Genomic DNA, 45,133 nt, shown 5'->3' on the forward strand with positions numbered 1-45,133 from the left:
CGGTGGGGGGGGGGGGGGGGGGGGTGGGGGGGGGGGGGGGCGGGGGGGGGGGGGGGGGGGGGGGCGGCGGGGGCCGCGCGGGGGGGGGGGGGGGGGGGGGGGGGGGGGGGGGGGGGGGGGGCCCCGGGGGGGGGGGGGCCCCGCCCCCCCCCGCCCCCCCCACTCCGGCAGTCGGCCGCGGAGCCGTCGGCCGCGGAGCCGTCAGCCGCGCAGCTCGGCCAGCCAGGCCTCGACCTCGGCGGAGCCGCGGGGGAGGTCGGCGGAGAGGTTCTCGTTGCCGTCCTCGGTGACCAGGATGTCGTCCTCGATCCGGACCCCGATGCCCCGGAACTCCTCCGGCACGGTCAGGTCGTTCTGCTGGAAGTACAGGCCCGGTTCGACGGTGAGCACCATGCCCGGCAGCAGCGTGCCGTCGACGTGCTCCTCGGTGCGGGAGTGGGCGCAGTCGTGGACGTCGAGGCCGAGCATGTGGCCCGTCCCGGCCAGGGTGAAGCGGCGGTGCAGGCCCAGCTCGTACACCTTGTCGGCGGTGAGGTCGCCGAACAGGCCCCAGGCGGTGAGGTGTTCGGCCAGTTCGCGCTGGGCGGCGTGGTGGAAGTCGCGGAAGTCCGCGCCCGGCCGTACGGCGGCGATGCCGGCCTCCTGGGCGGCGTGCACCGCGTCGTAGACCTTGCGCTGGACGTCGGTGAAGCGGCCGGAGACCGGCAGGGTGCGGGTCACGTCGGCGGTGTAGAGCTCGTTGGTCTCCACGCCCGCGTCGAGCAGCAGCAGGTCGCCGGGGCGGGCCTGGCCGTTGTTGCGCACCCAGTGCAGGGTGGTGGCGTGCGGCCCGGCGGCGGCGATGGTGCTGTAGCCGACGTCGTTGCCCTCCAGCCGGGCGCGGACGAAGAAGGTGCCCTCGATCAGGCGCTCCGGCGTCGCGGCGTCCGTGCCCAGGACGCGCACCACGTCCTCGAAGCCGCGGGCGGTGGCCCGGCAGGCGTGGCGCAGCTGGGCGATCTCGAACTCGTCCTTCACCAGCCGCAGGCCGGAGAGGAAGACCTCGAACTCGGCGTCCCGCTCGGGGTCCGTGCGCCCGCCGACGGCGGCCTCCACCCCGGCGTCGTGCCGGCGCAGCACCCGGACCGGGGCGGTGGCCGCGGCCAGGTCGGCGTGCGCGGTGCGGACGTCCCGGCAGGGCAGGCCGAAGAGCTTCTCGCTCTCGGTGAGGCTGTTGCGGCGGCCGTCCCACAGTTCGCCGTGGTTGTCGAGCCAGAACTCGCCGCTCTCGATGTCGGAGCGGTTGCGCAGGTAGAGCACCGCGCGGTGGCCGCTGGCGCCGGTGGGCTCCAGGACCAGTACGGCGTCCTGGGACTGGTCCCCGGTCAGGTACACGTAGTCGGAGGAGGGGCGGAACGGGTAGTCGGTGTCGTTGGCCCGCACCTTGGGGTTGCCGGACGGGACCACCAGCAGCTCGCCGGGGAAGGCGGCGGACAGCGCGGCCCGGCGGCGCTCGGTGTGGGCGGCCTGCGGGATCGGCTCCAGGGCGTGGCGCTCGGTGTCGGCCCAGCCGCGCTTCATGCTCTCGGCGAGTTCCTCGGTGACCCCGCGGGTGAGGCCGTTCTTGCGGTACTTGATGGTCTCGGTGGCTTCGGTGGGCTCGGTCACAGCGAACTCTCCTGAGGGGGCGGGGAGATGCGGCGCCTCGTCGCGCCGACCTGCCTGGTACGCGGGTACGTAACAAGCGTTGTGTACCGTATATCGAACGGCGTCCGAAGAGAAGGGGCCGGTGCCGGATCCGGGAACCGGCCACGGCTGTTCGCACACATCGCCTACCATCCCGGCGGGGGGAGGACCGGTGCGCGCGCGCACGACCGGGCCGCTCGCCCCTGCGGCGGCCCGGACCCGGTGCCGACCGTTCCGACGACCGGGAGTTGACTCGGTGACACTGATACCACGCACCGGCCGGGGCCTGACGGCCGCGGCGGTGCTGCTCGGACTGGCCGTGGCGCCGGCGGGCTTGGCCGCCGCGCCCGCCGCCGCCCTCGGCTCCGCACCCGCCGCCGCCCTCGGCTCCGCACCTGCCTCCGCATCTCCGGTGCCGGTGAACCTCGCGGCCGCGGGCCCGTTCGCCGACTCCTTCCGGCAGAGTCCGGCGCTCAACACCGCGCCGCTGCGCGGGTTGAACGTCGGCCTGGACCAGCGCCAGCAGGGCAGCGCCCGGACTGTCTCCTGGACGAGGACCTCCGGCCGCTGGGACACCTCGGTGGCGCCGGACTCCTCGTACGTCCAGGTCAGCACCTCGGACCAGCCGAACCGGCTGGTGTTCACCACCGGGATCTCGGCGGTCATGCTGGGAGCGCCGGTGATCGCGGACGCCGACGGCTCGTACACCGTCTCCACGGTGGTGGATCCGGCGGTGGGGGACACGACCAGCGGCGACTGGGCCTCGCTGGTGCTCAGCCGCAGCCACCGCGCCAACGGGTACGTCACCAACGCGGACGTGGACCTGGGGCTGACCGTCACCTCGGCCGGGAAGCTGGCGCTGTTCCACGGCGGGGGCGGTGAAACCCCGTTCTGGCAGGGCTCGGTGGCGCCGGCCGACCGGTACGCGGTCGCGGTGAAGGTGTCGACCGGCGCGGACCGGGCCGTGACCCTGACGGTCAACGGCACCGCGTTCACCGTCACCGGCCCCGGGTCGGTCAACCGCTGGCCGAGCAGCGCGTTCCTCTACCTGGGGGCGTACCTGTCCAACCCCGGCGAGCTGACGACCTTCGGGGACGGCAGCGGCACCGGTGTGAACGTCAGCCGGATCGACGCCGCCGCGACAGCCGGGGCGAAGCCCTTCGTGGACACCTTCGACGGTGCTCCGGCGGGCGGCGACGACGGCCTGAACGACGACCTGAGCGCCCGCCAGCCGACCCTGGTCTCGGCCAACTACACGGCGGTGTCCGGCACCAAGGGCCTGGCCGCGACACCCCCGGCGGGTTCGGTGCGGGTCAACAGCCCCGCCGCGCCCAACGTGCTGTCCTTCCCGCAGGGCACCGCCGCCGTCCGGCTGGGCAAGCCCGTCACCGCGGACCTGTCCGGCTCCTACACGGTGCAGGCCCGGCTGACCCCGGCCGTCGGCCGCACCAGCGGCACGGACGCCGCGACCCTGCTGGTCAGCAACGCCTCCGGCGCCACCGGCGCGGTGGACACCGACGACGTCGCCCTCGGGCTCAGGCTCCAGGCCGACGGCACGCTCAAGCTCTACCAGGGCGGTACGCCGCTGCCGTTGCTGAGCGGCGCCGTCCCGGCCGGCTCCGGCACCCACGACGTCGCACTCACCCTCGCGGGCGGTGCCGCCCGGCAGGCCGTCGTCACCGTGGACGGCACCACGGTCTTCGCCGGCCAGACCCCGGCCGGCCTGCCCCGGGACGGCTACCTGCACCTCGGCGCGCAGCACAGCACCCCCGGCACCGTCACCACCGCCGACGACCTGCGGGTCAGCATGCTCGGCGGGCTGGACTACTACGGCTACTTCGACGTCATGGACCCGGACCAGTTCAACAACAACGTCGACCACAGCGCCGAGCTGTTCCCCTGGACGAACATGAACAGCTTCGTCGGCCAGGACCTCACCGATCCGCGCTACGCCGGCTTCCTGGACTACTGCCGCCCCGCCTCCTGCGTCATCGACGTCAGCAAGCAGGTCGCGGTGCCCACGCCGACCTGGCCGGTGAGCACGCCCAACCCGGACGCCCCGGCGGCGCTGGCCGGGCTGGCCGCCCGGATCGGCGCCAACCTGGACAAGCTCTCCGCGATCTACACCCTGGACGAGCCCTACTACCACGGCTTCGACGCCGGCCAGGTGCAGACCCAGGTCAACCAGGTCCGGGACGCCTTCCCCGGCAAGATGCTGGCCTACACCACGGACACGGCGCACCTGACCTCGCCGGTGCCGAGCGGCGTCGACCTGGTCGGCTTCGACGACTACTGCCCCGGCCGCGGCACCCTGGAACAGGAACTGGCCGCGTTGCAGGGCGCCCTGGCCTCGCCCGACCAGCACCTGGTGATGTTCCCGGAGTCGTTCAGCAAGAACATGGGGGCCTGCGGGACGGCCCCGGACGCGCAGATCGCCGCCAACAACGCCGACTACCGCGCCATCGCGGCCCAGCACCCCCGGGTCGTCTACCTCCAGAACTTCCGCTGGCTCAACTCCCAGCAGGGCGCCGACTGGCCGCTCACCACCCAGCGCCAGCGCGCCATCGGCACGGCGGTCATCAACGCCACGCCGACCCCGGCGGCCTCCGGCGTCGGCATCTACCGGCCCGGTGACCGCAGCGTCAGCGAGAACAGCCACAACGACGTCTTCCTCGGCGGCTCCGGCACCTCCCCGCTGTTCACCGACCCGGACGACGTCCCGCTGACCGGCCACTGGAACGGCCCCGGCACCGACACCATCGGCGTCTACCACCGGGCGACGTCCACCTTCGTGCTGTCCAAGGCCGACGGCACCACCAGCACGTACCGCTACGGCAACACCGGCGACCTCCCGGTGGTCGGCGACTGGAGCGGCACCGGCCGCACCACCATCGGCGTCTACCGGCCCGGCGACCAGACCTTCTACCTCAGCGACGACAACGCGAACCCCACCTACTCGCTCAAGTTCGGCAACCCCGGGTGGACCCCGCTGGTCGGCAACTGGAGCGGCAGCGGCCGCACCACCATCGGTGCCTACGACCCCGGCACCCGGACGTTCTACCTGCGTGACACCAACACGCCGGGCGGGCAGGCGGACCACACCTTCCAGTACGGCAACACCGGCGACATCCCGATCAAGGGCGACTGGGACGGAACCGGGACCGACACCGTCGGCGTCTACCGGCCCAGCGACCGGAGCTTCTACGGATCGGCCAAGGAGGGCACCCTGACCGTCTACGGCACCCGCTTCGGCAACTGGGGCGACCAGCCGCTGGTCGGCAACTGGGGCTGAGCGTTCGTAGGCTGAACGGCGGGCCCGGCCGGCCGGCACCGGTCGGCACCGGTCGGGCCCGTACGGAGCAGCGCGACGGGACAAGGGCGCCGGGGTGCGCGGAAGGGGGCGGGGTGAGCGGAAGGTTCGGCTGCGCGGAGTGCTACGGCGAGGACCCGGAGGCGGTGTGGGCGCGCCAGCGGGAGGGCTTCGCGTACGAGGCGGCGGTGGTGGCCGACCCGCACTTCTCGGTGTCCATCCGCCGCTGCCTGGCCTGCGCGCAGCGGTTCGGCTGGATCCGCACCGAGTTCACGAACTGGTCGGGCGGTGACGACGCCTCCTACCTGACGGTCGTGCCGCTCACCGGCCAGGAGTCCACCGCCCTGGCCGTCGGCACGCTGGCCCCGCTCGACCTCGGCACCCTCGGCGAGGGCCGCCGCCACCTGCACCACGACCGGCCGAGCAGCGGCCCGGCGCGGCTGCACTGGGCCACCGGGCCGTTCCCGGTGGAGGAAGGCCACTGATCCTGACCGACCCTGCCGCGGGGAGCGGTGCGGGCGCGGTGAACGCGCGGTCCGGCACGGTGAGGCGCGGGCTTCGAGACTCCTCGAAGCCCGCGCCGACGTGTTGATCGGCTGTCTACCGGCTGCTGCGAAGGTGCGGGCGCTGGAGTCCCACGTGAGCAAGGAGCAGGGAAGTGTTGCGAACCATGGTGGCCCGTACCGCGGTTGTCGGTGCGGTGGTGTTGGCGGGGGTGTCCGGGCTGTTCGCCGTGGCGGCGGGGGATCCCGCACGGCACGGCTCGCCGGCCGCACCGCCGTCGGCCTGCGGGGGGTCGGCGGACGTGCAGTGCCTGGCGAGCAAGATCGCCTGGAACGGAACGGGGCTGGTCATCCGGCTGAGGTGACGGACCCGTCGGCGGTGGCGAGGGCCGTGAGCAGCGACCGGGCGTCGGCGGACTCCGGGGCACCCAGGCCGCTGAGCAGTCGGTGCGCCTGCGCCGCGTGAGTGCGGGCGGCGGGGTGGTCGCCGCGGGCGGTCACCGCATGGGCCAACACCAGGTGGGCGAGGGCGCGTTCGCGCTGTCGCCCACCTCGCGTGGCGAGCCGGAGGGCCTCGGTCGCCTCCTCGACGGCCTCCTCGACCCGCCCGAGCAGGCGCAGCACCTCGGCCAGGCGGCTGCGGGCCGCCGACTCTCGGTCCAGGTCCCCGGCGGGGCCCGCGCGGTCGACGCAGGCGCGCAACTGGGCGGCGGCGTCGTCGAGTCGGCCCAGCTCCCGGTGGGCCAGGCCGAGGACGTAGTGCACGTAGGCGGTCATCGCGGCGTCGGCGGTGCCGTCGGGTTCGGCGAGGAGCCGCCCGCAGGTCGCCGCGGCCTCCTCGGCGTGACCCGTGCGGATCCGGGACAGCGCCGCGTTCGCGGTGCTCGCCACCTCGCCCGAACGGTGGCCGAGGTGGCGGGCGAGGGCCGCCGCCTGGTCGAAGGCGGCGATCGCCTCCTCGTGCCGGGCCTGGGCCTGGGCGATCAGGCCCAGGTCGTTGAGGGCCTGCCGCAGCACGGCCGGGTCGCCCGCGTCCTGGCAGGCCCCAGCCGCCCGGCGGGCCTGCTCGGCGGCCTCGGCCAGCCGGGCCCGGCCCAGCAGGACGGTGCCGAGGAGGAACCGGGCACGGCCCTCGGCGGCGCGGTCGCCGGTGTGGAGCGCGGTGGCGACGAGGAGGCGGGCCGCCTCCTCCGCCCGCCCGGCGACGGCACCCAGGCCGAGGGGGCTCAGGGCGATCAGCAGGTCGACGGCCGAGCGCAGGGTGGCGGAGTCCGGGTCGAGGGTGGCGAGGGCTGCGGCGAGCGCGACGGCGGCGGGCGTCTCGGACCGGGCCCAGCGGCGGGCCTCCGGCAGGTCCGCGAAGACCGGGTGGGGCGCCGGTGCACCGAACACGTCGGCGACCGGGTCCCCGGGGACGGCGAGGGCGAAGGCCGTACGGGCGTGAGCGAGGAGCAGGGCCAGCAGGCGGTGGTGGGCGGTGCTGCGTTCGGTCGGGTCGAAGTGCAGGGACGTCCGGCGGGCGAAGGCCCGTACCAGGTCGTGGAAGCGGTAGCGGCCGGGGCCCGTCGACTCCAGCAGGGCCTGGTCCACCAGCGCCTCGGCGAGGTGCTCCGTTTCGTGCTCCGGCAGGTCGAGCACGGCGGCCGCCGAAGCCAGGCCGATGTCCGGTTCCACCCAGGCGAGTCGGCGGAAGGCTGTCGCCAGGGGCGGGGGGAGGAGACGGTAGCTGAGCTCGAAGACCTGCTCGGCGAGCCCCTCCCGGTCCTCGGCCAGGCTGCGGAGGAGGTCGGCGATCGGCTGGTCCGGGGTGGCGGCGAGCCGGGCGGCGGCGATTCGCAGGGCCAGCGGGAGGCGGCCGCAGGCCTCGACCAGGTGCTCGGCGTCGGAGTGCTGGGCGGATCGCCGGGCGAGGCCGATGACCGAGTCCAGGAGGCCGATCGCCTCCTGGCGGCTGAACACGTCCAGGGCGATGCGCAGGACGGACGGGACGCCGGGCAGCGCGGTGCGGCTGGTGACGAGGACGGCGCAGTCGGAGGAGCCGGGGAGGAGAGGCTGGAGCTGGGCGTCGTCACGGGCGTTGTCGAGCAGGATGAGCAGTTGCTTGCCGGTGGTGACGGTACGGAAGAGCGCGGACCGGCCCGCGAGGTCCTGGGGCACGGCGGACGGGCGGATGCCGAGGGTGGTCAGGAAGTCGGCGAGGACGTCGGAGGCGCTCGCGGGGACGAGGTCGGCACCCCGGAGGTCGGCGTAGAGGCGGCCGTCCGGGAAGTCCGGGCGCAGGGCGTGGGCGGCGCGCACGGCGAGGGCGGTCTTGCCGACGCCGGCCATGCCGGTGACGGTGACCAGGCGCAGGCCGGTGCTGGTGCGGTCGGTGAGGGCGCGGGCGATGTCGGCGACGTGGGCCTGGCGGCCGGTGAAGTGGGGAGGGGAGGAGGGGAGTTGGTCCGGGTCCAGCTCGTGGCGGAGGGCGGTGATCTCGGGCCCTGGCTCGATCCCGAGGTGCTCGACCAGGCGGGCGTGGAGGGCGTCGTGGACGGCGCGGGCCTCTGCGGTGCGGCCGCTGCGGTGCAGGGTGCGGATGAGGAGGGCCTGGAGGCGTTCGCGGAACGGGTGTTCGGCGGCGAGTGCTGCCAACTCCGGTAGCTGGTCGGCGGAGTGGTCGAGGGCAAAACGCTCCTCCTGGAGGGTGAGGCGGAGCTCGGAGAGGCGCTGGCGTTCGCGCTCCATGAGGGGGCCGGGCAGGTCGGCGAGCGGCTCGCCGCGCCAGAGGGCGAGGGCGTTCGAGAGGTGGGCCTGGGCCTGCTGCGGGTGCTTCCCGGCGAGTTCGTGGAGCTGCCTGACCCGCCAGAGATCGACGTGGTGGGGATCGATCGCCAGCCGGTAGCCACCGGATTGGGAGAGCAGGAGCGAAGGCTTCTCGCGTACGGGCTCAAGGAGCTTGCGTAGCTGGGAGATGTACGAGCGGAGGGCGACGACGGGAGATCCGGGCGGTTCGTCGCCCCATAAGTCGTCGGTCAGTTGGTCGATCGCCACGACGGAGTTCGGCCGCAGGAGGAGCGCGACCAGCACCGCCCGCTGCCGAGGCGCCCCCAGCTCGACGGTCGTATCGGCGCGCTGCACCCGCAGCGCGCCGAGTAAGGCGAACTCCAGCGGAGCTGGATCGGCGCCCGGCCGCATGGCGTTCCCCCTGTGGGCCGACGGAATCAGACGGAGCCGAACTCGCCGGACTTGATGCCGGTGATGAAGGACTCCCAGGCGTCCGTCCCGAAGGCGAGCTGCGGGCCGTCGGGGTCCTTGCTGTCGCGGACGGGGAGGACCCCGGGGAGACCGGGGGCGACCTCGATGCAGTTGCCACCGCCATTGCTGTACGAGGACTTCATCCAGGAGGCGGGCGTGGCAGTCGCGATGGGGAACATGGCGTCGAGCTCCTTGAGACGCTTGCGGACGAGACTCAGTGTGTCCGCAACTGAGAGGGCTTGGGTCTGGAGCCAATCGTAAGTCCTTACGAGGGAACGGATCTCGCTCTCGTCGTCACGCTCGACGTAACCGCGTTGGATGGTCTCTAGATATGCCATCCACGCCCCGTCCGGGGCGGACAGAAGCATGAACGGCCAGGTCGTTGGGAGGTCTGCGCCGAGGCTGGACGGCGCGATCTGCAGCTTGACATGCGGGAGGCTGGCCACACTCTCCAGTCGACGCAACTGTTCGGCCATGACGAAGGGGCCGCCAACGGGCCGAAGGCAGCTCTCCTCCATCACAACATGGAATGAGGGAGCGGGTTCCCGGTAGATGACGGCCTGCCGAGCCATGCGCACGTTCAGGCGTTCGCTGACCTTGTCCGGAGTGATCTCCCCACGTCGGGCTGCGGCGTTGATGAGCGCGGAGGCGTAGCCCCGGGTCTGGAGCAGTCCGGGAATGACGTTCAGCTCGTAGATCTTGAAAGCGGTGGCCTTGCCCTCGTGTTCGAGGTAGGCGAGGAATCCGCCGATCAAGGTGCTGCTCTTCGTGCTCCAGTACAGGAGTTCAAGCGCTCCACACGTGTCGAGCACCTTGTCGGCCCGCCGGAGGAGCTTGAGCGGGGCGGGGCGCTCTCCTGTTTCGATCAGGGAGATCAGCGAGTCGCTGTAGTTGATCAGCTTTCCGAGCTCGACCTGCGTGAGGCCCCTCGCCTTGCGGAAGCGGCGCAGCTGTTCGCCGATTGCCTCGTTCGGAGTAGGGGTCTGCTCAAGCTCCTGCTGCGCCATGGTCATCACGCCATTCCACAATGCTGGCTGTCAAAGTGAACCTCTTCCGATGCTAGGCGCAATTGGCCACCCTTGGTGAGGAGTTAGCAACAGAGAGGAGTTATTCCGTGGATATGACTAACGCTCAATCTGGCGAAAGCATCATCCTCCAGCGGAGCTTCCCGCCCTGCCGGTGTCCCCGGTGTGGCGATTCCATCCCGGAGGCGGGGCTGGCCGACCACGCCATCGCCCCGGCGGCGCCGCCCGCGCGGCGGGTGGCGCCGCCGTGCGAGCCCTACCGGCCCTCCGTCCTCGGCGAGCGGGTCTTCGACGTCCGTTCCGGCCGCTGGGCCGCCTTCATGGGGTGGCAGCACGGGAGCGCCTTCCTCCGGCCTCTCGGTGGGGGCATCGAGTGGGACACCGAAGCGCGTTGGATCACGAACACCGAACTGTGAGATGCCCGATGAGCAGCATGATCAACAAGATCACGGCCGAGGACCGGCGCGACGCGGCCGACATTCTCGACGACCTCCAAGCCGTCCTGAACGCCGCCGAGATCAAACTCCCCTCCCTCGGCATCGACTGGCGCCTCGTCAAGGAGACCGGCGTTCTCCTGATCGACCTGGGCTCCGCCCGGCCGGACGTCATCGAGCGGCTGGTCGTCGTCCTCCGCAGGGGTATGCGACCCTAGCCACCGCCGGTGTGATCACCATCGGCAGCTTTCTGCTCGCCGGGGCCGTCGTCCTCGCGATTCCCGGCGACATATCCCCGGCGGCCGACGCGCTGGTGTTCGTCCTCGTCTTCCTCGCCATCTCCACCGGTGGATTCTCCATCGCCGCAGGATGGTTGAGGGTACGCAGTTAGCAATGGCTCGGGCTTCGAGCGCCGCTCGAAGCCCGAGCCTGTGCTCATGCGCCCGGGGTGTCCTCCTCCGCCGTGAGGAGGGCCAGCAGGCCGGGGAAGCGCTGTTCGAGGTCGGCCCGGCGGAGGGTGGCCATCCGGCTGTTGCCCCGGTCGACCTGGCGGATCAGGCCGGCTTCGCGCAGGGTGCGGAAGTGGTGGGTGACCGTCGCCTTGCTGACCGGCAGCGCGAAGGAGCTGCAGGTTCGGGCCTCGCCGTCGGGTCCGGCGGCCAGTTCCCGGACCACGCGCCGCCGTAGGGGGTCGGCCAGGGCGCTCAGCACCTTGCCGAGCTGGATCTCCGTGGGCGCGGGGTGTCCCTCGTCGTCGGGCATCGCGGTCACCTCCAAGGTATGGCTTGCATCGTACCTCGGGGCGGCTCTACCGTACGAGAGGTACGACGCACGTCGTACCTACTTCGTACCTACTGGATCGGAGACCCCCTGTGGACCAGCCCTTCACCCTCGTCGGCCTCGCCCGCCCCAAGCCCGAGCGCGCGGAGGAACTGCGCCGGCTCCTGCTCTCCTTCGTCGAGCCCACGCGCCGGGAGCCCGGCTGCCTCGAGTACCACTTCCACGAGGACCGGGACGAGCCGGGCGCCTTCGTCTTCTACGAGGCCTGGCGGAGCCAGGAGGACCTCGACGCCCACCTCGCCCTCCCGCACCTCCGGGATTTCTGGGAGCACCGAATGGACTACCTGGAGCGGGACTTGGAAATCCGCTACCTCACCATGCACAGCCCGTACCGGCCGGCTCCGCGAGTGGGGGCGAACGAGGGGGAGCAGCGCGCTCAGACGCCGTTGAGGGCGTAGCTGCGGAAGGTGGCCAGCAGCGGCAGCACCTCGGTCTTGTTGGGGTCCTCGGTCACGGCCCGCATCGCGTCGATGACGGTGTGGGCGATGACCTTGGTGACGGTGAGGTCGTCGGCGGCGGTGACCGTGCCCCAGGCCTTGAGGGTCTGGGTGAGCAGGGCGCTCATCCGGGCGCCGATGTTGGCGCTGACGGCGTCCGAGAGCTCGGCGATCTCCTCGTCGCTCATGCTGGACCGCAGCCCGAAGGCCAGTGCCATCAGCGTGTCCATCGCGTGCTCGCCGTACGCGGCGACCAGCGCCGGCAGCGACTGCTCCCCGGCCGCGCCCGCCGCGAGGGCGACCAGCGCCTCGTCGTCGTCCTTCCAGGCCGCCTCCAGGGCGGCCAAGGCCCGGAGGGCCTCGTCCATGCTCAGCCCGTCTGTCATGTGGGCAACCTAATGAGCATCCGGTGCCCGAATCTGCAATTCGGGCACCAGGATCACTCCATCGAGCGAAGTCAGGGCCGTTCCGGCCGGTGGACGTGTGCGAAGTGCTCCGCGTTCCAGCGGCCGCCCAGTTCCGGGGCCAGGGAGGCGACGGCCAGGGCCGCGAAGTCCTCGGCCGAGCCGGCCCGTTCCGGCAGGGCGCCGAGCAGCGGGGCGCCGGCCGAGCGGGGCAGGTCGGCGAGGTTGCAGCGTTCGGCGAGGCCGGGCTCGGCGGGCCAGGAGCCGACGACGACGCCGGCGAGCGGGAGTTCGCGGGCGGCCAGGGCCTCGGCCGTGAGCGAGACGATGTTGAGGGTGCCCAGGCCGGCGGAGGCGATCAGCAGCACCTCGGCGCCGAGGCCCGCCTCCCGTACGGCCCGGGCCTGGTCGGCCAGCGTGCGGCCCTCGTCGTCGTAGCGGACGAGCAGGCCGCCCGCGCCCTCGACCAGCACCAGGTCGTGGGTGGCGGCGAGGTCGGCGACCTCGGCGACCACCTCGGCGGGGGAGAGGTAGGGCATCCCGGCCCGCCGGGCGGCGGTGTCGGGGGCCAGCGGCTCGGGGTAGCGCACCAGCTCACGGACCGTCAGTTCGCCTGCCAGGCGCCGCACTTCGGCGGCGTCGCCCGGCTCGTCCGGTGCGACGCCGGTCTGTCCGGGCTTGAGCACGGCGACCTTCCGGCCGTCGTGCAGCGCGGCCGAGGCGAGGGCCGCGGTGGCGACGGTCTTGCCGACGTCCGTGTTGGTGCCGGTCACGAAGAGGATGCGCGCGGTCATCCGGCCACCGCCGCGGCGGTCACTGCGGCAGCGATGCGTGCCACGTCCTCGTCCTCCGTCACGTAGGGGGGCATGGTGTAGATCAGGTCCCGGAACGGGCGCAGCCAGACGCCCGCCCGGGCGGCGGCCTCGGTGGCCGCCGGGACGTCCACCGGGTGGTCCAACTGCACGACGCCGATGGCGCCTTGGACCCGTACGTCGCGTACGCCCGGCAGGTCAGTGGCCGCCGCGAGGCCGTCCCGCAGGCCGCCCTCGATGCGCTTGACCTCGACCGCCCAGTCCTGCCCGAGCAGCAGGTCCAGCGAGGCGTTGGCGGCCGCGCAGGCCAGCGGGTTGCCCATGAAGGTCGGGCCGTGGGCGAGCACGGGCATCTCGCCGCGGCTGATGCCGTCGGCGACCTCGCCGGTGCACAGCGCGGCGGCCAGGGTGAGGTAGCCGCCGGTGAGCGCCTTGCCGAGGCACATCACGTCGGGGGAGACGCCCGCGTGGTCGGCGGCGAACAGGGCGCCGCTGCGGCCGAAGCCGGTGGCGATCTCGTCGAAGACCAGCAGCACGCCGTGCCGGTCGCAGAGTTCGCGCAGCATCCGCAGGTAGGCGGGGGAGTGGAACTGCATGCCGCCCGCGCCCTGGACCACCGGTTCGACGATGACGGCGGCCAGCTCGTCGGCGTGACGGACCATCAACTCCTCGAACTGCGCCGCGTATGCGGGGTCGAGCGGGGCGTCGAAGCCGGCCGGCGGCTGCGGGGCGAAGAGCTGCCCGGGCAGCACCCCGCCCCACAGGTGGTGCATCCCGCCGTCGGGGTCGCAGACCGACATCGGGTGGAAGGTGTCGCCGTGGTAGCCGCCGCGCCAGGTCAGCAGTCGGCGCTTCTCGGGCCGGCCGGTGGACTGCCAGTACTGGAGGCACATCTTCATCGCGACCTCGACCGCGACCGAGCCGGAGTCGGCGAGGAAGACGTGCTGGAGCGGCTCCGGGGTGATCTCGACCAGGCGGGCGGCCAGCCGCACGGCGGGCTCGTGGGTGAGCCCGCCGAACATCACATGGCTCATCCGCCCCAGCTGCTCGCGCACCGCCTTGTCCAGCACCGGGTGCCGGTAGCCGTGGATCGCCGCCCACCAGGAGGACATGCCGTCGACCAGTTCGCGCCGCCCGCCCGCGACGGGCTCCACCAGACGCAGGCGGACGCCCGAGGCGGATTCGACCACGTACGGGGTGACGGTGCCGGGCATCGGCCCGTACGGGTGCCAGACGTGCGCCCGGTCGAGGGCGAGCAGCGTGTCCGCGGACAGCTGGGACATGGTGAGATCGCTCCGGAGTGTGCGGGAGGGTCAGGCGTTGGGCGCGAGTTCGGTGCCGGCGCCGCGGCGGCGGACCTTGACCAGGTCCTCGCGCAGCCCGTCGTTCGTGCCCTCCACGGCTGCGGCCGGGGCCGATGCAGCGTCGGTGTCGTGCGCGTGCCCGCCGCACGGCCCGCAGCCGCCGCCGCTGCCGCAGGCCGAGGCCGCGGTGCCGCACCCGGAGCCGGAGGCGGCGGCAGCGGCCACGTCGGCGCGGTGGCGGGGCAGGGTGGCCTCGCCCGCGCCCTCGACCTCGAAGCCCGCGTCCTTGATCATGTCGAGGTCGGCCTGCCCGGCCTGGCCCTCGCTGGTCAGGTAGTCGCCGAGGAAGATCGAGTTGGCGATGTGCAGGCCGAGCGGCTGCATGGTGCGCAGGTGGACCTCGCGGCCGCCGGCGATCCGCACCTCGGTGTCGGGGTTGACGAAGCGGACCATCGCCAGGATGCGCAGGCAGCGCTGCGGGGTGAGGTTCCACTCCTTGGCGAGCGGGGTGCCCTCGAAGGGGATCAGGAAGTTGACCGGGACGGAGTCCGAGCCGAGCTCGCGCAGCGCGAACACCACGTCGACCAGGTCCTCGTCGGTCTCGCCCATGCCGGCGATCAGGCCGGAGCAGGCGGACAGGCCGGCGCCGTGCGCCTTCTGCACCGTGTCGACCCGGTCCGCGTAGGTGTGGGTCTTGGTGATGGTCCCGTAGGTGTTCTCGGAGGTGTTGAGGTTGTGGTTGTAGGCGTCGGCACCGGCCGCCTTGAGCCGCTCGGCCTGGTTGTCGGACAGCAGGCCGAGGCAGACGCAGATCTCGACCTCGGGGTCGGCGTCCTTGATGGCGGCCATGGTGTCGGTGACCCGGTCGATGTCACGGTCCGTCGGGCCGCGGCCGCTGGCGACCAGGCAGACCCGCTTGGCGCCGCCGGCCACCCCGGCGCGGGCGGCGTCGGCGGCCTGGTCCGGCTTGAGCCAGGTGTACTTGAGGATCTCGGCCTTGGACCCGAGCCGCTGGGAGCAGTAGGAGCAGTCCTCGGGGCAGAGTCCGCTCTTGAGGTTCACCAGGTAGTTGAGCTTGACCCGGCGGCCGAACCAGCGGCGGCGCACCTTGCCGGCCGCGGCGACCACGTCGAGCAGCTCGTCGTCGGTGGTGGCGAGGACGGCCAGGGCCTCCTCGCGGGTCGGGACTTCGCCGCGCAGGCCCTTGGCGGTGAGGGTATCGAGCAGATCCATGGGGCCGATCCTGCCTGCTGGCGCTCGAATGGCGCCAGAGCAAACCCACCAGAAGATCCCCGGAAGGATGTGCCGATTGCCACAGTGTCGAAGCTCACGGCGTCGGCGCTGGTCACGCGCTTGACGGCGGCGCCGAAGGGCGGTTACCGGCGGGTAGGTCGGAGGTGGGGCGGAGGCGGGGTCGAGGGTGGGGTCGGGGGTGGGGCGGGCGAAGATCGACAAGCCCCCGACCCCGTGACCGGCGCCACTCGGCGGGTGCTTAGAATCTGCGCCATGACCACGCAGGGGGAGCGCACCCCGACTCCGGGAGAGGGCCAGGACGGCCGGGCAGGACAGCGGACCGGCGGGGGAGCCGAGGGGGCCGTCGGCACCGGGCGCAGGCGCGGCCTGCGGCTGAACGGCCGCCGGGCGGTCGGCTGGGTCGCCGTGGTCGGCGTGGTCGCGGCCGGCGGATGGATCATCACCCGCGAGACGCCCGGCGACTACATACCCGGCCTGGGCCCGTCCAAGGCGGATGCCACCCGCACGCCCCCCGTGGTCGGCGCCCCGCCGCCCGTCACCGACCCCGAGGGCCTCAACGCCGACAACCTCTTCCCCGCCCAGCGCCCGGTCGAGGTCGCCGGCTACAAGGCTCGGCGCAACGGCATCCGGCAGGGTGAGAAGTGCGACGAGGTGCTCCAGGACCGCACCCAGGAACTGCTCAAGGACACCGGCTGCCAGGCCTATCTGACGGTCAGCTTCACCGGCGTCGACCGCCCGGTGCTCTCCAGCGTCACCCTGCTGCGCTTCGCCGACCAGTCCACCGCCGCCAGGGCCGCCGACACCCTGCGGGGCAAGCCCGGCGCGGTCGCCTTCATCCTCGCCGACACCACCATCGCGCCCGCGCAGTCCGGCGGCGGCAAGCCGGGCGGCGAACCGCGGATCGAGGCCGTCGGCCACTACGTGACCGTCACCAGCTCCCGCGCCGGCGACGCCCGCCCGACCGGCAGCCCCGCCGCGGGCACCCCCGCGGCGACCACCCCGGCGCCCGGCGCCCCGGGCACCGGCGTCGAACCGAACCTGGACGAGGCCACCCGCGCGCTGTCGTACGCGGCGGGGCAGCCGTTCGTCTGGATGCAGCCGTAGCACGGCGGTGTGACGAACGGCCAGGGGCCCGGTGCGACGCGCGCCGGGCCCCTTCGCCGTCCGAGCGGCCGTCAGCCGCCGAGCCGGTCCACCGCCGTCAGCCGTCGAGCCGGTCCACCGCCGTGACCCGCACCACGGCCCGGCCCTCCTCGTCCGAGCCGTACAGGTCGACCTCGGCGCTGATGCCCCAGTCGTGGTCGCCCTCCGGGTCGTCGAAGATCTGCCGGACCTTCCAGGCGGAGTCCTCCTCCTCGATGATCAGCATCTTCGGGCCGCGCGCGTTCGGACCGGTGCCCAGGTCGTCGTACTCGTCCCAGTAGCCGTCCATGGCGTCCGCCCAGCGGTCCGCGTCCCAGCCGTACTCGCCGTCCAGCTCGCCGAGTTCGTCCCAGCGCTCCAGCGCGCACAGCTCCACCCGGCGGAACATCTCGTTGCGCACCAGCACCCGGAAGGCCCGGGCGTTCGCCGTCACCGGCGCCGGCTTGTCGTCCAGGGTGACCTCGGCGGTGGCCGCCTCGGTCGGGTTGGCCAGCTGCTCCCACTCGTCCAGCAGGCTGGAGTCGACCTGGCGGACCAGCTCGCCGAGCCAGGCGATGACGTCCTTCAGGTCGTCGGTCTTCACGTCCTCGGGGACGGTCTGCTCCAGCGCCTTGTACGCCCCGGCCAGGTAGCGCAGCACGATGCCCTCGGTGCGGGCGAGTTCGTAGAAGCCGACGTAGTCCGAGAAGGTCATCGCCCGCTCGTACAGGTCGCGCACCACGGACTTCGGCTGGAGCTGGTGGTCTCCGATCCACGGGTGCGCCCGGCGGTACACCTCGTACGCGTGGGTGAGCAGCTCCTCCAGCGGCTTCGGGTAGGTGATCTCCTGGAGCCGCTCCATCCGCTCCTCGTACTCGATGCCGTCCCGCTTCATCTCGCCGACGGCCTCGCCGCGTGCCTTGTTCTGCTGGGCGGCGAGGATCTGGCGCGGGTCGTCGAGGGTCGCCTCGACCACCGAGATGACGTCCATCGCGTACGCGGGGGAGGTGGGGTCGAGCAGTTCGAAGGAGGCCAGCGCGAAGGTGGACAGCGGCTGGTTGAGCGCGAAGTTCTCCTGGAGGTCCAGGGTCAGGCGGACGATCCGGCCCTCCGCGTCCGGCTCCGGCAGCCGCTCCACCACGCCGCCCTCCAGCAGCGAGCGGTAGATCGCGATCGCGGTGCGGATGTGCCGGCGCTGGGCCGCCTTGTCCTCGTGGTTGTCGGTGAGCAGCTTGCGCATCGCCTCGAAGGCGTTGCCCGGGCGGCCGATCACCGACAGCAGCATCGCGTGGCTCACCTTGAACCGGGAGACCAGCGGCTCCGGGTCGGCGCCGATCAGCTTCTCGAAGGTCTCCTCCGTCCAGCCGACGAAGCCCTCCGGCGCCTTCTTCCGCACCACCTTGCGCTTCTTCTTCGGGTCGTCCCCGGCCTTGGCGACCGCCTTGTCGTTCTCGATCACGTGCTCCGGCGCCTGGGCCACGACCTGGCCCACGGTGTCGAAGCCGGCCCGGCCCGCGCGCCCGGCGATCTGGTGGAACTCGCGGGCGCGCAGGATGCGCACGCGCTGGCCGTCGTACTTGGACAGGGCGGTGAACAGCACCGTGCGGATCGGCACATTGACGCCCACACCGAGCGTGTCCGTCCCGCAGATCACCTTCAACAGGCCCGCCTGGGCGAGGCGTTCGACCAGCCGGCGGTACTTCGGCAGCATGCCCGCGTGGTGCACGCCGATGCCGTGGCGGACGAAACGCGACAGGTTGCGGCCGAACTTGGTGGTGAAGCGGAAGCCGCCGATCAGCTCGGAGATGGCCTCCTTCTCCGCCTTCGAGCACATGTTGATGCTCATCAGCGACTGGGCCCGCTCCACCGCTTCCTTCTGGGTGAAGTGCACGACGTAGACCGGCGCCTGGCCGGTCTGCAGCAGCTCCTCCAGGGTGTCGTGCAGGGTGGTGCGGCGGTACTCGTAGAACAGCGGCACCGGGCGGGTCGCGTTGCGCACCACCGTGGTCGGCCGGCCGGTGCGGCGGGTCAGGTCCTCCTCGAACCGGCGCACGTCGCCCAGCGTCGCCGACATCAGCAGGAACTGCGCCTGCGGCAGCTCCAGCAGCGGGATCTGCCAGGCCCAGCCGCGGTCCGGCTCGGCGTAGAAGTGGAACTCGTCCATGACGACCTGGCCGATGTCCGCCCGGGCACCGTCGCGCAGCGCGATCTGCGCCAGCACCTCGGCCGTGCAGCAGATGATCGGCGCGGTCGGGTTGACGCTGGCGTCACCCGTCATCATGCCGACCTGCTCGGTACCGAACATCTTCACCAGGTCGAAGAACTTCTCCGACACCAGCGCCTTGATCGGCGCGGTGTAGAAGGTCCGCTGCCCCTCCGCCAGCGCCGCGAAGTGCGCACCCGCCGCCACCAGGGACTTTCCCGAGCCGGTCGGCGTCGCCAGGATGACGTTGTTCCCGGAGACCAGCTCGATCAGCGCCTCCTCCTGCGCCGGGTACAGCGTGATCCCGCGCTCCTCCGCCCAGGCCGCGAAGGTCTCGTACAGCGCATCGGGAGTGGCGGGCTTCGGCATCAGATCAAGGAGGGTCACCGGGCTATCTTGCCTGCTCGCCGCCACCCCCGGCAAAGCCTCCGGGCGGCCGGCGGCCGGGCCCCGGTTGTCACGACCGGCCAGTGGGCCGCGCCGATCATGTGCCGAGTGGCACATTGATCCCCGTTCGCGGGGCGTGTCAGAGTGCCGGACATGGCCCTCCCCCTCGCCTCCCAGCCCCGCCCCGCTGTCGCGCCCGACGCGCTCGACGCCGCGCCCGACGCCGGGCCCGCCCCCGCGCACGTCTTCGACTGGCTCGACGAGGCCGCCGCGCTGCGCGCCGACGCCGGGCTGACCCGCACGCTGCGCAGCCGGCGCGCGGAGGACGCGGTGCTGGACCTCGCGGGCAACGACTACCTGGGGCTGACCAGGCACCCGGCGGTGACCGGGGCCGCGGCGGAGGCCGCGCTGCGGTGGGGCGGGGGGTCGACCGGGTCCCGGCTGGTGACCGGGACGACCGCGCTGCACACCGAACTGGAGCGCGAACTCGCCGAGTTCTGCGGGGTCGAGGCCGCGCTGGTGTTCTCCTCCGGGTACACGGCCAACCTCGCCGCCCTCACCGCGCTGACCGACCCGGACACCCTGATCGTCTCCGACGCCTACAACCACGCCTCGCTGATCGACGGCTGCCGGCTGGCCCGCGCCGACGTCCACCGGGCCCCGCACAGCGACCCGGCCGCGGTCGCCGACGCGCTGGCCGCGCGGGAACAGCGGCGGGCGCTGGTGGTCAGCGACTCGGTGTTCTCGGTGGACGGCGACGCGGCGCCGCTGCGCGCACTCTCCGAGGCCGCCCGGAGCGGCGGGGCCGCCCTGCTGGTGGACGACGCCCACGGGCTGGGCGTGCTCGGCCCCGGCGGGCGCGGCGCACTGGCGGCCGCCGGGCTGGCCGGGCAGCCGGACACCGTCGCCACCGTCACCCTGTCGAAGTCGCTCGGCTCCCAGGGCGGCGCCGTGCTCGGCCCGCGCCGGGTCGTCCGGCACCTGACCGAGACGGCTCGCACCTTCATCTTCGACACCGGCCTCGCCCCGGCCGCCGCCGGCGCCGCCCTCGCCGCGCTGCGCCTGCTGCGCGCCGAGCCGGAGCGCGCCGAGCGCGCCCGCGAGGTCGCCCGCACCCTCGCCGCCCGCCTCACCGCCGCCGGCCTGCACGCCTGCCAGCCCGACGCGGCCGTGGTCTCGGTCCGCGCCCCGGGCCCGGAGGCCGCCGTCGCCTGGGCCGCCGACTGCCTGCGCGCGGGCCTCGCCGTGGGCTGCTTCCGGCCCCCGTCCGTCCCGGACGGCATCTCCCGCCTGCGCCTGACCGCCCGCGGGGACCTCACGGACCAGCAGATCGCCGACGCCGTCCGCACCATCGCCGACCTCGCCCCGGCGGGCGCCCGGATCGCATGACCGCCCGGCGGCCGGGGTCGACGGCGGCCCGGGGTTCGATCAGGGCGTGAGGTCGATGACCCGTACGGGCTGACCGGCCCACCGCGCGGGGTCGGTGGTGGCGACGACCGCGCCGGACGGACGGTCCGGGGTGGGCGCGGCGGCGTGGCGGGCGTGGGCCTGGGCCCAGGTGGTGTCACCGGCCACGGCCAACGCGGCCGAGAGGTCCAGATCGAGGACGGTGACGCCAGGAAGTGCCGCCAGGTGCTCGGCGGTGCCGGGCCGGGCGCGGTCGGCCTCCACCAGGGCGCACGCGGGTGCGTAGAGGTACCAGCCCGCCTCGGCGTGGGCGCGGTGGATGAGACGGGATGCCAGCAGGTTGCCGCGTCCGGCCGCGACCATGGCGGTGTCGTCGAGGACGACGTGCAGTTCGGTCACCGGATCTGCGCCTGGGCCAGGCGCCGGTCGAGTTCGGCGTCCAGTTGCCGGGTGTGGGCGGCGTCCGGGTCGTAGCCGTTCCAGGCCTTGAGGGCCGCGCGGGCCTGTTCCGCCCGCTCGGCCCGTTCGGCGGGGGTGAGCAGGGTCTCCGCGAGGTGGGCGAGGTAGGAGCGCAGCGAGAGGTGCTCGGCGGCCGCGATCTCGGCGAGTCTGTCGCGTGCTTCGACGGGGATTCGAACGTTGGCATCGGCCATGGGAGGCTCCCTTCGGTTGCCATCAGGGTACGGGTACGCACCCGTACCCGCCAAGCGGGTCGGCGTGTCACGGCTGCCCGAGGACCAGCAGGGCCTCGGCGCCGACCGGCCGGTAGTCGGCGGCCTGGAAGGCGCGGACGCTGGGGGCGTTGCCGGGGGCCTGCTGGGCCCAGACCACCTCGCCCTCCGGCAGCAGGTGGCGGGCGGCGGTGGCGAGGGCGCGGCCGAGGCCCCGGCCCCGGGCGTGCGGGTCGACCTCGACGGCGGTCTCCCAGCGGCCGGCCACGCCCCGGCCCAGGATGAGCACGCCGCCGTCCGCCTCGTACACTCGGACGTCCTCGCGGTAGCGCAACGCCCGTACCACGCGCGGGTGTTCGCGGTCCTCGACCGGGCTGAGCGGCAGCGGCGGCCCGCCCGGGAGGCGGTCGGCGACGGTGAGCAGGTCGATGTTGTTGACGGTCCGCCCGGTCCGCTCGGCGAAGGCGCTGAGGAAGGGCGGGCAGAGCGGGACGGACAGCGGGTCGCCCGGGGCGGCGGCGACGGCGGCGCGCACCCAGTCCGGGTCCTGGTCGGTGAAGACCACGGCGTGCGCGGCGAAGGAGACCACCCCGGCCTCGCGCGGCGAGGGCTGGGGTACCACCGTCACCGAGCCGTCCGGCGGCGGGAACACCCCGCCCGCCGCGTCCGCCAGGATCTCCCCCAGCCCCCGTGCACCCATGTCCGTTCCCTCCCTGGAAAGTTGTCCGGTCCAGTTGATCACCGCGGGCGGCGATACACCAGCAGGTACCGCCAGAACAGCAGCCGCCGCAGCCGGAAGCCGGGCAGGTGCCGGGTGGCGTACGCCCGGATGTCGGGGAGCGAGGTCTGCGGCATCGCGATCGGCGCCCGGACGGCCGGTGGTGGTGCGCCGCGTTCGCGCAGGTGGACGGCGAGGCGGCAGAGGGCGTTCACGGGGACGGCGGCCAGGCTGATCAGCCGGTCCCCGGGGGTGGTCTCGCGGTAGCAGCCCAGCACGACCAGGACCCCGCCGGGCGCGAGCGCCTCGCGCAGCCGGGCCAGGGTGTCCAGCGGCAGGTGGTGGAGGCTGGCCAGGCAGGAGATGAAGTCGTAGTGGCCGGGCGGCAGTTGGAGCGCGGTGAGGTCGCTCTGCCGGTAGTGGACGGCGGCCGGGGCGGAGGAGCCGCGCGCGGCGGCGAGGACGGCCTCGTCCCGGTCGACGGCGTCCACCTCCAGGCCCCGGCGGGCGAGCGCCCGGGCGAAGCGGCCGGTGCCGCAGCCGACGTCCAGGGCGCGGCGGGCGCCGGGCGGCACGGTGCGCAGCACGGACCGGTGGTAGTGGTCGTTGTGGTCGAAGGGCATCCGGTCAGACTACGAGGAGGCCAGGAGCCCAGGAGCCCAGGAGGCTAGACGGCCTTCTTCCGGGCCCGGCTGGGCTGCACCCGGGTCGGTTCGCCGGCGGCCTTGGGGTGGTCGGGCGGGTACGGGAGTTCGCCGAGGCCCTCGTCGTGCAGCTGCTTCTCGTACAGCTCCAGCAGGCCGTCCAGCCGGTACGCGTGGTCCGCCATCTCCGCGTTGGGGTCGCCGAGTTCGGCGAAGCGGGCGGGCACCGTCCGCAGGTCGAAGTCCTCGGGGGCGGCATCGTCGAGTTCGTCCCAGCGCAGCGGGGCGGAGGCGGTGGCGCGGGGGCGGGCGCGCAGCGAGTAGGCGGAGGCGATGGTGCGGTCGCGGGCCATCTGGTTGTAGTCGACGAAGATGCGTTCGCCGCGTTCCTCCTTCCACCAGGCGGTGGTGACCTTCCCCGGCATCCGCTGTTCCAGCACCCGGCCGAGCGCGATCACAGCGTGCCGCCCGTCGGTGAAGGTCCACTCGGGCACCAACGGGACGTAGACGTGCAGGCCGCGCCCGCCGGAGGACTTGGGCCAGCCGCGCAGCCCGTACTCCTCCAGCAGGGCGCGCAGTTCGTGGGCGGCGCGGACGGCGTCGTGGAAGTCGGTGCCGGGCTGCGGGTCGAGGTCGATGCGCAGTTCGTCGACGTGGTCGGTGTCGCCGCGCCGGACCGGCCAGGGGTGGAAGGTGAGGCAGCCCAGGTTGGCGGCCCACAGCACGGCGGCCGGTTCGGTGGGGCAGATCTCGTCGGCGGAGCGGCCGCTGGGGAACTCGATCCGGGCGGTGGGCAGCCAGTCCGGCAGGCCCTTGGGGGCGCGCTTCTGGTAGAAGAACTCGCCGTCGACCCCGTCGGGGAAGCGCTGGAGGGTGGTGGGCCGGTCGCGCAGCCCGTGCAGCACCCCGTCGGCGACGGCCAGGTAGTACTGGGCGACGTCCAGCTTGGTGAAGCCGCGCTCGGGGTAGTACACCTTGTCCGGGTTGGACAGCCGGACGGTGCGCCCGGCGACTTCCAGTTCGACGGCTGTGCCCATGCCTCTCACGCTAAGGGCGCCGCGCCCGGCGCGCGCCCCGGGGCGAACCGCGCCAGGCTGGGACGCATGGACCTGCCCGTGATGCCGCCGGTGGCCCCGATGCTCGCCAAGTCGGTGGCCAGGATCCCGACGGGGATGCAGTACGAGGCCAAGTGGGACGGCTTCCGCAGCATCGTGTTCCGCGACGGCGCCGAGGTGGAGCTGGGCAGCCGCACCGGCAAGCCGCTGACCAGGTACTTCCCCGAGCTGGTGGAGGCCTTCCGGCGGGAGCTGCCGCCGCGTTGCGTGCTGGACGGCGAGGTGGTGATCGCCCGGGAGGGGCGGCTGCGCTTCGAGGAGCTGCTGGAGCGGATCCACCCGGCGGCGAGCCGGGTGAAGCTGCTCGCGGAGCGGACGCCCGCCTCCTTCGTGGCCTTCGACCTGCTCGCCCTCGGTGACGACTCGCTGCTGGACGAGCCGCTGTCGGTGCGCCGCCCGGCCCTGGAGGCGGCGCTCGCGTGGGCCGCCGACCCGGTGTTCACCGCCCCGGCCTCGACCGACCCCGAGCTGGCGCAGAGCTGGTTCGCCGAGTTCGAGGGCGCCGGGCTGGACGGGGTGGTGGCCAAGCCGCTGGACCAGCCGTACCGGCCGGGCGAGCGGACCATGTACAAGATCAAGCACGAGCGCACCGCGGACTGCGTGGTGGCCGGCTACCGCGAGCACAAGAGCGGCCCGGTGGTCGGCTCGCTGTTGCTGGGCATCCACGACGACGAGGGCCGGCTCCAGCACGTCGGGGTGTGCGCTGCCTTCTCGATGGCGCGCCGCCGCGAACTGGTCGAGGAGCTGGCCCCGCTGAGGACGGACGACCTCGCCGAACACCCCTGGGGCGCCTGGGCGGAGGAGTCCGCGCACGCGGAGGGGCGGCTGCCGGGGGCGGTCAGCCGCTGGACCGGCGGCAAGGACCTGTCCTGGATCGCGCTGCGCCCCGAGCGGGTGGTCGAGGTGGCGTACGACCACATGGAGGGCAGCCGCTTCCGGCACACCGCCCAGTTCCGCCGCTGGCGGCCGGACCGCACTCCGGAGAGCTGCACCTACGCGCAGTTGGAGGAGCCGGTCTCGTACGACCTCGGCAAGGTGCTGGGGATCTGACGCAGCGTCATGGACGTAGCAGGCCCGACCCGGTCGCACCGGGTCGGGCCTGCGTCCTGCCCGCGTGCCGCGGTCGGGCCCGTGCCGCGGTCGGGCCCGTGTCGCGGTCAGGCCCGCACGGTGGTGGGGGCGTTGCCCGGGAGCGAGGGCGCGCCGCTGCCGGTGCCGGTGGCCGAGGGGGAGCCGGAGCCGCCGCCCGAGGCCGGGGCCGACGGCGAGGCGGTCTCGGTCGGGAGCGCGTAGACGTTGTTCGGCGAGATGATCTTGGTGATCGCGTTGGCGAACAGCGTGGACGGCTCCTGGCCCTGGGAGATCACATCGGTGTTGAGCAGCAGCACCAGGGTGGCCTGGGCGTCCGGCATGTACACCGCGACGCTCTCGTAGCCCGGCATCGAGCCGTTGTGCCCGATCCAGCCGTTGTTGTTGAACAGTCCGAAGCCGTAGGTGACGCCCGGGTCGCCGGTGGGCAGGGTCTTCAACCGCTCGGTCTGGCTGGCCGGGCTGATGATGGCGCCGGTGGCCACGGTCTTGGCCCAGCTCTCCAGGTCGGCGAGCTGGGTGATGACGGCCCCGGCCGTCCAGGCCCAGGACGGGTTCCAGTTGGTGGCGTCCTGGATGTCCCCGTTGGGCGTCTGGTTGGTGTAGCCGTGGGCGTGCGGGTCGGGGAGCGTCCCGTCGGTGGGGAAGCTCGTCTTGGCCAGCGAGGCGGGTGTGAACACCTGGGACTGGAGGAAGTCGCCGGCGCTCTGCCCGCCGAGCTTCTCGATCAGCTTGCCCAGGATGATGTAGTTGCTGTTGCTGTACTGGAACCGCTGGCCGGGCGGGAACACGGCGGGGTGCTTGTAGCCGTAGGCGAGCAGCTGGTCCGGGGTGAACACGTGGTTCGGGTCGCTGATCAGCGTGTTCACGAAGTCCGGGTCGGAGCTGTACGGGAACAGGCCGCTGCGCATCTCGCCGAGCTGGCGGACGGTGATCCCGTCGCCGCCGGGGACGCCGTCCACGTACTTGGAGATCGGGTCGTCCAGCGCCACCTTGCCCTGGTCGACCAGGCGCAGCACGGCGGTCGCGGTGAAGGTCTTGCTCTCGCTGCCGATGCGGGTGAACAGCCCCGCGTCCATCGGCGTGTTGGCGGTCTTGTCGGAGACGCCGAAGGACTTCTGGTACGTGCCGCCCGGGGTGATGATCCCGACCGAGATGCCGGGCACCGAGTTCTGCTTGAGCACCGACTGGATCGCGGCGTCCAGCTTGGCGCCGACGGCCGGGGTCAGCTGCACCACCGCGTTCGAGGAGGCGCTCCCCGAGGGGGTGCCCGGGGAGGAGTACCCCGGGGACGGGCTGAGCGCGGCCGGTTCGGCGGTGACCGCCGGCTCGGCGGCCTGTCGGGCGGTCGTCGACCCTCCGGAGCAGGCGGTGGCGGTCAGCAGGCCGGCCAGCGCGAGGGCGGCGCCGGCGGCCAGCCGGGCGGAACGGGGAGCGGCCGGGCGGGGCCGTCGGGTGTTGGTCATGGAGTGGGGCGCCTCTCTGCGGCGAAGGGCCCCGGAGCGCTGCTCCACGGGGCCGTGGGGGAGCGTCGCCACCGTAAGCACCGCGCTCGAACACCCGCGCGCCGGTGGCGGCCGGGCTGGCCCGAACGGACCCAAGCCCACCCGAGTGGCCCGTTCCCGCTGGCGGATCGTTGTCAAGTACCGCGGCAGTACGGCCGGTTGGTGTCGTCAACGGCGCCGCGCGCTCGGCCGGACGGGTGAGCACCGGCATGCCGCACCCGCCCCCGGGCCCAGCTCGGGCACGATCGTTTAGCCCAGCTGTGGCCGTCCTTAAGAATTCCTCGATGGACCGCACCCCCTCCCACCAGGCAGATTTCTGCCTGCCGGAGCGTGCCCGTCAGGAGCGGCCGAACCGAGCCCCCGGCCTGCCCGACCCTCGAAGGCCGTCCCCGATCAGCACGTCAGGAGCCGTCTCCCGTGAAGGCACTCGTCAAGCAGCACGCCGAGCCCGGCCTCTGGATGATCGACGTCCCGAAGCCCGAGATCGGCCCCGGCGAGGTGCTGATCAAGGTGCTGCGCACCGGCATCTGCGGCACCGACCTGCACATCCGCAAGTGGGACGGCTGGGCGCAGCAGACGATCAGGACCCCGCTGGTGCTCGGCCACGAGTTCGTCGGCGAGGTCGCCGAGATCGGCGCCGGCGTCGCGGACATCGCGATCGGCGACCTGGTCAGCGGCGAGGGCCACCTGGTCTGCGGCAAGTGCCGCAACTGCCTGGCCGGCCGCCGCCACCTGTGCCGCAACACCGTCGGCCTGGGCGTGAACCGGGACGGCGCCTTCGCCGAGTACGTGGCGCTGCCCGCCTCCAACGTCTGGGTGCACCGGGTGCCGGTCGACCTCGACGTGGCCGCGATCTTCGACCCCTTCGGCAACGCCGTGCACACCGCGCTGTCCTTCCCGCTGGTCGGCGAGGACGTGCTGGTCACCGGCGCCGGCCCGATCGGCATCATGGCGGCCGCCGTCGCCAAGCACGCCGGCGCCCGCAACGTGATGATCACCGACGTCTCCCCGTACCGGCTCGACCTGGCCCGCCAGGTCGGCGTGACGCTGGCGCTGAACGTCGCCGAGCACACCATCGAGGAGGGCCAGCAGAAGCTGGGCCTGCGCGAGGGCTTCGACGTCGGCCTGGAGATGTCCGGCCGCCCCGAGGCGATGCAGTCGATGATCGCCAACATGACCCACGGCGGCAAGATCGCCATGCTGGGCCTGCCGGCCGAGGACTTCGCGGTGGACTGGGCCTCGATCGTCACCTCGATGATCACCATCAAGGGCATCTACGGCCGCGAGATGTTCGAGACCTGGTACGCGATGTCGGTGCTGCTGGAGGGCGGCCTGGACCTCAGCCCGGTGATCACCGGCCGCTACGCCGCCACCGACTTCGAGGCCGCCTTCGACGACGCCGCGAGCGGCAACTGCGGCAAGATCATCCTCGACTGGACCGCCTGAGCACCCCGCTGACGCCAAAGGAGCCTGTTGTGTTCGACAACGTGCGCGCCGACATCGCCACCACCCTCGACGAGATCCGTGAGGCCGGCCTGTTCAAGCCGGAGCGGGTGATCGGCAGCCCGCAGAGCGCCGAGGTCACCGTCACCTCCGGCGGCCGCCCCGGCGAGGTGCTGAACTTCTGCGCCAACAACTACCTCGGCCTGGCCGACCACCCCGAGGTGCTCGCCGCGGCCAAGGACGCCCTGGACCGCTGGGGCTACGGCATGGCCTCGGTCCGCTTCATCTGCGGCACCCAGGACGTGCACAAGGAGCTGGAGAACCGCCTCTCGGCCTTCCTCGGCCAGGAGGACACCATCCTCTACTCCTCGTGCTTCGACGCCAACGGCGGCGTGTTCGAGACCCTGCTGGACGACCGCGACGCCGTCATCTCCGACGCGCTCAACCACGCCAGCATCATCGACGGCATCCGGCTCAGCAAGGCCCGCCGCCACCGCTACGCCAACCGCGACCTGGCCGACCTGGAGCAGCAGCTCAAGGAGACCCAGGACGCCCGCCGCCGCCTGATCGTCACCGACGGCGTCTTCTCCATGGACGGCTACGTCGCCCCGCTGCGCGAGATCTGCGACCTGGCCGACCGCTACGACGCCATGGTCATGGTCGACGACTCGCACGCCGTCGGCTTCGTCGGCGCCGGCGGCCGCGGCACCCCCGAACTGCACGGCGTGATGGACCGGGTGGACATCATCACCGGCACCCTGGGCAAGGCGCTCGGCGGCGCCTCCGGCGGCTACGTCGCCGCCCGCCGGGAGATCGTCGCCCTGCTGCGCCAGCGCTCCCGCCCGTACCTGTTCTCCAACTCGCTGGCCCCGGTGATCGCGGCCGCCTCGTTGAAGGTGCTCGACCTGGTCGAGCAGTCCAACGAGCTGCGCGAGCGGCTGGCGGCCAACACCGCGCTGTTCCGCTCGAAGATGACCGAGGCCGGGTTCGAGATCCTGCCGGGCGACCACCCGATCGCCCCGGTGATGATCGGCGACGCGGCGAAGGCCGGCCGCCTGGCCGAACTCCTGCTGGAGCGCGGCGTGTACGTGATCGGCTTCTCGTACCCGGTGGTCCCGCACGGCCAGGCCCGGATCCGGGTGCAGCTCTCCGCGGCCCACTCCACCGAGGACGTGGAGCGCGCCGTCGCCGCCTTCGTGGACGCCCGCGCCGCGCTGGAGGGCTGACGCCCACGTGGGTTGACCCCCACGTGGGTTGACCTCCACGAGAGGGTGACTCCCGGCAGGGCCGACCCCCAGGAGGGTTGACCCGCACGGGGGTTGACCCCCGCAAGCTGCCCGCGGGGCCGAGCCGCTCGGAACCGGCCCGTCCCCGCGGGCTCACAACCGCCCTGCGGTGGTGGTGAATCGATTTCCCGCCACCGCCGCGCGGCCCGAAGACCAACTGCCCCACCCTCCCGCCTCGGGGGTGGGACACCGGCCCGCACCGGTGTCCCACCCCCGTTCGCGGTTCCGCCGCCAGCTCACGTTACCGGCCAGTAATTTGGCTGATCATCATCTCCTTCGAGGCCGGGTTCGATCACTAGGCTCGTCGTGATCACATCAAGTGGACCGAGGGAGCAGCGCGTGATGGCACGACCCCACCGAACCGGCGGACACAGGGCGGCGAGCGCCGCCCTCGCCCTGGCGCTCTGGCTCGGGCTCGCAACGGGCGCGGTGGCACAGCCCGCCGCCGCCGTACCCGTGTCCGGGTCCGCCGCCGCGCCGGCCGAGGTGCCGGCCGACGTGCCGGCCGCCGCGTCGGCGTTCGGCGGCTTCCGGCTGGCGGACATCACCGCCCGGGACGGCATCGTGCTCAAGGCCGACGTCTTCACCCCGCCCGCCGGGACCCCGGGCGCCGACGCCAGGGGCCGCTACCCGGTGGTGGTGCAGCCCGCGAGCTGGGGGCAGAACGACCTGGAGTACGTCGCCCAGGGGCACCGGTTCGCCGCCGCCGGGTACGTCGTCGTGACGTACACCGTGCGCGGGTTCTGGGGCTCGGGCGGGGAGGTGGACGTCGCCGGGCCCAAGGACGTCGCCGACATCTCGATGGTGATCGACTGGGCCCTCGCCCACACCCCGGCGGACCCGGACCGGGTCGGCATGATCGGCCTGTCGCTCGGCGGCGGACTCACCCTCCTCGGCGCCGCGTTCGACCCGCGGATCAAGGCCGTCGCCTCGCTCAGCGGCTGGGCCGACCTGACCGACGCGCTGTACAGCGGGCAGACCCGGCACACCGCCGCCGCCACCAGGCTGGCCCGGATCGAGGGCCTGACCGGCCGCAAGAGCCCGGAGTTCGCGACCGCCCTGGACGACCTGTTCGGCGACCACGACCTGCCCGACGTGATCGCCTGGGCGAAGCTCCGCTCGCCCGCCGCCTACCTGGACCGGATCAACGCCAACGGCGCCGCCGTCTACCTCGCCAACGGCTGGAGCGACAGCTTCTTCAACCCCGGCCAGATGACCGACTTCTACCGTCGGCTGACCGTCCCCAAGCGCCTCGAACTGCGGCCCGGCGACCACGCCAGCCAGGAGTTCACCGGCCTGCTCGGCTTCTCCAACGCCACCTGGGACGACGCCCGCGGCTGGCTCGACCAGCACCTCAAGGGCGTGGCGGGCGCGGGCCTGCCGCCGGGCGTCGACCTGGAGGTCCGCCCGGGCGGTGCCCACGAGGCGTACCCGGACTGGGACTCGGTCGCCTCCCGCACCGAGCGGCTGGACCTCGCCGGCACCGCCACCGTCCGCGGCGACCGGCCGTCCGGTGCGAGCGGCGGCACGGTGCTGCTCTCCGGACTGGTCGACCAGTGGCTGCACCAGCCGCCGACCGTCCTGGTGCCGCTGCTGGACCGCGGGGCGGCAGCCGTCCGGCAGTCGGAGCCGTACGGGCAGGGCCTCGCCGTGCGCGGGGCCGTCCGGGTGCACACCACCGTGACCAGCTCGGCGCCGCAGGGCACCACCGTCGCGTACCTCTACGACGTGGACGCGCTCGGCGCCGGGCGGCTGATCGCGCACGCCCCGCAGAGCTGGTCCGGCCGGCCGGCCGGGCAGTCCTTCCCGCTGGACGTCACGCTGTTCCCCACCGCGTACGACCTCCCGGCCGGCCACCGGCTCGCGCTGGTGCTCGGCACCCGGGACGGCCTGTACGGCGGCGAGACACCGGCGGGCAGCACGGTGACCTTCGGTCCGGCGGACGTCTCGCTGCCCGTCCGCTGAGCCCGGCGCCGCCCCGCCCTCCCGCAGTCGGAGGGCGGGGCGGCGGCGGGTCGGACAGGCCCCCCCCGGGCGGTCGGTCCGGGGACGAGCCAAGCCGTGGGCGACCCCCGGGGTCAACAGCTGAGATGAATCCGGACGGAAAATACGTCAACAGACGTAATCGGGCGCAGGGCGGCCGGATGGGCTGGCCGGGTGCGGTGGCGGGTGTGGTGGCCGGGTGCGGCTCAGAGGCGGCGGCGGAACACGTCCGTGACGGTGTTGGCGTCGCCCGGCACCAGATTGCCGTCCTCGGCGTCGAACAGCACCGTGCCGCCCTCGGCGTCGACGTACGGGTTCTGCGCGGCGGCGGTGCTCTGGGAGCCGTCCGAGGCGAGGCTGACCCGCTCGATCCGGCCGGTCCACAGGTCGCGGCGGAACACGTCGGAGGACTGGTTGGTGTCGTCGGCGACCAGGTCGTCCGCGGCGGAGTCGAAGTAGACCCAGCGCCCGTCGGCGGTGATCGCCGGGTCGTACGAGCCGTCGGTGGGCGTGGTGCCGGGCAGCGGGGTGTTGACCAGGGTGACCGTGCCGGTGACCAGGTCGTGGACGTACAGGTCCATCCGGAGGCCGTGGCTGCCCGGGCGGGGGTCGACGCCGTAGGTCGGCATGCCGTACAGCGCGTAGCGGCCGTCGGGGCTGAGCCGGGCGTCCATCAGGCCGACGCCGCGCTCGGCGCCGGTGGTGTCCACACTGGCGACGACGGTCCGGCCGGTGGCGGCGGACCAGACGTAGTACGGGTAGAAGCGCGGGCCCGCCAGCTCGGCGTCGGCGGCCGCCGGAGCGGCGGGGGTGCCCGGGGCGGGGTCGGTGAGGTTTGAGGCCCGGGAGACGAAGCCGACCGTGCGGCCGTCCGCGCTGATCGTCGGACGGTAGGAGTGGTTGTCCGCGCCGGTGCCGCCGGTGCCGCCCGAGGGGCCGGTGGTGACCAGCCGGGTGGTGTGGGTCCAGCGGTCGGTCACATAGATGTTGATCTTCCCGCGGTGGACGCCGGTGGTCAGGTCGGTGCGGTTCGAGGCGTAGGCGACGTAGCGGCCGTCCGCGCTCAGCGTGGGGTTGTCCGCGCTGCGGATGGTCTCGTCGTCGTCGGTGGCGAGCAGGCCGCCGGTGATCAGCTCGGTGTGCCCGGTCCAGCGGTCGCGGACGAACACGTCGTTCGCGTGCTTGGCCTGGCCGGGGACGACGTTGGTGGCGGCGGTGCTGAACGCCACGAACCGGCCGTCGGCGCTGATCGAGGCGTCCGTGGTGGGGGCGTTCAGCTGCGAGCCGTCGTCGGCGACGCTGACCCGCTCGAGGTGGCCGTTGCGCAGGTCGCGGACGTAGACCTCGCCGGAGTTCGGGGTGCCGGTGGACGGCAGCAGGTCGGTCGCGCTCGACGAGAACAGCGCCGAACGGCCGTCCGCGCTCAGCCCGAGCCCGGTCGAGGCGCCGTTCAGCTGCTCCCCCTTGAAGCCCTCGCTGACCCGGGCGGTGTCGCCCTTCGGCGGCCGGGCCTCGGCGGCGGGCGTCACGGCGCCGACCGCGAGGGCGGCCACCAGGACGCAGCCGGCGCGGGCGAGCCGGCGGCGGGAACGAGCGGTGATCATGGACATCCTCCCCTGATGACGAGTACCGGGCCCCGGAGTCCCCGGCCCGGTCCGTCCCCGAGCCAAGCGCCGGGCGGACCGGGCGGTCAACGGGCCGAGACGATCTCGCGCCGAAATACGCCACCGGTGGTACTGCCCCGGAAGGAGCCCGCCAACGGCCCCGGGAACCGCACCAGGAACCGCACCCCGGACGGACCGCCGCGCCGCGCTGGCAGAATTGGGCGTGTGATCGACGCACGACGGCTGCGGACCCTCCGGGCCGTGGCGGACCACCGCACCGTGACCGCCGCGGCGGCCGCCCTCTACCTGACCCCCTCCGCGGTCTCCCAGCAGCTGGCCGCCCTGGAACAGGAGACCGGCCACCACCTGCTGGCCCGGGAGGGCCGGGGTGTGCGGCTGACCGCCGCCGGGGAGATCCTGCTCGGCCACGCCGACGCGGTGCTCGCCCAGCTGGAGCGGGCCGAGGCCGACCTCGCCGCGTACAGCGCGGGCGTCGCGGGCGAGGTCACCGTCGCGTCCTTCGCCACCGGCATCTCGCACGTGCTCGCCCCGGCGATGGGCCTGCTGGCCGGCCGGGCCCCCGGGGTGCGGCTCAAGGTGCTGGACGCCGAGGGCGACGCCAGCCTCCCGATGGTGCTGGACGGCCGCGCCGACCTCGCGGTGGCCGTCGAGTACCGCGGCGCCCCGCGTGCCGACGACGCCCGGCTGACCAGGGTGCCGCTGTACGCCGAGCCCTTCGAGGCGGTGCTGCCGCTGGCCCACCCGCTGGCCGCCGAGGCCGGGCCGCTGGCGGTGGCCGCGCTGGCGGACGAGCCGTGGATCGGCCCCTACCCGGGCAACCCCTGCCACGACGTGGTCCTGCTGGCCTGCGAGCACGCCGGCTTCCAGCCGCGCCTGCTGCACTCCTCCGACGACTTCCGCGCCGTCGTCGCCCTGGCCTCGGTGGGCGCGGGCGTCGCCCTGGTGCCGCGCTCCGCGCTGCGCGGGGTGGACCTGGACCGGGTGGCGGTCCGCCCGGTCGACAGCGACCTCGCCACCCGCCGGGTCTTCGCCGCCGTCCGGGCCGGCGCCGACGGGCACCCGCTGCTCCGCCCGGTCCTCGACTCCCTCGCCGAGGCCGCCGCCGCGGGCGCCTGACGCCCTGACGCCCTGACGCCCTGACGCCCGGGCCTCAGGCGCCGGGGATCAGCGCTGGATCTCGACCCGGGCCCGCTCGTTCGGCGTACCGATCTCCCAGAACCGGGCCGTGCCGCGCGCACCGCCGTAGGCGCCCGTGCCGCCGGTGACCGCCATGTCGAGCGGGGCGCCCGATCCGTTCGTCCAGAGCGACTGCATCGTCAGCGAGCCGCCCTGGACCTCGATGGTGAGCAGGCAGTGCTTGGTGACCTCCGCACCGTGGATCTGGACCACCTGGCAGGTGCCGCCGCCGCGTCCGACCTCGCGGCCGTCCTGGACGGTGCCGCCGGAGTAGACGTCCTGGTCGCCCAGGCCCGGCCCGGCCGGGCCGAGGTCCAGGGCCTCGTACTGGTCGTTCCGGACCTGGAGTTCGAGCACCTCGACCCGGCCCCGCCGCGGGGCGTCGGCGTCCGCGCTGCCCACGGCGGCGAGGCCGATCGCGGCGGTGGCCAGCGAGGCGGCGACGAACCTCCGGACCGTCAGGTACCTGTTGCTGCTTGCGGTGGTGGCCATGGTGGACCCCTTCGTAGAGAACCCTGCTGCGAACTCCCTCGACGCTATGACCGGCCGGTCCGCCCCCGCCAAGACCAATTCCGCTATCGCGCCATGCCCGCCCGGGCATGACCCGCAACGGCGACCCCCGCCCCGCCCCCGTGCCCCCGCCCGCCCCCGTGCCCCCGACCCTGTGCGACGGCGGCCGGGATCGTGCCCGAACCGCCGTGCGGCGGACCGCGTAGGGTGGCGGGGAACCATGACCGGCCGCACTCCAGGAGCCCCCATGACCTCGACCGTCGTCCCCGCCGACCCCGCCGGCCCGCTGCCGGTCGGGGTGATCGGCCTCGGCGACATCGCGCAGAAGGCGTACCTGCCGGTGATCACCGCCCTGCCCGGGCTGGACCTGCGCCTGATGACCCGGGACCGGGCCAAGCTGGACCGGCTGGGGGAGGCCCACCGGATCGACGCCGCAAGCCGGTTCACCGACCTGGACGCGCTGATCGACAGCGGCATCCGGGCCGCCTTCGTGCACGCGGCCACCGACCAGCACGTGCCGATCGTCGAGCGGCTGCTGGGCGCCGGGGTGGACGTGTACGTGGACAAGCCGCTCGACTACACCGTGGACGGCGCCCGTCGGCTGGTCGACCTCGCCGACCGGACCGGCCGCTCGCTGATGGTCGGCTTCAACCGGCGCCACGCCCCCGGCTACGCCCAGGCGTTGGAGCGCCCGCGCGACCTGATCGTGCTGCAGAAGAACCGCGAGGGCCTGCCCGAGGCCGCCCGGTCGCTGGTCTTCGACGACTTCGTGCACGTGGTGGACACCCTGCGGTTCCTGGTACCGGGCGAGATCGAGCAGGTGGACGTCCGGGCCCGCAAGGACCGCGAGGGCCTGGTGGAGCACGTGGTGCTGACGCTCGGCGGGGAGGGCTTCACCGCGCTCGGCATCATGAACCGGGTCTCCGGCTCGACCGAGGAGGTGCTGGAGGTCTCCGGGGGCGACTCCAAGCGGGAGGTGCGCAACCTCGCCGAGGTGATCGACCACCGCGGCCAGCCCACCGTCCGGCGGCGCGGCGACTGGGTGCCGGTGGCCCGTCAGCGCGGGATCGAGCAGTGCGTGCTGGGCTTCCTGGACGCCGTCCGGGCCGGGAAGACCTTGGACGCCCACGACGCGCTGCGCACCCACGAGTTGTGCGAGCTGATCGTGGAACGGATCGGGTAGCGCCGGGCAGAGCCCCGGTCGAACCGGGGGATTGCTGGGAGCGGGCTGGAAGGAGCCTGGGAGACAACCGAATCGACGCTTCCGCAGGTCACCGGGCCGGAACCGACAGTTCATTGACGAGGTCTTGTCGGGGCATTTTCTACGCGCGTATCTTGAGGGCGCCGCGGGGGAACGGGAGCCGTCCCCCGCTCTCTCCCCACCTTCCTTCTACGCGAGTAGCGTCCGCTGCCCGAGCTAGGAGCCATGCCCCGGTGACCACCGCCCCCGCCCCCCGCCCCCGCAGAGCCGCCCTGTTGCGCGCCGCCGTCGCCCCGGCCGCACTCGCCGTCTCGCTGGTGCTCGTCCCGCTGCCGTCCGCCGTCGCGGCCGGCGTGGCCGCCGCCCCGCCCGCGCCCACCGAGGCCGGGCCGCTGCGGATCCACGACATCCAGGGCACCACCCGGGTCTCCCCGCAGGCCGGAAAGCCGGTCACCGGCGTGCCCGGAATCGTCACCGGCGTGCGCGCGTACGGCAGTTCCAAGGGATTCTGGCTGCAGGACCCGAACCCGGACGCCGACCCGACCACCAGTGAGGGCATCTTCGTCTTCACCGGCGGAAACCCGACCGTGAAGGTCGGCGACTCGGTGCTGGTCAGCGGCAAGGTCACCGAGTACTACCCGAACTACTCCGGCGGCTCGCAGTCCGTCACCGAGCTCACCGGCCCCGCCGTCACCGTGCTCTCCGCCGGCAACCCGCTGCCCGCCCCCGTGGTGGTGGACACCCGCGACATCCCCGGCAGCTACGCCCCGCCGGCCGGGCCCGACGGCAGCATCGACGCCGGGCGGCTCGACCCGGAGAAGGACACCCTGGACTTCTACGAGTCGCTGGAGGGCATGCTCGTCCAGGTCAAGGACGTCCGGGTGATACAGGCGACCGACAAGTACAACGAGCTCTGGGTCGCCGCCGACCGGCAGGACCAGCGCAGCAAGCGCGGCGGGGTGCTCTACGAGTCCTACCGCGAGCCCAACGTCGGCCGCCTGATGGTGCAGCAGCAGGCCGCCGTCACCCAGCAGCCCTTCCCGGTGGCCAACGTCGGCGACGAGCTGACCGGCACCACCACCGGCCCGCTGGACTACAACGCCTTCGGCGGCTACACCCTGGTGGCCGGCACCCTCGGCACCCTCAAGGACAACCACCTCCAGCGCGAGGTCACCCCGCAGGCGAGCGAGCGCGAACTCACCGTCGCCACCTACAACGTGGAGAACCTGGCCGCCACCAACCCGGACGCCAAGTTCGCCCAGCTCGCCCAGGGCGTCGTCACCAACCTGCGCTCGCCCGACATCGTCGCCCTGGAGGAGATCCAGGACAACAACGGCGCCAAGAGCGACGGCACCGTCGACGCGAGCCAGACCGTCGCCAAGTTCCTCGCCGCGATCAAGGCGGCCGGCGGCCCCGCCTACGACTGGCGCTCGGTCGACCCCCAGGACGGCAAGGACGGCGGCGAGCCCGGCGGCAACATCCGCCAGGTCTTCCTGTTCAACCCCCAGCGGGTCTCCTTCACCGACATCCCCGGCGGCAGCGCCACCACCGCCGTCGGCGTCACCGGCACCGGCGCCGCCACCGCGCTCACCGCCTCGCCCGGCCGGATCGCGCCCACCGACGACGCCTGGACCAACAGCCGCAAGCCGCTGGTCGGCCAGTTCGTCTTCCGCGGCCAGAAGGTCTTCGTGATCGCCAACCACTTCAACAGCAAGGGCGGCGACCAGGGCATCGACAGCCGCTTCCAGGCCCCGACCCGCAGCTCCGAGGTGCAGCGGGTCCAGCAGGCCACCGTCGAGCAGGCCTTCGTCGCCGGACTGCTGGCCGCCGACAAGCAGGCCAGGATCGTCTCGCTCGGCGACTTCAACGACTACCAGTTCTCGCCCGCGCTGGCCGCGCTCACCAAGGGCGGCGTGCTGCGCGACCTGGTGAACGAGCTGCCGGAGACCGAGCAGTACTCGTACGTCTACCAGGGCAACTCCCAGGTGCTCGACCACGTCCTGGTCAGCCCCGAGCTCGGCCAGGCCAAGTACGACGTGGTGCACATCAACGCCGAGTTCGCCCAGCAGGCCAGCGACCACGACCCGCAGGTGGTCCGCCTCAAGCCCTGACCCGAGCCGCGGTTATCCTGCCTCCGTCGTCGGCGACCGCCGGCGGCGGAGGCGGCATCGTGTGACGGGGGCGGGCATGGCGGGTACGGCGGACGCGGCAGGTGCGGAAGGCACGGTAGGCCCGGCGGGTGCGGCAGGTTCGGCGGGTGCGGAGGCCACGGCCCGCCCGGAGTATCGGATCGAGCGGATCGGACCGGACGACTGGGAGCGGCTGCGCACCATCCGGCTGGCCCAACTCCTCGACACCCCACTGGCCTTCGGCGAGACCCACGCGTACGCGCTGCTCCAGGGCGAGGGCAACTGGCGGGCCCGCACGGACTGGCTGAACGAGCCCGGCCGGATCGGCCTGGTCGCCGTGGACGCGGACGACCGGTGGGTCGCCACCATGCTCTCGATCCCCAGCCGCAAGACCGCCACCGTCGACCTGATCGGCGTCTGGGTCGACCCGGCGCACCGCGGCCGCGAGCGCGGCGTCGCCGACGCCCTGCTGGACGCGGTGATCGCCTGGGCCCGGGAGGGCGGCGCCGAGTGGATGCTGCTCGGCGTCCACGAGGCGAACGACCGCGCCGCCGCCTTCTACCGGCGGCGCGGCTTCACCTACACCGGCGGCGAGACGCCGTACGTGCTGGACGAGCGGGCCCGGATCCTGGAGATGGTCCTCCCGCTGGGGTAGGGCGCCGCCTGATCCACAGGACACGCCCTACCGGACCACCCGGCGGTTCACTTCACGTACTCCGCGAGGTGCTCGCCGGTCAGCGTCGAGCGGGCCGCGACCAGCTCGGCCGGGGTGCCCTCGAAGACCACCCGGCCGCCGTCGTGCCCGGCGCCCGGCCCGAGGTCGATGATCCAGTCGGCGTGCGCCATCACCGCCAGGTGGTGCTCGATCACGATCACCGACTTGCCGGAGTCCACCAGCCGGTCCAGCAGCCCGAGCAGCTGCTCGACGTCCGCCAGGTGCAGCCCGGTGGTCGGCTCGTCCAGGACGTAGACCCCGCCCTTGTCCGCCATGTGGGTGGCCAGCTTCAACCGCTGCCGCTCGCCGCCGGACAGCGTGGTCAGCGGCTGCCCGAGGCTGAGGTAGCCCAGGCCGACGTCGGCGAGCCGCTCCAGGATCCGGTGCGCGGCCGGCAGCTTCGCCTCGCCGTCGCCGAAGAACTCCTCCGCCTCGGTCACCGACATCGCCAGCACCTCGCTGATGTCCCGGCCGCCCAGCCGGTACTCCAGCACCGCGGCCTGGTAGCGCTTGCCCTCGCAGTCCTCGCAGGTGGTGGCCACCCCGGCCATCATCGCCAGGTCGGTGTAGACCACGCCGGCGCCGTTGCAGGTCGGGCAGGCGCCCTCCGAGTTGGCGCTGAACAGGGCCGGCTTCACGCCGTTCGCCTTGGCGAAGGCCTTGCGGATCGGCTCCAGCAGCCCGGTGTAGGTCGCCGGGTTGCTGCGCCGGGAGCCCTTGATCGCCCCCTGGTCGACCGAGACCACGCCCTCGCTCGGCGGGATCGAGCCGTGGATCAGCGAACTCTTCCCCGAGCCCGCCACCCCCGTCACCACGGTCAGCACCCCGAGCGGGACGTCCACGTCCACGTTCCGCAGGTTGTGGCTGTTCGCGCCGCGGATCGCCAGCGAGCCGGTGGGCTTGCGGACCTCCTCCCGCAGCGCCGTCCGGTCCGCCAGGTGGCGGCCGGTGACGGTGCCGCTCCGGCGCAGCCCGGCCACGCTGCCCTCGAAGCACACCGAGCCGCCCGCCGCACCCGCCCCGGGGCCGAGGTCGACCACGTGGTCCGCGATCGCGATGGTCTGCGGCTTGTGCTCCACCACCAGCACCGTGTTGCCCTTGTCCCGCAGCCGCAGCAGCAGGTCGTTCATCCGGCTGATGTCGTGCGGGTGCAGCCCGGTGGTGGGCTCGTCGAAGACGTACGTGGTGTCCGTGAGCGAGGAGCCCAGGTGGCGGATCATCTTCACCCGCTGCGCCTCGCCGCCCGACAGGGTGCCGGAGGGGCGGTCCAGCGAGAGGTAGCCGAGGCCGATCTCGACGAAGGCGTCCAGCGCCTGCCGCAGCGCGTCGAGCAGCGGCGCCACCGAGGGCTCGTCCAGCGCCCGGACCCAGTCCGCGAGGTCGCTGATCTGCATCGCGCAGGCGTCGGCGATGCTGACACCGCCGATCTTCGAGGAGCGGGCGGCCTCGCTCAGCCGGGTGCCCCCGCACTCCGGGCAGGCGGTGAAGGTGACGGCGCGCTCCACGAAGGCCCGGATGTGCGGCTGCAGCGCCTCCTTGTCCTTGGACAGCATGGACTTCTGGAGCTTGGGGATCAGGCCCTCGTAGGTCAGGTTGACCCCGTTGACCTTGACCTTGGTGGGCTCCCGGTACAGGAAGTCCTGGAGCTCCTTCTTGGTGTACCTGCGGATCGGCTTGTCCGCGTCCAGGAAGCCCGAGTTGGCGTAGACCCCGACCGTCCACCAGCTGTCCGGCTTCCAGCCGGGGATCAGGATCGCGCCCTCGGTGAGCGACTTGCTGTCGTCGTACAGCTGGGTGAGGTCGATGTCGGAGACGCTGCCCCGGCCCTCGCAGCGCGGGCACATGCCGCCGGTGATGCTGAAACTGCGCCGCTCCTTGACCGTCTTGCCGCCGCGCTCCACGGTCACCGCGCCGGCGCCGCTGATCGACGGGACGTTGAAGGAGAAGGCCTTGGGGGAGCCGATGTGCGGCGTGCCCAGCCGGCTGAACAGGATCCGCAGCATCGCGTTGGCGTCGGTCGCGGTGCCGACGGTGGAGCGCGGGTCGGCGCCCATCCGCTGCTGGTCGACCAGGATCGCGGTGGTCAGGCCCTCCAGGACGTCCACCTCGGGGCGGGCCAGGGTCGGCATGAAGCCCTGGACGAAGGCGCTGTAGGTCTCGTTGATCAGCCGCTGGGACTCGGCGGCGATGGTGTCGAAGACGAGCGAGCTCTTGCCGGAGCCGGACACCCCGGTGAACACCGTCAGGCGGCGCTTGGGGATGTCGACGCTGACGTCCTTGAGGTTGTTCTCGCGTGCCCCGTGCACGCGGATCAGGTCGTGGCTGTCGGCGGCGTGCGGCTCGGCCATCGTTCTGTTCGCTCCGTGTCTCTGTGGCTTCTCGGTGGTTCTTCGGGGGCTCGTCGGGGCTCTTCGGTCGGTGCCCCGGGCCCGCCCCGGCCGGTCGTGGCCGGGGCGGGCCCGGGGAGGGGTCAGCGGACTTCGTTGAAGCGGACCATGTTGCCCGCCGGGTCGCGGAAGGCGCAGTCGCGGATGCCGTACGGCTGCAGGGTCGGCTCCTGGACGAGCTCGGCGCCGCCGGACTTCAACCGGTCGAACACCGCGTCCAGGTCGGCGGTGGCGAGCACCACCCGCGCGTACGTCCCCTTGGCCATCATCTCGGTGATGGTACGCCGCTCGTCCTCGGTGATGCCCGGGTCCGCGAACGGCGGCTCGAGCACCAGCGACACGTCGGGCTGGTCGGCGGGCCCGACGGTGATCCACCGCATCGGGCCGCCGCCGACGTCCTTGCGGACCTCGAAGCCGAGCAGGTCGCGGTAGAAGGCCAGCGAGGCCTCCGGGTCGGTGTGGGGGAGGAAGGTCCAGTGAATGCTGATGTCGTTCATGACTGCAACGCTAGGCGCGGTCCCCGGGCGGGCGCTTCTCGAAAACTGATCGCCTCCCCGGAGGATTCGGACGGCCCGGACAGCACGACGGCCCGACGGCCCGACCCCCGTGCGGACCGGTGTCCGGGGGCCGGGCCGTCGGGCTCGGTCGCGCGGCTGCTCAGGCGCGGCAGCGCAGCATCTCCAGCGGCGGGTGGGCGAGCACGTCCGCCCAGAACTCCTCGCCGTACTCGCGCAGGCCTTCCTCGGAGATCCGCAGCGGCACCCACTCCAGCCCGGTGAACCCGGCCGCCCGCAGCGCCTCCTCGTAGACCTCGCGGCGCGGGACGGTGCCGAGGATGCTGATCGGCCGGGGGTCGAGGAGCGCGGTGACCCGCACCCGCGGTCCGATCTCACCCTGCTCGCCGGTCGGCTCGCAGCGGAACCCGTACTGCTCCAGGGTGAGGCAGTCGAAGGCGTAGTCCGGCTTCTGGGCGAAGACGACGAGCTCCCCGCCCGGCAGCAGGCTGCGGTGGATGGTGCGACACATCCGGTCCAGGGCGGCCCGGTCCTCCGCGTAGTTGAGGCACTGCACCGCCAGCGCCACGTCGAACTTCCGCTCCAGCTCCCGTAGTTCGGCCACGTCGCCGACCTCGTAGCGCACCCCCAGCGGGTCGCGCTCCTCGAACGACCGGGCGGCGGCGACCATCTCGGTGGAGATGTCGACCCCGAGCACGTCCGCCGCGCCGCGCCGGCGCAGCTCCCGGCTGTAGAAGCCGGTGCCGCAGGCGAGGTCCAGGACGCTCCTGCCACGGACGTCCCCGACCAGGCCGAGCACGCTCGGCACCTCGCCGTAGCGGGTCAGCGGCAGTGCCTTGAACCCCTCGAACGCCTCACCGATCAGGTCGTACTGCTGCACGCTCATCGTGTCGTCCTCCCGTGTGCGCAGCCCTGTGCTGTGCTGGGAAGTCTGGCGGAGCCTGACGCGCCGTCGTACTGGCGGAAGCCACGAATCAGCGGCGCCGCGCGAGGTGGACGGTGATGTCCGCCTCCAGTGCGACCCGCTCCGGCAGCACCGCCAGGATCCGGCGGAACACCTCCGCCCGGGTGTCCTCCGGCAGCAGCAGATAGGCCGAGACCGTCGACAGATGGCCGAGGTACTCCGCCGCAGCCATCGTCAACATCCTTGGCAGCACCAGCTGTTGGACCTGGTCGAACCACTCGGAGCGGTGCAGCTCGGTGCCCGGCCACTGCAACGCCCGCTCCGGCGGTGTGCCGTCCGGGGACGGCACGTCATCGCTCGCCAGGAACGGCGCCCGCACCACCCGTACGGCCTCCGCCAGTTCGGGGTCGGCCAGCTGGACGGGGCCGCCGAAACAGGCGAACACACCGCCCGGGCGCAGCAGTTCGGCCACCCGCCGCCACCGGCCCACCGGGTCGGTCCAGTGCAGTGCCGCCGCCGCGTACACCAGGTCGTACGGGCCGTCCGGCGGCAGCTCCTCGAACGCGGCCCGCACCGTCCGGACGTTCCCCGGGGCGTGCCGGCGCAGCTCGGCGAGCATGGCGGCGTCCGGGTCGGTCGCGGTCACGGCGACGCCGCGCCCGGCGAACAGCCGGGTGGCCTTGCCCGTTCCGGCCCCGATCTCCAGCGCCGTCCGCACCGGCCCGCCCGCCTGCTCCGCCGCGTACTCCGCGACCAGGTCGAAGAGCTCTGCCGGATACCCCGGCCGGTAGCGCTCGTAGGCCGCCGCCACCGTCCCGAAACTCAGCGCGCGCTCAGGCACCCGGAGCCTCCGGCAGGGCCAGCCACTCCTCCCAGCCGAGGTCGCGCCCCAGGAACCGCGGCTGCCGGAACGGCCACTCCGTGGCGATCCACCGCGGCACCAGCGCGTCCAGCGCCCGCTCCACCTCGCCGCCGACCAGCTCGTCCACCACCCACCAGGCGATCTCCCCGTCCGCCCCGACCCGCTCCGGCGGATCGATGTACACGCACCCGCGCACCGCCGTCTCGGCCGCGTCCAGCAGCACGTAGTTGAACGACTGGTGCGCGGCGATCTCCCGCTCGTGCCGGGCCAGGTCCACCCGGTTCGCCTCGGCCGTCATCGTCTCGGCCGGCCACCCCCAGGCCGGCCCGAACATCCCGAACAGCCGCTCCCGCGACCCCATCACCGCCGGATAGTCCATCGGCGCGTCGGCCTCCCGGATCGGTCGCAGGTGGTACGCCCCGTCCAGCAGCGGCACATGGACGGGGTGGACGAAGTCAGCAGGAAGCCAGGTCATGCCGCCGAGGCTATCCCGCGAACCGACCGCGAACCCAGCGGATAATCACCCGCGGCCAGGGCGGGGCCTGGCCTGGTCCACAAGTCCCGCCTCACTCCCCGGACTTCGGCGGCGGCCACTCGTACGGGGGCAGCCTGCGGTGCACGGGGCGGTCGTTCACCGTCTGCGATTCCTTGTAGGAGGCGTAGCGAATCCTCCCGAAGGAGACCTCTCCGTCCCGGTGCACGTCCACCCCCTCGTTCGGGAAGGAGATCCATCCCGCTCCGGCCTGGGGCCCCGACACCCAGGGGGTGACCACGCTGCGCACGTTGGTCTCGCCGGCGACCACGGTGCCCCGCTTCTTCTCGGGGTCGGTGATCTTCACGCCCGTTTCGGTGAAGGCGATGCGGCTCTTCTTCCCGTCCGGTCCCTCCGCCCAGTGCGTGGTCACGCCGTTCAGGTCGGCCCGGTCGGCCCAGACCGTCCCCCAGGCCCTTCCCTGGCCGTGGAACACGTTCAGCCCGTTCGGCGGGAACTCGATCCACCCGTCGCTGTCGTCCGGCCCCTGCACCCACGCGGTCTTCACGCCGTTCAGGTCGGCCCGGTCGGCCCAGACCGTCCCCCGGGCCTGCTTGCCCTCCTTGTGCACGTGCACGCCGCCCTGCGGGAAGTCGATCCATCCGTCGCCGGCGTCGCGGCCGTGCACCGTCCTGGCGTTCACGCGGTCCGCGTCGACCCGGTCGGCCAGGACGGATCCCGGGGCGCCGGTCCCGTCGTGGACCTCCACCCCGGTCGCGGAGAAGGCGACCCGGCTCCTGCTCGGCGCCTGCTCGACCCACGGGGTGCGCGTCCCGCTGTCGTACTCGGGGACGAGCGAGTGGACCGTGGTGGTGAGGAAGTACCCCTGGTGCTGCTGCGCGGCGGTGGTCGTCCCGGCGACGAGCGTGTAGGTGGTGCCCCGCCTCGGCGCGGCGGGGGGTGACCAGCTGTAGGACCGCTGGGTCACCTGCGGTCCCTGGGCCGCCGACTGGACGAGCACCTCGTTCCCGCGCGGATCGCGGATCCAGTAGTCGAGGTTGTCCGGCCCCTCCCACGCCAGCACGACGTTCTGGCCCGCGTCCACGTCGACCAGAGAGGTCCGCTCCGGGCGGAAGTTGCGGGGGGTCCTCGGCGCCTGCTTCACCAGCCCGAGCGTGGTGGTGAAGGTCGCCCGCCGCACGGGGAGGTTGTCGTCGCCGCCGCCGGAGCGCTCGTGGATCTTCAGCCGGACCAGCCCCGCCAGGTCGGAGACCGGGATGTTCTCCAGTTTCAGGACCAGCGACTCCGCGTCCGGCAGGGTCAGCCTCCCCCCGGAGGGGTCGTGCGCCCGGAAGCGGCCGAGGGTCTTGTCCCAGTCGAACGCCGGTTCCGGCTCCCGGTTGACGGTGTAGTCCTTCTCGATGCTCGCGCTGATCGCCGTGGGGTCGCCCGTCAGGTCGTCGGGGCCGTTGCCGACCGGTATCTCCACGTCGATGAAATCCCACCGCACCTGGGACTGGTGGGTGTTGGAGACGATCACGTACACCGTTCCCACGGACGGTGCCCCGGGCTGCGACGCCGAGAGCGTGGTGGGATCGGTGAGGATGGCGTAGTTCAGCAAGGACGGCACGATCAGGACTCCCTACTCCGGCGCTTCACACGATGCGGCAGAAGGCGCGCAGTCGAGGCTCGGTGCTGGCGGTGCTAGGGCCCGTCTTCAAACCCCCGCCTGCGGGGCGACGCTGGGGCACGCACCTCGCCGCGTTGTCGTCGGTCGCCAATGCGCTGCATTGGGCTCCCTCCTCCGCCTTGCGATGCACGCACCCCAACGCCGCCCCG

Annotated in this window: 40 protein-coding genes; 17 read left to right on the forward strand and 23 right to left on the reverse strand. The window is 73.1% G+C overall.

Annotated features, from left to right (window positions below; all coding sequences use genetic code 11):
- Nucleotides 1–201: 201 nt before the first annotated feature.
- Nucleotides 202–1,647: an aminopeptidase P family protein gene (locus AB0F71_RS35395; RefSeq protein WP_360243779.1), complete on the reverse strand. Its 1,446-nt coding sequence runs from the start codon at nucleotides 1,645–1,647 to the stop codon at nucleotides 202–204.
- A gap of 274 nt (nucleotides 1,648–1,921) precedes the next feature.
- Between AB0F71_RS35395 and AB0F71_RS35400 the strand changes: the two genes are divergently transcribed.
- The 3 genes from AB0F71_RS35400 (at nucleotide 1,922) to AB0F71_RS35410 (ending at nucleotide 5,843) form a co-directional block, all read left to right on the forward strand.
- On the forward strand, nucleotides 1,922–4,957 hold the full coding sequence (locus AB0F71_RS35400; RefSeq protein ID WP_360243782.1) for a hypothetical protein: 3,036 nt from the start codon (nucleotides 1,922–1,924) through the stop codon (nucleotides 4,955–4,957).
- 113 nt (nucleotides 4,958–5,070) lie between these two features.
- Nucleotides 5,071–5,460, forward strand: coding sequence for a hypothetical protein (locus AB0F71_RS35405; RefSeq protein ID WP_360243785.1), 390 nt, complete (start codon nucleotides 5,071–5,073; stop codon nucleotides 5,458–5,460).
- A 173-nt stretch (nucleotides 5,461–5,633) separates the two neighbouring features.
- Nucleotides 5,634–5,843, forward strand: a complete 210-nt coding sequence (locus AB0F71_RS35410; protein ID WP_360243788.1) for a hypothetical protein — start codon at nucleotides 5,634–5,636, stop codon at nucleotides 5,841–5,843.
- On the opposite strand, the gene AB0F71_RS35415 is transcribed toward AB0F71_RS35410, so the two are convergent.
- Both AB0F71_RS35415 and AB0F71_RS35420 read right to left on the reverse strand, forming a co-directional pair.
- Nucleotides 5,827–8,655 (reverse strand): BTAD domain-containing putative transcriptional regulator, encoded by a 2,829-nt coding sequence (locus tag AB0F71_RS35415; RefSeq protein WP_360243791.1) that lies wholly within the window; start codon nucleotides 8,653–8,655, stop codon nucleotides 5,827–5,829. The genes AB0F71_RS35410 and AB0F71_RS35415 overlap by 17 nt on opposite strands.
- 26 nt (nucleotides 8,656–8,681) lie before the next feature.
- On the reverse strand, nucleotides 8,682–9,728 hold the full coding sequence (locus AB0F71_RS35420; protein WP_360243794.1) for a Scr1 family TA system antitoxin-like transcriptional regulator: 1,047 nt from the start codon (nucleotides 9,726–9,728) through the stop codon (nucleotides 8,682–8,684).
- Nucleotides 9,729–9,829: 101 nt separating this feature from the next.
- On the opposite strand from AB0F71_RS35420, the gene AB0F71_RS35425 reads away from it, so the two are divergent.
- Genes AB0F71_RS35425 through AB0F71_RS35435 form a run of 3 tightly spaced genes read left to right on the forward strand, consistent with a single transcriptional unit; the run spans nucleotide 9,830 to nucleotide 10,565 of the window.
- Complete coding sequence (locus tag AB0F71_RS35425; RefSeq protein WP_360243797.1) at nucleotides 9,830–10,156, forward strand: hypothetical protein; 327 nt, start codon at nucleotides 9,830–9,832, stop codon at nucleotides 10,154–10,156.
- Nucleotides 10,157–10,164: 8 nt separating this feature from the next.
- Nucleotides 10,165–10,392, forward strand: coding sequence for a hypothetical protein (locus tag AB0F71_RS35430; protein WP_360243800.1), 228 nt, complete (start codon nucleotides 10,165–10,167; stop codon nucleotides 10,390–10,392).
- 11 nt (nucleotides 10,393–10,403) lie between these two features.
- A complete protein-coding gene (locus tag AB0F71_RS35435) occupies nucleotides 10,404–10,565 on the forward strand; it encodes a hypothetical protein (RefSeq protein ID WP_360243803.1) in 162 nt (53 codons plus the stop codon).
- Nucleotides 10,566–10,609: 44 nt separating this feature from the next.
- On the opposite strand, the gene AB0F71_RS35440 is transcribed toward AB0F71_RS35435, so the two are convergent.
- Nucleotides 10,610–10,936, reverse strand: a complete 327-nt coding sequence (locus tag AB0F71_RS35440) for a helix-turn-helix domain-containing protein (protein ID WP_360243806.1) — start codon at nucleotides 10,934–10,936, stop codon at nucleotides 10,610–10,612.
- Nucleotides 10,937–11,046: 110 nt separating this feature from the next.
- On the opposite strand from AB0F71_RS35440, the gene AB0F71_RS35445 reads away from it, so the two are divergent.
- The gene (locus AB0F71_RS35445; protein WP_360243809.1) at nucleotides 11,047–11,412 is read left to right on the forward strand and encodes a putative quinol monooxygenase; all 366 of its coding nucleotides are present in this window, start codon (nucleotides 11,047–11,049) and stop codon (nucleotides 11,410–11,412) included.
- On the opposite strand, the gene AB0F71_RS35450 is transcribed toward AB0F71_RS35445, so the two are convergent.
- The 4 genes from AB0F71_RS35450 to bioB all read right to left on the reverse strand — a co-directional run bounded on the left by AB0F71_RS35450 (nucleotide 11,391) and on the right by bioB (nucleotide 15,204).
- Nucleotides 11,391–11,837 carry a hypothetical protein gene (locus AB0F71_RS35450; protein ID WP_360243812.1) on the reverse strand — a complete coding sequence of 149 codons (447 nt, stop codon included), beginning with the start codon at nucleotides 11,835–11,837 and terminating at the stop codon, nucleotides 11,391–11,393. The two genes, AB0F71_RS35445 and AB0F71_RS35450, sit on opposite strands and share 22 nt — an antisense overlap.
- A gap of 71 nt (nucleotides 11,838–11,908) precedes the next feature.
- Entirely contained in the window at nucleotides 11,909–12,649 is a 741-nt protein-coding gene (bioD, locus tag AB0F71_RS35455) for a dethiobiotin synthase (RefSeq protein ID WP_360243815.1), read from the reverse strand.
- Nucleotides 12,646–13,950, reverse strand: a complete 1,305-nt coding sequence (locus tag AB0F71_RS35460; RefSeq protein ID WP_360243818.1) for an adenosylmethionine--8-amino-7-oxononanoate transaminase — start codon at nucleotides 13,948–13,950, stop codon at nucleotides 12,646–12,648. The genes bioD and AB0F71_RS35460 overlap by 4 nt, the downstream gene beginning before the upstream one ends.
- A gap of 30 nt (nucleotides 13,951–13,980) precedes the next feature.
- Entirely contained in the window at nucleotides 13,981–15,204 is a 1,224-nt protein-coding gene (gene bioB / locus AB0F71_RS35465) for a biotin synthase BioB (RefSeq protein WP_360243821.1), read from the reverse strand.
- 273 nt (nucleotides 15,205–15,477) lie between these two features.
- On the opposite strand from bioB, the gene AB0F71_RS35470 reads away from it, so the two are divergent.
- Nucleotides 15,478–16,329, forward strand: coding sequence for a hypothetical protein (locus tag AB0F71_RS35470; protein ID WP_360243824.1), 852 nt, complete (start codon nucleotides 15,478–15,480; stop codon nucleotides 16,327–16,329).
- A 97-nt stretch (nucleotides 16,330–16,426) separates the two neighbouring features.
- Here AB0F71_RS35470 and AB0F71_RS35475 read toward each other — a convergent pair whose 3' ends face one another.
- Nucleotides 16,427–18,937 (reverse strand): DUF3516 domain-containing protein, encoded by a 2,511-nt coding sequence (locus AB0F71_RS35475; RefSeq protein WP_360243827.1) that lies wholly within the window; start codon nucleotides 18,935–18,937, stop codon nucleotides 16,427–16,429.
- A 153-nt stretch (nucleotides 18,938–19,090) separates the two neighbouring features.
- Between AB0F71_RS35475 and AB0F71_RS35480 the strand changes: the two genes are divergently transcribed.
- A complete protein-coding gene (locus AB0F71_RS35480) occupies nucleotides 19,091–20,326 on the forward strand; it encodes an 8-amino-7-oxononanoate synthase (protein ID WP_360243830.1) in 1,236 nt (411 codons plus the stop codon).
- Nucleotides 20,327–20,365: 39 nt separating this feature from the next.
- Here AB0F71_RS35480 and AB0F71_RS35485 read toward each other — a convergent pair whose 3' ends face one another.
- The 5 genes from AB0F71_RS35485 to ligD form a co-directional block, all read right to left on the reverse strand.
- The gene (locus AB0F71_RS35485) at nucleotides 20,366–20,734 is read right to left on the reverse strand and encodes a hypothetical protein (protein WP_360243893.1); all 369 of its coding nucleotides are present in this window, start codon (nucleotides 20,732–20,734) and stop codon (nucleotides 20,366–20,368) included.
- 5 nt (nucleotides 20,735–20,739) lie between these two features.
- Nucleotides 20,740–20,997, reverse strand: coding sequence for a hypothetical protein (locus AB0F71_RS35490; protein ID WP_360243833.1), 258 nt, complete (start codon nucleotides 20,995–20,997; stop codon nucleotides 20,740–20,742).
- Between the two features lie 67 nt (nucleotides 20,998–21,064).
- Nucleotides 21,065–21,715, reverse strand: a complete 651-nt coding sequence (locus AB0F71_RS35495; RefSeq protein ID WP_360243836.1) for a GNAT family N-acetyltransferase — start codon at nucleotides 21,713–21,715, stop codon at nucleotides 21,065–21,067.
- Between the two features lie 38 nt (nucleotides 21,716–21,753).
- Nucleotides 21,754–22,356 (reverse strand): class I SAM-dependent methyltransferase, encoded by a 603-nt coding sequence (locus AB0F71_RS35500; protein WP_360243839.1) that lies wholly within the window; start codon nucleotides 22,354–22,356, stop codon nucleotides 21,754–21,756.
- A gap of 44 nt (nucleotides 22,357–22,400) precedes the next feature.
- The gene (gene ligD, locus AB0F71_RS35505) at nucleotides 22,401–23,414 is read right to left on the reverse strand and encodes a non-homologous end-joining DNA ligase (RefSeq protein ID WP_360243842.1); all 1,014 of its coding nucleotides are present in this window, start codon (nucleotides 23,412–23,414) and stop codon (nucleotides 22,401–22,403) included.
- A gap of 66 nt (nucleotides 23,415–23,480) precedes the next feature.
- Here ligD and AB0F71_RS35510 point away from each other — a divergent pair, with 66 nt between their 5' ends.
- Complete coding sequence (locus tag AB0F71_RS35510) at nucleotides 23,481–24,542, forward strand: ATP-dependent DNA ligase (RefSeq protein WP_360243845.1); 1,062 nt, start codon at nucleotides 23,481–23,483, stop codon at nucleotides 24,540–24,542.
- Nucleotides 24,543–24,649: 107 nt separating this feature from the next.
- Here the strand turns inward: AB0F71_RS35510 and AB0F71_RS35515 are convergent, their stop codons facing one another.
- On the reverse strand, nucleotides 24,650–26,047 hold the full coding sequence (locus AB0F71_RS35515) for a serine hydrolase domain-containing protein (RefSeq protein WP_360243848.1): 1,398 nt from the start codon (nucleotides 26,045–26,047) through the stop codon (nucleotides 24,650–24,652).
- Nucleotides 26,048–26,503: 456 nt separating this feature from the next.
- Here AB0F71_RS35515 and tdh point away from each other — a divergent pair, with 456 nt between their 5' ends.
- From tdh to AB0F71_RS35530, 3 genes are all read left to right on the forward strand, one after another.
- Nucleotides 26,504–27,532 carry an L-threonine 3-dehydrogenase gene (gene tdh / locus AB0F71_RS35520; RefSeq protein WP_360243851.1) on the forward strand — a complete coding sequence of 343 codons (1,029 nt, stop codon included), beginning with the start codon at nucleotides 26,504–26,506 and terminating at the stop codon, nucleotides 27,530–27,532.
- 29 nt (nucleotides 27,533–27,561) lie between these two features.
- The gene (locus AB0F71_RS35525; protein WP_360243854.1) at nucleotides 27,562–28,755 is read left to right on the forward strand and encodes a glycine C-acetyltransferase; all 1,194 of its coding nucleotides are present in this window, start codon (nucleotides 27,562–27,564) and stop codon (nucleotides 28,753–28,755) included.
- Between the two features lie 402 nt (nucleotides 28,756–29,157).
- Nucleotides 29,158–30,780, forward strand: coding sequence for a CocE/NonD family hydrolase (locus tag AB0F71_RS35530; RefSeq protein ID WP_360243857.1), 1,623 nt, complete (start codon nucleotides 29,158–29,160; stop codon nucleotides 30,778–30,780).
- Between the two features lie 224 nt (nucleotides 30,781–31,004).
- Here the strand turns inward: AB0F71_RS35530 and AB0F71_RS35535 are convergent, their stop codons facing one another.
- The gene (locus AB0F71_RS35535; RefSeq protein WP_360243860.1) at nucleotides 31,005–32,402 is read right to left on the reverse strand and encodes a hypothetical protein; all 1,398 of its coding nucleotides are present in this window, start codon (nucleotides 32,400–32,402) and stop codon (nucleotides 31,005–31,007) included.
- Nucleotides 32,403–32,627: 225 nt separating this feature from the next.
- Between AB0F71_RS35535 and AB0F71_RS35540 the strand changes: the two genes are divergently transcribed.
- Nucleotides 32,628–33,539 carry a LysR family transcriptional regulator gene (locus tag AB0F71_RS35540; protein ID WP_360243863.1) on the forward strand — a complete coding sequence of 304 codons (912 nt, stop codon included), beginning with the start codon at nucleotides 32,628–32,630 and terminating at the stop codon, nucleotides 33,537–33,539.
- A gap of 48 nt (nucleotides 33,540–33,587) precedes the next feature.
- Here the strand turns inward: AB0F71_RS35540 and AB0F71_RS35545 are convergent, their stop codons facing one another.
- A complete protein-coding gene (locus tag AB0F71_RS35545) occupies nucleotides 33,588–34,091 on the reverse strand; it encodes a hypothetical protein (RefSeq protein ID WP_360243866.1) in 504 nt (167 codons plus the stop codon).
- 304 nt (nucleotides 34,092–34,395) lie between these two features.
- Here AB0F71_RS35545 and AB0F71_RS35550 point away from each other — a divergent pair, with 304 nt between their 5' ends.
- The 3 genes from AB0F71_RS35550 (at nucleotide 34,396) to AB0F71_RS35560 (ending at nucleotide 38,094) form a co-directional block, all read left to right on the forward strand.
- Complete coding sequence (locus tag AB0F71_RS35550; RefSeq protein ID WP_360243896.1) at nucleotides 34,396–35,292, forward strand: Gfo/Idh/MocA family oxidoreductase; 897 nt, start codon at nucleotides 34,396–34,398, stop codon at nucleotides 35,290–35,292.
- A gap of 251 nt (nucleotides 35,293–35,543) precedes the next feature.
- Entirely contained in the window at nucleotides 35,544–37,421 is a 1,878-nt protein-coding gene (locus tag AB0F71_RS35555) for an endonuclease/exonuclease/phosphatase family protein (RefSeq protein ID WP_360243869.1), read from the forward strand.
- A 76-nt stretch (nucleotides 37,422–37,497) separates the two neighbouring features.
- The gene (locus AB0F71_RS35560) at nucleotides 37,498–38,094 is read left to right on the forward strand and encodes a GNAT family N-acetyltransferase (RefSeq protein ID WP_360243872.1); all 597 of its coding nucleotides are present in this window, start codon (nucleotides 37,498–37,500) and stop codon (nucleotides 38,092–38,094) included.
- A gap of 47 nt (nucleotides 38,095–38,141) precedes the next feature.
- On the opposite strand, the gene AB0F71_RS35565 is transcribed toward AB0F71_RS35560, so the two are convergent.
- From AB0F71_RS35565 to AB0F71_RS35590, 6 genes are all read right to left on the reverse strand, one after another.
- Complete coding sequence (locus tag AB0F71_RS35565; RefSeq protein WP_360243875.1) at nucleotides 38,142–40,502, reverse strand: excinuclease ABC subunit UvrA; 2,361 nt, start codon at nucleotides 40,500–40,502, stop codon at nucleotides 38,142–38,144.
- A 122-nt stretch (nucleotides 40,503–40,624) separates the two neighbouring features.
- Entirely contained in the window at nucleotides 40,625–41,038 is a 414-nt protein-coding gene (locus AB0F71_RS35570) for a VOC family protein (RefSeq protein ID WP_360243878.1), read from the reverse strand.
- A gap of 160 nt (nucleotides 41,039–41,198) precedes the next feature.
- The gene (locus AB0F71_RS35575; RefSeq protein ID WP_360243881.1) at nucleotides 41,199–41,942 is read right to left on the reverse strand and encodes a class I SAM-dependent methyltransferase; all 744 of its coding nucleotides are present in this window, start codon (nucleotides 41,940–41,942) and stop codon (nucleotides 41,199–41,201) included.
- 88 nt (nucleotides 41,943–42,030) lie between these two features.
- The gene (locus tag AB0F71_RS35580; RefSeq protein ID WP_360243884.1) at nucleotides 42,031–42,801 is read right to left on the reverse strand and encodes a class I SAM-dependent methyltransferase; all 771 of its coding nucleotides are present in this window, start codon (nucleotides 42,799–42,801) and stop codon (nucleotides 42,031–42,033) included.
- Nucleotides 42,794–43,297, reverse strand: a complete 504-nt coding sequence (locus AB0F71_RS35585; RefSeq protein WP_360243887.1) for an N-acetyltransferase — start codon at nucleotides 43,295–43,297, stop codon at nucleotides 42,794–42,796. Before AB0F71_RS35585 ends, AB0F71_RS35580 begins: the two co-directional genes overlap by 8 nt.
- A gap of 91 nt (nucleotides 43,298–43,388) precedes the next feature.
- On the reverse strand, nucleotides 43,389–44,924 hold the full coding sequence (locus tag AB0F71_RS35590; protein ID WP_360243890.1) for a hypothetical protein: 1,536 nt from the start codon (nucleotides 44,922–44,924) through the stop codon (nucleotides 43,389–43,391).
- Nucleotides 44,925–45,133: the final 209 nt, after the last annotated feature.

This window comes from Kitasatospora sp. NPDC028055 (assembly GCF_040637885.1).
Taxonomy (GTDB): Bacteria; Actinomycetota; Actinomycetes; order Streptomycetales; family Streptomycetaceae; genus Kitasatospora.

Excerpts from the sequence above, each read along its gene's own strand:
- AB0F71_RS35415 (WP_360243791.1), bottom strand. The coding sequence starts at position 8,655 with ATGCGGCCGGGCGCCGATCCAGCTCCGCTGGAGTTCGCCTTACTCGGC.
- AB0F71_RS35420 (WP_360243794.1), bottom strand. The coding sequence starts at position 9,728 with ATGACCATGGCGCAGCAGGAGCTTGAGCAGACCCCTACTCCGAACGAG.
- AB0F71_RS35430 (WP_360243800.1), top strand. The coding sequence starts at position 10,165 with ATGAGCAGCATGATCAACAAGATCACGGCCGAGGACCGGCGCGACGCG.
- AB0F71_RS35440 (WP_360243806.1), bottom strand. The coding sequence starts at position 10,936 with ATGCCCGACGACGAGGGACACCCCGCGCCCACGGAGATCCAGCTCGGC.
- AB0F71_RS35450 (WP_360243812.1), bottom strand. The coding sequence starts at position 11,837 with ATGACAGACGGGCTGAGCATGGACGAGGCCCTCCGGGCCTTGGCCGCC.
- bioD (WP_360243815.1), bottom strand. The coding sequence starts at position 12,649 with ATGACCGCGCGCATCCTCTTCGTGACCGGCACCAACACGGACGTCGGC.
- AB0F71_RS35460 (WP_360243818.1), bottom strand. The coding sequence starts at position 13,950 with ATGTCCCAGCTGTCCGCGGACACGCTGCTCGCCCTCGACCGGGCGCAC.
- bioB (WP_360243821.1), bottom strand. The coding sequence starts at position 15,204 with ATGGATCTGCTCGATACCCTCACCGCCAAGGGCCTGCGCGGCGAAGTC.
- AB0F71_RS35470 (WP_360243824.1), top strand. The coding sequence starts at position 15,478 with ATGACCACGCAGGGGGAGCGCACCCCGACTCCGGGAGAGGGCCAGGAC.
- AB0F71_RS35480 (WP_360243830.1), top strand. The coding sequence starts at position 19,091 with ATGGCCCTCCCCCTCGCCTCCCAGCCCCGCCCCGCTGTCGCGCCCGAC.
- AB0F71_RS35490 (WP_360243833.1), bottom strand. The coding sequence starts at position 20,997 with ATGGCCGATGCCAACGTTCGAATCCCCGTCGAAGCACGCGACAGACTC.
- AB0F71_RS35495 (WP_360243836.1), bottom strand. The coding sequence starts at position 21,715 with ATGGGTGCACGGGGGCTGGGGGAGATCCTGGCGGACGCGGCGGGCGGG.
- AB0F71_RS35500 (WP_360243839.1), bottom strand. The coding sequence starts at position 22,356 with ATGCCCTTCGACCACAACGACCACTACCACCGGTCCGTGCTGCGCACC.
- ligD (WP_360243842.1), bottom strand. The coding sequence starts at position 23,414 with ATGGGCACAGCCGTCGAACTGGAAGTCGCCGGGCGCACCGTCCGGCTG.
- AB0F71_RS35510 (WP_360243845.1), top strand. The coding sequence starts at position 23,481 with ATGGACCTGCCCGTGATGCCGCCGGTGGCCCCGATGCTCGCCAAGTCG.
- AB0F71_RS35515 (WP_360243848.1), bottom strand. The coding sequence starts at position 26,047 with ATGACCAACACCCGACGGCCCCGCCCGGCCGCTCCCCGTTCCGCCCGG.
- AB0F71_RS35530 (WP_360243857.1), top strand. The coding sequence starts at position 29,158 with ATGGCACGACCCCACCGAACCGGCGGACACAGGGCGGCGAGCGCCGCC.
- AB0F71_RS35535 (WP_360243860.1), bottom strand. The coding sequence starts at position 32,402 with ATGATCACCGCTCGTTCCCGCCGCCGGCTCGCCCGCGCCGGCTGCGTC.
- AB0F71_RS35545 (WP_360243866.1), bottom strand. The coding sequence starts at position 34,091 with ATGGCCACCACCGCAAGCAGCAACAGGTACCTGACGGTCCGGAGGTTC.
- AB0F71_RS35560 (WP_360243872.1), top strand. The coding sequence starts at position 37,498 with ATGGCGGGTACGGCGGACGCGGCAGGTGCGGAAGGCACGGTAGGCCCG.
- AB0F71_RS35565 (WP_360243875.1), bottom strand. The coding sequence starts at position 40,502 with ATGGCCGAGCCGCACGCCGCCGACAGCCACGACCTGATCCGCGTGCAC.
- AB0F71_RS35570 (WP_360243878.1), bottom strand. The coding sequence starts at position 41,038 with ATGAACGACATCAGCATTCACTGGACCTTCCTCCCCCACACCGACCCG.
- AB0F71_RS35575 (WP_360243881.1), bottom strand. The coding sequence starts at position 41,942 with ATGAGCGTGCAGCAGTACGACCTGATCGGTGAGGCGTTCGAGGGGTTC.
- AB0F71_RS35585 (WP_360243887.1), bottom strand. The coding sequence starts at position 43,297 with ATGACCTGGCTTCCTGCTGACTTCGTCCACCCCGTCCATGTGCCGCTG.